This window comes from Pseudonocardia halophobica (assembly GCF_050948485.1).
In the GTDB taxonomy this organism is placed as follows: Bacteria; Actinomycetota; Actinomycetes; order Mycobacteriales; family Pseudonocardiaceae; genus Pseudonocardia; species Pseudonocardia halophobica.
This window is the reverse complement of record NZ_CP192046.1, coordinates 452965-510635: the sequence shown is the minus strand read 5'-3', so window position 1 is coordinate 510635 and position 57671 is coordinate 452965. Positions and strand designations below refer to the sequence as shown.

The window sequence follows — 57671 nt, the reverse complement described above, 5'->3', positions numbered from 1 at the left end:
CCGTAGACCACCCAGGGTTGACGGCCCACCTCGGTGGTGATCCAGCCGAGCTCCATGGCGACGATCGACGCCGCCCCGGCGAGTGCGGCCGGGACGAGGAACCATCGGGTCTGCAGGACGTCGCGGCGGAACTTCCACACCCACGCCTGCCAGGCGCCGAGGACCACGAGGAGGGTCCCGATGGCGACCATGCCGTCGAACGACAGGTGGATCAGGTTCGGCAGCGGGGGCCGCAGCTCCGGGGGCACGCTGTCCCACCCGGTCACCTCGGTGTCCGGCGAGAAGCCGACCAGGATCGAGTCGAGGTACGGGATGCCGACGCCGAAGTACACCTGCCCGTTCCAGTAGATGCCGCCGAGCCACTCGGTGACGCCCCGCCCCGTGGTGTCCACCAGCTCCATCGCCGCGAACTTGATCGGCTGCTGGTACGCCACCGCACGGGCCAACACGTCGCCCACGTACACCTGCAGCGGCGCGCACACGGCGCCGACCCAGAACGGGATGAGGAACCCCAGCCGGTGGTAGCGGTCGCGCCGCCCGCGCAGCAGGCCGGTCGCGTAGACACCGGCGACGACGAACCCGACCACCATGTAGGCCGCCAGGATCATGTGCGGGGTCTCGTACGGCGTCGCCGGGTTGAAGATCACCGCCCACGGGTTCACCGTCGCGACCCGCCCGTTCTGCAGGGTGAAGCCGCTGGGCTGGTTCATCCACGAGTTCGCCGCGACGACCGCCAACGCGCCGAGCAGCCCCGCGATCACCATGGGCATGCCCGACCACCAGTGCACCCACGGTGACAGCCGCCCCCAGCCGTACAGGTAGATCGCCGTGAAGATCGCCTCGACGAAGAACCAGATGCCCTCGATGGCGAACGGGATGCCGAACGCCGCCCCGTAGCGGCCCATCAGGCCCGGCCAGAGCAGCCCGAGCTCGTACGACAGGACCGTCCCCGACACCGCCCCCACGGCAAAGATCACCGCCGCGACCTTCGACCACCGCCGGGCGAGCACCAGCGCGACGCCGTCGTGACGACGGATGCCCAGCCAGTGCGCGATCAGCACGACGGCGGGGAACGCGATGCCGAAACAGGCGAAGACGATATGGAAGCCCAACGACGCCCCCATCTGCACCCGCGCGGGCACATCGCCCTCGGCCAGGATCAGCGCCGGTGTACTCACCACATCACCGCCCCGCGACCCGGGCTCCGCGGGCACGATGGGGACGGAGGTGAAGCCGACATGGTCTCCGCACTGCTCGTCGTGCTCCTCGGGCTGGCACTCGGCGCGCTCGGCCTGCTGCTCCCCGACCTGTACGTCGTGGGACTGATCGTGCTCCTCATCGGTGGCATCGGCGTCCTCGTACGAGTGGGCGACTGGTACCGCGTCAGGCAGCGGCCGCTGCAGTAGCTGTCGGACATGCGGCCAACGTGCTGGGCAGGGCCGCCCCACCGCGGGTAGACGGGCTCGCGCCCTCGAAACCCCTGATCAGCTCGAATCCACCGAGCAGGCCGGGAGCGCGGTGATCCCCAACCGGCAAGGCCGTCGTCTACGATGTCGGCGCGGTGAGGTCCGTGACGCCGCGCTCGAGCAACGCCGCGGTAAGCCGGAAGGCTCCGCCCCGACGTCGATCACCGCCTCGGTCGGCATGGCGCCCACGGCGTCCACCATCGCCACGGGCAACGACGGTGGGTTCGTACCAACCAACTGATCTCTGACGGGTCCTTCTCGCGTAGATCGACCTCCAGTGCCGCTGCCGCTCGCCGCGCCGTTGTCGCTCGAGGAGTTCATCGCCGGATCCTCCGTGCTCCCGCCGGGCCGGCCAAGGGCGCGGCCCTGCCAAGGACATGAGCCCGCTGCCGCTGCGCGTCAGTCGTCGATGCGGCCGGCGGGCTCGGGTAGCCCGGGCCCGGACAGCTCGGGAGTGATGCCGCGGCGGCCGGCGAGCGCCATGAGCAGGGCCTCCCCGGGCCCGGTGACCTCCGGCCCCTCGCCGGTGGTCCAGTCGAGGTCGGTCGCGGTCAGGGTCAGCCCGCGGATGCGCTTCCTCGCCCGGATCGGCGGTGCGGTCCTGGCGTAATCGAGGACGACCTCGAGCCGCTCGGCCGGGATGGAGCGGGGCAGGCCGAGGGGGCGCCGGACGTCCTGCTGGTGGATCATGCCGTCGGTCAGGGCGATCCGGCCGCCGAAGCCGGCGGTCAGCCCCCTGGGCTGCAGGTTGTGCTTCGCCAGGGCGATCAGCTCGTCCGGGCCGCGGTCGGCGTAGGCGGCGACCCCGATCTCGTTCGCCCGTCCCGGTCCGCCGCGCAGGAACCGCCCGACCAGCTGGGGGCGGCTGAGCTCGTCGTAGCTGAACATGTGCGCCACCACCTCGCGGACGCACCACTCGCTGCACAGCGTCGGGGCCTCCCACTGCTCCGGGGTGAGCGCGACCAGCAGGTCGACCAGTTCGCCGCGCTCCTCGCGGGCCATCGCCATCGTGTCCACGGTGTCCATCGCGGCGTCAGTCCTGCTCGGCGACGGTCTTGGCGTACCCGTCGAGCAGCAGCGCCCAGCCGCCGCCGCCGTTGATCGCGTCGTTGATCGCCTGCCCGCCGTCGAGCCGTTCGAAGTGGCGGTGCTCGACCTCGACGACGCAGTCCCCCGGCCCGGCCGCGGTGAACCGGGCCTCGATCTCGCTCGCCTTCTCCGGGTCGGGGTCGAACCGCCAGGAGCCGTTGATCTGCCAGGTGAGCACCAGCCGGTGCGGCGGCTCCCAGACCAGCACCCGTCCCCAGTCGCACTCGCTGCCGTCGACGCCGCGCTCGAACCAGCGCCCGCCCACACCCGGCTCGAGGACGACTTCCGCCAGCTCGGCCTGCCCGATGTGGTACTGGTGCGGCCACCAGGCGTTCACCGAGCCGGTGAACACCTCGAACGCCCGCTCGACCGGGACCGCGAGACCGACCGTGCCCGTGATGGGCGGGATCGGGGCCGTGCCGCTCATGGATGCTCCTCGACGTCCTCGGGCCGGGACTCCGGGCCCGGCGTGGTGGCCTCGGCGGTCTTCTGGAAGTCGGTCAGCGCGGCGCTCCAGACCCCGTCCAGCCACGTCCGCAACGCGCCGACGCCCTCGGGGTTGAGCCGGTGGATGCGCCGCGTCCCCTCGGCGCGGCTGACCACCAGCCCGCCCTCGCGCAGCACCCGCAGGTGCTGGGACACCGCCGGCCTGCTGATCGGCAGCTCGTCGGCCAGCTCCTGCACCGAACTGGGCCGGCGCGCGAGCAGCTCGAAGATGGCGCGCCGGCTGGGGTCGCCGAGGAGCCCCAGCCCCGCATCTCCGTAAGCCGACACAAACGGTAAGCGTAGACGCACGTTCCCCGTCGTCAAGACCTTGTGCTACATGCCGACTGAGCGTCGTCCGAAGCCTCGCCGCTGTGGGCAGGCCCTGTCGTGGTCGAGGGCCTGACACCTTTGCCTTCGCCCCGTCCTGGCTCAGGTGGCGCCGTGTGGATGAGCGCAAGCGCTCGTCGCGCGGAGATCGAGACACGAGCACAGCGCACGCTGCTGCTACAGGCCGCCGCCCAGCACATCGGCCCCAACACCCGGACGTGCTCGATCCGGGATGGGTCCGGGCTGGGCGTCGGCCGGCAGCCACGAGACCGCGGCCAGCTCGCCCTCGGTGCGCGCCACGCCCGGCCGGCCGTGCCGCGGCGCCTGCAAATGCGACGCGGTCGGCGGGCTGGAGCAGGTCGGCCGCGGCGTCGTTGAGCACGAGGTCGGACCCGAACGGTTTCGGCGCGTTGCTGGTGTTAGTTGTCGCGCATGAAGACGCACACGGGGGGCAGCACGGCTGAGGACGGCCAGTGGGCGCCGGCCCGCGCGGCGACGACCGATGAGGTTGTCGCGGACCACGAGCGCAATCCCGAGTACGAGTTGCACATGGGCCGGCTCTTCGAGGCCGATGGCCGGGCCCGCCGGTATGTCTCCCTGTGGCTGCAGGGAGCCCGCTACCACGGCTGGCTTGACGCGGGCGAGCCGCGCAAGGAGTTCTGAGCGGCGACACCGCTAGCACGACCAGCACGCCCAAGCGCCACCATCGCCGGGCTGGGCGGAGCGCGGGCTGCCGGGCCTACGCCTTGTGGACATCGGGACATGATCATAGGCCGGCTGCGATCCCTTGCAGGACACGCCCTGGCCGCCTACCGGCCGGGAACCCATTAGGGCGGGCCGGTCCGGTGTTCGTGCCGAGCTGGGCTGACGGCGATCTGCTGCTGGTCGGGGACACCCTCGTTGACGTCGAGACCGTCACGCGGGACGGCCCGGCTTCCGAGGTCGGCCCGTGGCTGTGGCACGTTTTGGCCTACGCCTGGCTCGACAGCACGGCCGACTTCTACCGGATCCGGCCGTCGCGCAGTACCTGTCCGTCCGGCACGGGCTGCTGTTGCGCTGGGTCGCCGACGAGCTCGCCGCCCGGCTGTTCGCCCACCCCCGCATCTGCGACACCGGAGCCAGCGCCGCGAGAGAAGAGTTCTTCGCCCTCGCCTCCGCGGTCGCGATCCGTGAGGGCGCCGCGGTGCTTTCAGGTCCCGTCGCGCTGACCGCGGGCTGCTGAGCTCCGGCTGCGCTGGGCCGGGCGGTGCGAGCGATTGTGTTGGCCGGGTGTTGCGGTGCCCGAGGGCCCAGCCTGTCGCCGGATCCTGAAATCTGACCCCCTGGCGGTCCGGGAAATTTGACCCCTCCCGACGCTGGGGAGGTGTTGAACGTGGAGGACTGGGCGGAGATCCGTCGGCTGCATCGGGCTGAGGGTGTGCCGATCAAGGAGATCGCCCGGCGGCTCGGGGTCGCGCGGAACACGGTGCGGGCGGCGTTGCGCTCGGACGGGCCGCCGCGCTACGAGCGGGGGCCGCGGGGTTCGGTCGCCGACGCCTACGAGCCGCAGGTGCGGGCACTGCTGGTGGAGTGGCCGCGGATGCCCGGGCCGGTGATCGCGCAGCGGATCGGCTGGCCCTACTCGGAGGGACCGCTCAAGAAGCTGCTGGCCCGGATCCGGCCCGAGTACGTGGGGATCGACCCGGCTGACCGGGTCGTCTACGAGCCCGGGCAGGTCGCGCAGTGCGACCTGTGGTTCCCCGAGACCCCGGTCCCGGTCACCGCCGGGCAGGCCCGGATCCTGCCGGTGCTGGTGGTGACGCTGGCGTTCTCCCGGTTCCTGTCCGCGACGATGATCCCCTCGCGCCAGGCCGGGGACATCCTGTCCGGGATGTGGCTGCTGATCTCCCAGCTCGGGCGGGTGCCCAAGACGCTGGTCTGGGACCGGGAGTCCGCGATCGGCGGGACCGGACGGGTCAGCGTCCCGGCCGCGGCGTTCGCCGGGACTCTGGCCACGCGGATCCGGCTGGCCCCGCCGCGGGATCCGGAGTTCAAGGGCATGGTCGAGCGCAACAACGGCTTCTTCGAGACCTCGTTCCTGCCCGGCCGCGCGTTCGCCGGCCCGCAGGACTTCAACGACCAGCTCGGGGCTTGGCTGCCGCGCGCGAACTCCCGCACGGTCCGAGCGTTGCAGGCACGCCCGGTGGATCTGCTCGAGACCGACCGCCAGGCGATGACCCCGCTGCCACCGGTCGCCCCGACGGTCGGGCTGACGCACCGGATCCGGCTCGCCCGCGACTACTACGTCCGCGTCGACACCTGCGACTACTCCGTCGACCCGCGGGTGATCGGGCGGTTCGTCGACGTCACCGCCTCCCCGACGCGAGTGCTGGTGTTCTGCGACGGAGCACCGGTCGCCGAGCACGAGCGCAGCTGGGCCAAACACGCCGTGCTCACCGACCCGGGCCACGTCGCGACCGCGCACCAGATGCGCCTGGCGCTGGCCGAGCAACGCCGCGCCCAACAGCAGACCCAGCAGCGCGGAGCCCGCCGCCACAGCGACGGACACCCGGTCGCGATCCGCGCCCTGCCCGACTACGACGCCCTGTTCGGCGTCGATTTCAACCCGACCACCCCAACTGCCGCGCCCGCGGCGGAAGCGAGCAACCCATGACCAGTGCAACTGTCCCCGACCGCTCAGCCGCGGCGCTGCCTGCAGAGGGGCTGCCCTCGATGCTGGCCTACCTGACCCGGGTGTTGAAGACCCCGACGATCGGGCGCTGCTGGGAAGAGCTCGCCGACCAGGCACGGGACGAGAACTGGTCGCACGGGGAGTATCTGGCCGCGGTCCTGCAGCGCCAGGTCGCCGAACGCGAGTCCGCCGGCACCACCATGCGCATCCGCACCGCCCACTTCCCGGCGGTGAAGACGATCGAGGACTTCAACCTCGACCACCTGCCCTCGCTGCGCCGAGACGTGTTGGCGCACCTGGCGACCGGCACGTTCGTCGCGAAGGCCGAGAACGTAATCCTGCTCGGCCCGCCCGGCCTGGGGAAGACACATTTGGCGATCGGGCTGGGCGTCAAAGCCGCCCACGCCGGCTACTCGGTGCTCTTCGACACCGCGAACAACTGGATCACCCGCCTCGCCGACGCTCACCAGGCCGGACGCCTGGAGGCCGAGCTGAAGAAAATCCGCCGCTACAAGCTGATCATTATCGACGAGGTCGGCTACATCCCCTTCGACCAGGACGCGGCGAACCTGTTCTTCCAGCTCATCGCCTCCCGCTACGAGGTCGGCTCGGTCATGGTCACGTCCAACCTGCCCTTCGGGCGCTGGGGCGAGACCTTCTCCGACGACGTCGTCGCCGCAGCCATGATCGACCGCCTCGTCCACCACGCCGAGGTCCTCACCCTCACCGGCGACTCCTACCGCACCCGCCAACGACGCGAGCTCCTCGCCAAACAGAACCGCGCCAACCAGGACTGACCAACCACCCGAGGGGTCAAAATTCGCAGACCCCAGGAGGGTCAACCTTCAGGATCCGTTGACACAGCCTCGGCGGGAGCCGGACCGCGGGCCGGTGGCAGCGGGTGGCGGGCTGTAGACGGACTGGCAGGCGGGGGTGTTCTCCGGTGGCCGGCCCGACTGGACCGCCCAGGAGTCAGCAGGGCGGGGTGGGGCGAGCGAGGTTCCGCCTGTCCTTCTCATCAGTCGCTTCGGCCAGACAGACCTCATCGAGATCCTGCCCGATCGTCCTGTTCACCCGTGGCATGCCATCGAGTGGGTTTCCGGCGATAAGCAGCTACCAGAGTCCGAACACGAAAACCGCTCGTCGTTCGGCCTCATCTACTCGTTCAAGCTCTTCCTCAAGCACCTCGACAGATTTGATCGCGCCGTCAAGTATTGGCAGGCCATCAAGAAGCGCGAGATCAAGCGCAGAGAGACCGAAACAGTCACCCAGCACATCCGTGATCTCGCCAACGCTGAAGATGATGTCCACCTCAGCCGCGAAACCGTCCGGAATGACGAGTGGTTCCTGCGGAGCAGGGCAGAACAGGCCGGCACCATCCCCGAGGCGCTGACCTCCTACCTCCCTGACCGTGTGGACCGTTACGACATCCTCCAGGAACGCGCGGAGCAGTACGAGATGTTCGAGGATCGCAGGTGAACAGGGGCGCGATCTCGAAACGGTGTACCTGCACGGAACTCGTCGACGGCCGGCGACGTCAGCTCGGTGCTCGGTGCCCGAGGCTCAGGCGCGCAGACGGTAGTTGGAATCCGCGGCATGGATGGTGGGGCTTCACCCTGACGGTGCCCGGGCCAGGCGGAAAGCCGCGCCAGCTACGTCACTGGAAATGGGACACCCGACAGGACGCGGAAGCCGCTCTCGACAGTGCCAGGACGGGCTACCGCAACGGAGCAAGCCGGATCGGCCTCCAGCTGGGCACCTACCTCGCCGAATGGATCACAGCCAGGACCGACTTGGCAGACACCTCTCACCGCAACTACAGCGGCCACATCCGCAACCATCTCACCCCGCGGCTCGGACATCTCAAACTCGATGATCTCCGAGTCGCACATGTAGCAGAGGCGTTCGCCGATATCCCGGTGAGCGATTCAACCCGCCAGCGTATCCGCGCCACTTTAGGAGCGCGCTGAACGATGCGATGCGCGAGGGCCTGATCCCCTCCAATCCCGCTGCGTTGGTTCGGCTCCCGAGCGGAAAACGACCGAAAGCCCTGACCTGGACCGACGAGCGCGTAGCCCGGTGGTCAGCCGCGTGCGCCGCCCTCGCCGCTAGCGGCCCGGAAGACCCTGACCGAGAACGGCTCGAGGAGGCGTGTCAACCGCCCTCGGCAGTGATGGTCTGGACGCCCGCTCAGCTCGGAGCGTTCCTCGACCACGCTCACCACGACCGCCTCTACGCCCTCGGGCACGTCGTCGCCCACCGCGGCCTCCGCCGCGGCGAGGCGTGCGGCGTTGCCTGGGAGGACGTGGACCTGACGGCGGGTCTCATGGCCATCCGGCGTCAGCTGGTGCAGAACGGGTGGCAGGTCATCGAGAGCAAGCCGAAGTCGGAAGCCGGCAACAGGTTCATCGCCCTCGACGCCGGCACCGTGGCCGCACTGCGGGCGCACAAGGAGCGGCAAGACCGCGAGCGGAAGATCTGGGGCGAGGCTTACCAAGAGTCCGGCCGCGTCTTCACCAGGGAGAACGGCGAAGCGCTGCACCCCGCCTCCGTCACAGCACGCTTCCATCAGCTCGCCGAGGACGTCGGCCTGCCGCCCGTGCGCCTACACGATCTCCACCACGGTGCCGCCTCGCTGATGCTCGCGGCGGGAGTGCCGATGAAGGTGGTCCAGGAGACACTCGGCCGCAGTTCAGTAGCGCTGACCGCCGACACCTACACCTCTGTCTTCCACGAGGTGGCGTCGAACGCGGCCGAGGCCGTTGCCGCTCTGATTCCACGAGCCCGAGCCGGCTCCGCCACGCCCAGACCACGCACACACTCGCCCAAAGGCGATCACCCCGAGGTACGACTCCCCAGGTAGAAGGGGTGGGCCCCGTGAGGATCGAACTCACAACCCGCGGATTAGAAGTGCGGGGCGTAGCACCCCTCGCCTGCATCCTGCAGGTCAGCGCCGCCCCGTTGCTGGCCCCGTTGTACTCGCTGGCATGTCCGGGGAGACTTTCGCAGTCATCGCCGCAGTCATGCCGATGATCTTCGTGGCCGGGCTGACACGCCTCTGAGCACCGCCCGATGCAACGCTGCCGTGCCGGCGCCACATCATGAGGCAACAGTCGAGCACTTCTGAGAGCTTCCACCGGTTGCGTCCAGCGGCGATGGAACGGCCCACGCCTCTGTCGGTCCGGTGGAACTTGGAGAACTCCCATCGCATGCCACGCGTCATGCCGCAGCTCATGCCATGCCGGCACGGCACCTCGACTCCATTAGCGTCGAGCGGGCGAGCTGCGCGGCCGGGGCTGAGATGGTTGGTGATGTCTTCCTGGTGTGGTGAGGCCGTCGAGGCCGGGCCGCGAAGAGCGATGACGGCGGACGATTGCCACCGGGAGGTCCCGCCGTCCCCGTGCCGCGACAAAAACGACGTTGTCGGGCGCACCACGCTCGCCAGCCCGAACGGCGAGACTCACGACCGCGGAAGGTCGGGCAGCGCCTGGGTCGTCCGGCTCGTCGGGCGCTCGTCCGGGTGGCGGCCGCTGAGAGCGGCGGTGACGACCGCGGACGCCTGAAGCACGCAGTCACGCAGATGTTCCACCTCTTCACCGGTGCATCGGCGCCCGACGAAGAGGCTGAGCATGAGCACGCAACGTCCGTCAGAGTTGAAGATCGGTCCCGACACGTTGCGAACGGGATAGGTCTGGCCGGCGGCCAGGTCGTCCGGCTCGTGTCCGAGCCAGCCGACTCGACCGGCCGTATCCCGCACCGCCTTCTCCTGCTCAGGGGTCGGAGATTGCACGGACAGCTGCGTGAGCGCTGCCTCGAACGCGATTCGCTCGGCGCTGGCCAAGGAGATCGACCACCCGCGTCGTCGGACGCGCTCGAGCAACTGCCGATAGTGGCCCGCGTCCCGCTCCGGCAGCTTCGGGTCGAGGCGATCCAGCCAGGCCTGGACCGCGGCCGGCGGTTCCCACGCGACCAGCAGCGTGCCCAGCGGCGGAACGAACGGCATCCGCTGACCGACCCGGGTGGTCGACTGGCCCGCGCGAGGCTCGCCGGAGCTGGCGACGATCACCACCTGGTCCCGGACGGTCGCGGCCGCGAGACACTCCACGTCCAGGGCGGCCGACACGCGCTCCATCTCGCCGCGCGCAGCGTCGACGAGCCGCAACTGTTCGAGCAGGTCCGGTTCGGCAGGCGCGGACAACGACAGGGAAGAGAAGTGCCCGTACCCGCCCTGGAAGAACAACAGCGGCAGCTCTGCGGGCCCCGCCTGCAGATCTCGCACCCGGCCCAGCACGATGAAGTGGTCACCGGCTCTGTCGATCGTCTCGATGTCGCAATCCATCCACGCCACGACGCCGTCGAGGATCGGCGAGCCGGAGCCCGCGGGCCGCCAGCCCAGACCGGCGAACTTGTCTGCGCCCTTCGTCGCGAACGCCCGGCACACCGGCTCCTGGTCTGCGGAGAGCACGTTGACGCAGAAGGAACCGGAAGCTCGGATCTGGGGAAAGCTCGAGGAGCCTTTGTCCGGAAAGAAGGCGAGCAGCGGAGGCACCAGCGACACGGACGTGAACGAGCCGACAGCCATACCAGCGGGTCGTCCGCCCGAGCCGATCGCTGTCACGACGACCACCCCGGTGGGAAACCGCCCGAGCACCCGCCGGAACCGGACCGAGTCGAAACCGACCGGGGAGTTCGAGGCGGCCATCTTTCCCTCCCTCTGACGCCGCAGGTCGTGGTGATGCCCGAATGCCGACGGTCCCCAGAAGCTACCCGTCGGCAGGCGGGGAGTCGGACCAGTCCTCGCGTGCAGCCCACATGGCGCGGGGTGGGCGATACTCGAGGCTCTGCGCCTTGTTCATCGCCCGGACCGCCTCCTGCGGAGACATCAACACGGTGGTCTTGACGTCGCTGACCGCCCCGCCCGCGGAGATCGCCATCGACAACGCCGCGGCGCTCGCCTGGTCCGGCAGGTCGAAGATGGTGACGAGGTCGTGCTCCCCGAGCGAGAGCCAGAACCCGACATTGGTGCCGCCAAGATCCTCTGCCAGCGACCGCGCCATCAGGGCGCGGTCCTCCGGGTCCTTGACCAGCGCCGTCCACGCCTCGTTCGTGTAGATCATTTGCATCATGTAGAGCGTCATGACGCTTCCCTCGAGTAGTAGCGAGAAGGTTCCGCCAAGCCCGACGGCATCGGGTGCCAGGAGTCCGCCCCGGCCTCAGCGGAATGTGGGGATGATGTGTTCGGCGAAGATCTCGAGCTGTCGTTTGGCCTCGTCTATGGGCATCAGTCCCTGGTCGAAGAACCAGGAGAACCATTCCAGCTCGCCGTCGTTGCCGTGGATGGTGGCCAGGTCCTCGATGTCGCGTTTGATGTCGTCGATGGTGCCGACCAGGCCGTACTTGGTCTTGGTGAACCGTTCCATGGTCCACTCGTCGGGGGGCAGCAGGGTGCCCTTGGGGTATCGCTGCTCGTCGCCGGGCAGCCGTAGCGCCTCCCAGAACCCGAAGCCGGAGAAGTAGATCTGGAATCCGTAGTAGTTGGTGCGTTCCATGAGATTCCAGGCCTGTTCGCGGGTGTCGCCGAAGGCGATCGCGCGGAAGGCGCCGATGTTCTGGCCGAGTTTGAGGTCACGGCCGACCTCGGCGGCGGAGGTCTGGTAGAGCTTGGCCAGGTGGGTGAACATGCCGGGTTCGGAGACGAGGATGATCGGCATGACGCCGTGCTGTGCGGTGTGGACCATGGTCGATTCGGATACCGAGAACGGCTGGAACGCCGGCGGGTAGGGCTGTTGGTACGGCTTGGGGATCACCGAGATCCCGTGGATGTGGCCATTGGCGTCGATCTCGTCGGGGTGGCCGTACTGGCGGGTCCACTCGGCGGCGGGCCAGCGGGTGATGCCCTCCTTGGGGGGCACGTTGTAGAAGCGGCCGTCGAAGGTCAGCAGGTCGTCGGTCCAGGCCTTGTAGATCAGTTCGAGGAACTCCTCGTGGACGAGTCGGTTGTGTTTGTCGTCCGGGCCGCCGTCCATCGGGGTGCCTTTGACCGGGACGTGTTGTCCCAGCACATTGACCCAGCGGTCCTGGTAGCCGCGGGCGTAGCCGCCGTAGACCCGGCCGCGGGTGAGGTGGTCGAGGTAGGCGACCTGCTCGGCCACCCGCAACGGGTCGTTGGCGGGCAGTACCAGCGACAGCGGCGCGAAGGCGATGTTCTTGGTGCGGGCGGCCAGGTCGGCGTAGAGCATCATCGGTTGCACCGAGGCCTCGAAGCCCTCGGAGTGGAAGTGGTGCTCGGTCGTGGAGAACACGTCGAAGCCGGCCTCGTCGGCCAGGATCGCGAGCTCGCGGACCTCGTCGATCATGGCCTGGAAGGCGTCGTTGTCGCGGCCGATGGGTCGCTTCGCCGCGCGCTCCTCCAGCGTGGCCGGGATGGTCGGCAGAATGAACAGCTGGAACTTCATGGGTGCGCTCCCCGGTATGCGTGGCCCTCGTTCTCGACGGCAGCTCGCAGATGTGCCCGTGAGCGTGCCCTCTCTCGCCGTCTCTCAAACATCCGACCGGGTGCTCCTTCATCACATGAGCTGCTGCTCGAGCCGGGGGGCGGGCTCGTCCGGGCAGGAGGCTCCTCGAGCTCCCTCAGGGTGCCCCCAACTCGTCGATCCGCCGTTCCCGATGTTGTAGAGCCCGATCGTGCAGCGCGTGTGCCCACGGGGTGGAGCCTGCTCCTCGCGCGCTGCCGGACCTATAGGCGAGCAGGACGTCGCGGCACCCCCCCGCCACCACATCACGCCTCGGGCCTCTGGAGCGCGGTCGCCTCGACCTGACGCGGTGGTTCGATCGGCCTCTCAGCAAGGACGTCACCAGCTGCTCAGCGCGCCGTTGAAGTCCCGCGGTTGGAGCCGCGGGTCTAGAGTGAGGATCCACCCGGTGGTCGGCCCCCCGATCGGGGGCTGCCGGTACACGGACGAGGTCACCGCTCGCGCCGCACCCGGCGCTGCCGCCGGATCCCACGGTCCGGAGGAGGAGCGGGTGGTCCAGCGACGCAGGAGCTTCTACGGCTGGGGCGACGAGGACGATGCCGCCTCGACAGCAGAGATCGCGCGGTTCGAACGGAGCTGGGCGGAGATGTTCGGCGTGGACGGTTTCGTCCCGGCCCCGATGCCGAGGCAGGACGACATCGACCTGCGCGCTTCCCGGGTCACGGTCCCTGCGACGCTGCGTAATTGCTGCACCGACAGCAAGTACGACCGCCTGTTGCACAGCTACGGTCGATCGGTGCACGACCTCGCTCGGATGATTCATCGCCGCGATTTCACGAATCCCCCTGATGTCGTCGCCTATCCGCGCAGCGAGGACGAGATCCGAGCAGTGCTCAACTGGTGCGGAGATGCGGGGCTGGCTGCAATACCTTTCGGTGGGGGCTCGAGCGTGGTCGGAGGCGTGAACCCGCCCCGTGACGAGCACCGGCGCGGGATCGTGACGATCGACATGAAGTACCTGAATCGCGTGCTCGAGGTCGATCCGATGTCCCAGAGTGCGCGTATCCAGGCGGGCGCCCTCGGCCCGGATCTGGAAAACCAGCTCAGGCCTACCGGATTGACGATGCGGTTTTTCCTCCAGGCTTGGGAGTTCTCGTCACTGGGTGGCTGGATCGCAACCCGCGCGGCCGGCCATTTCGCCACTGTCTACACTCAGATCGACGACTATGTGGAAAGCTTGCGGATCATCACGCCGGCAGGTGTCGTCGCCTCCCGCAGGGAGCCGACCTCGGGCGCAGGCCCGAATCCTAACCGGCTTTTCCTCGGATCCGAGGGCGCCCTGGGAGTGATCACTGAGGCTTGGGTGCGGCTGCACCGCCGGCCGTCCTTACGACTGGCGACGACGGTCCGCTTCCGCGAGTACGCGAGGGCCGTGAACGCGGTCCGTCTGATATCTCAAGCCGGGCTCTTTCCCGCAAACGCGCGCTTGATCGAGCGCGACGAGGCGAAGTTCACCGGAGCCGGAGACGGTGCCCATGATCTGTTGGTGCTGACCTTCGAGTCGGCCGATCACCCACTCGGGCCGTGGATGGAGCGCGCCCTCGAGATCTGCGCTGACAACGGCGGCAAATGGGATCCGGCGACGCTGATCCAGGCGGAGTCACACCGATCGGGGGCCGCGGGAGCATGGCGCGAGAAATTCCTGCGAGGCCCTTATCTCCGCGAACACGCGGTCGCCCGAGGCGTGATGCGCGACACCGTCGAGAGCTGCATCACCTGGGACAGGTACATGGAGTTCCGGGCGCGGGTGAAGGAAGCCACACTGGCGGCGATCCGCGAAGTGACCGGGCGAGAAGGCACGATGACGGTCCGTTTCACCCATGTCTACCCGGACGGCCCGGCACCGTACTTCACCTGGCACGCGCTGGGTGACAAGGCGACTCTCGTCGAGCAGTTCTGGTCGATCAAAGCAGCCGCATCTGACGCGATGACCGCAGCCGGTGGCACCATCACACATCATCACGCGTTGGGTCGCGATCACCGTGAGTGGTACGACCGGGAGCGGCCCGAGCTTTTCGCGGCGATACTGCGCGCGGCCAAGCACGAGCTCGACCCATGCGGCGTGCTCAATCCTGGAGTACTGGTCGACGCGTGACGCAGCTTTGAGGAAGTCCGTGCAGGGGCCGAGAGCAATGAGCCTCTGCCAACCTGAAGGTCGGGCAGGTTGGTGGGTGTGCGGCGTGGCGTGACCTTGAATGGGTGAAGCTTCTGTAGACGGGCAATTGCTGAGATCGACTCGCCTAATTAGGCGCGCTCCAACGTGCTGTCGTACCCGCCCGAAATGACCGTGTCCAGCCGCGCGCTGAACTTGCTCACCGATGCGCTGCGCGCGTCGTAACGAGCGGGCGACCCGGTGACCCAAGCTGACGGCCGGCCGCCAGGCCCTGCTGGTGGTCGGCTACCTGCGCAAAGGCGAGACCTACGCCGACTTGGCCTGCGGCTTCCGGGGTGCACCTCGACGGTGTACCGCTAAGGGCTTCGGCCCGTGCAAGGTCGGCGTGCGAGGTCACCGTGAGAGTTGTGTCCCAGGGGCGGCGCTCCAGCAGGCTGGGGAAGAACGAGCCGGTGCGCAGCTTCGGGATCCGCAGCTCCAGATCCCCGACCGTGCTGGTCACCGTGCGGGGGCGGTGCCCGTTGCGCTCTGCGATGCGGGGCTCGGTGACGACGAGTGCGGGCGGCAGGTCCGCTCCGGCGATCGCGGGCCGACGGCCTACCCCGCCCGATCGACATCCGCCCAGCCGACACGCATGCCGGACGTCCGCGACGCTGGCCCAAGGAGCGTCCCACGACGCCGCGGGCCGATCTGCTGCCCGAGGCTCGCTGTGCTGCAGCCAGCGCGGCCTACTTCCTCGTCTCCAGCGTGTAACGCACGGGCTGCGCGCGGATCCCTTCGTCGGCGAAGACGAAGGTGTCGATACCGTCGTTTACCCGCGCCGACTTCGAGACCGCCTTCCACTCGATGAACAGCACATCTTCTTCGAATATTTTGTCGGAACATCCCATTCAGCGTTCGGTAGGTCGGCAAGCAGCTCGCCGAACGCTGTTCGTACACCATCTCTGCCACGCCACGCACCACGCGGAGTAATGAACACCGAGTCGTCGGTATAATCAGCCACGATCTCGTCCAGATCCCCGGCCATCAGCGCACCGGCATGGTGATCGAAGATCTCGTTGGGTGTCCGCGTCATCTCATCCTCCTGCCGTGCGCCCGACGCCAGCAGCTCGGCCCGCCGTCTTCGCCTCAGCCGCGCACCCCAGACTGGACCAGTTATGTGACCGTGGCAACCATCACCTATACCCGGCCTCACCTACGGCCGGAAGCCTTCTTCCCCAACCCGCTATGCAGAGCTGTTTGCTCTTCGACCCGTACGCTACAAACGATCTGCGTCGACATGGACGACAGAGCAGAGGGCCTATGAAAGGTGCCGATTCAGGCCCTTGGTGCACACACCACCTCGGTCAGATTGTCGCCGACCTCCTGCAGATAAGACAGCTCGAATCCGAAGAGGCCGAAGCGGCCAGCGATCGAGCGCAGTAGCCGGAACTCGCTGTTCGGAACCAAAGGCTCGCTCCGACTCGCATTCCCGGACGGGAAAGAACATCCTGGTCGATCGGTATGACGAAGATTTGAACAGTATCCGGCGGAGTGCGGGCGGGACACCGTCGCACAGACCGTCCTCGCGGGCGGCCTGAGGGCGGCGGGTCCTGGACGAGTGCCGCCGACAGTGCGTGCTGCCTACCCTGCCTGGTCGCGGGTCTGCTTGGGTGTGTGGGTGGTGCGGGTACTCGTGTCCGGCGCGAGCGTCGCGGGACCGGTGCTGGCCTACTGGCTGCACCGCTACGGCTTCGAGGTGACGGTGGTCGAGCAGGCCCCTGCGCTGCGCCACGCCGGCGGGCACGCCGTGGACCTGTTCCGGCCGGCCCTGGAGATCATCGATCGGACCGGCCTGGCCGAGCAGGTCGCCGCGGCAGCCACCGGCACCGACCGCATCACGCTCTACCGCGAGGGCGTCGCGACCCCGGTGCACATCGATCTCACCCGGCTGCTGACCGCCGTGTCCGACCGGCACGTCGAGATCATGCGCGATGACCTGAGCACGATCCTGCACTCCGCGACAGCAGCCAGGGTGGAGTATCTGTTCGGTGATTCGATCACCTCGATCGGGCCGGGCGGGGAGGTGAGCTTCGCCCGGGCCCAGCCGCGGATGTTCGATGTGGTGATCGGCGCCGACGGGCTGCACTCGAACGTGCGGCGGCTGGTGTTCGGACCGGAGGAGCGGTTCGCCACGCACCTCGGCGCGTACGTGGCGGTCGCGTCGGTGCCCAACGATCTCGGGCTGCGCGGCGAGATGATCGTCGACGCCGGGATCGGCCGGATGGCCGGGCTCTACGGCGCGCGGCGCACCGGCGACGGCCGGGCGGTGTTCCTGTTCCGTACCCAGGAGCCGCTGGCCTACCACCATCGCGACGTGCCCCGGCAGAAGCAGCTGCTGCGGGCGGCCTTCGCGGGCGCGGGGACACGGGTGGAGGCGCTGCTCGGCGAGCTGGACACGACCCCCGCGTTCTACTTCGACTCGATCACCCAGCTGCACCTGGACACCTGGTCGCGCGGGCGGGTGAGCCTGGTCGGGGACGCCGGGTACTGCCCCGGGCCGGCCGTAGGCGGCAGCACGAGCCTGGCCGTCGTCGGGGCCTATGTGCTGGCCGGAGAACTGGCCGAGGCCGGAGGCGACCCGGCGCGGGCGTTCCCCGCCTATGAGGCCGCGATCGGCGACTACGTGCGGGGCAGCCGGGCATTCGCCCGCGCCACGGCCAAGAGCATCGTCCCGGTCAACCGGCTGGTCCTCTGGGCGATCGCGAACGGGGCACGGCTGGCCTCGCACACCCCGCCAGCGCTGGCCCGCGCCCTCGGCCGGCTCAACCGCCACGGCCTGCGGCTGCACGACTCGATAACCGTGCGCGACTACCAGCGGCATTCCTGATCAAGCACGCCGGCATCGAATTCGATGTCGGCCGTCCCGGCCCGAAGCCGCCTCGGCGGCCGGTGCCGCCCCACCAGCCGCTGACTTCGCGTCGTCCCCGTCGGTCGGGGTGCAGTAGTAGCCCGGCGCCCGGTCGATCGGCGTGCAGTACAGGTAAACACGTCGTCACGCTTGCCGCCGGGCACGGCGTACCCCGTCTCACTCCGGTTCCGATGACAAGCGGTACCGGGCCGGATCGAGCCGATACGTACATCTGCGTAGTGCGTCTTGCTCGTCCTCCTCATTCACTGACGGTGTGACGATTCCCGGTATGGACACCGACCGCCAGCTGACCGTCGAGTTCACCAGCCTGCTGCTGGCCTCGGTCGCGCCCGACGAGCTGGCCGTGCTCGATGAGTCGGCGCAGGAGTACTTCGCCGATCCCGCCGCCGCGCTCGCCGACGGGCGGGAGGACGTGCCGCTGGGCTCCGGGCTCGACGTCGCGATGATCACGCCCTACCTGATGGCGGTCGCGAGTGCCGTCCTGCCGGTCCTGGGCCAGTTCACCGCCGACCTCGCGAAGGACGTCGGGAAGGACCTGGTCAAGGAGCCGACCGTCACGGCGATCCGGCGGCTCTTCCGGCGCTCGCCCGCGGAGCCCGCGGCGGCGCTCACTCCGGCGGAGATGGACCAGGTCCGGGCCGTCGTGCTCCGGCAGAGCGTGGCGCTCGGGCTCCCGCCCACCCAGGCCGAGCTGATCGCGAACGCGACGGTCGGCGCCCTTCACGTGCGGTGAGGGCCGACCGATGACCAGTCCGACGACCGACCTGACACGCGGCCCGATGGCCACGGTGCCCCGCGTGCTCGCGCTGCCCAGTTCGACGACGCTGCGGATGCTGCTCGTCGCGGCGGCTCTGCTGGTCACCGCGATGTTCGTCGGAACCGCCGTGTACAACGCGCTGCTCGGGCAGGCATGGACCGGTGCCTACTACGGCTGCCTCCCCACCGGTGCCGTGCTGCCGTCGTCCACCCTGCAGCTCCGGTGTACCGCACCGGAAGAGGCCCGCCGCGCGTGGTTCGCCCTCGGCGCCGCCGGGGTGGCAGTCCTCTTGGCCGCAATCGTCGTGCTGGCGGTACCGCTCGTCGTGGCGCGGCGGCAGGGCCTCCGCGCTCCCGGTCCCGGCTACGCACGGGGGGTCGAGGCCGTCGCCGCGTTGGCCGGGATCGCAGGCGTGCCGGTGCCCGGTGTCCTCATCCGGCCCGGCTCACGGGGCCAGCCGTTCTGCCTCGGCCGGCCGGGCCGCCACATGGTCGTCCTACCGCGCAAGCTCGCGCTGCGCGGCGATCCGGCCACGTTCGATGCGCAAGTCGGCCACGAGATCGCACACCTCCGGCACCGGGACGTCACGCTGTCGTGGCTGGCGCGGTCCCTCTGGTACGTGCTCGGGCCGCTGCTCGCGCTGCCCGTCGTCCTCGCCCTGGTCCAGGCTTCGTTCGGGCTCGCCCTGGAGATCGCGTGGCGTGCCATCGTGCTGATCGCCGTGGTCGCGGTGCTGATCCGGGGTCTGCTGCGCGCCCGTGAACCCGACGCCGATCTGCGGGCCGCCGAGCTGTTCGGCGCGGGACCGGTGCTCGACGCCGTGCTCGCCCGGCAGTCCGAGACGGTGGGCCGGCAGTCGTTCCTCGCCTGGCACCCGTCCGCGACGTACCGCCGTCAGGTTCTCGCGGACCCGAGCCGGGCCGCCGCGATCGGCGCGCTCGACGGCATGGCGATCGGCTTCCTGGTGGCCGTGGCGCTCCCGCTCGTCCATGGCGTCGTGTCGGCCGCGTTCCTGTCGTCCGGGGTCGCCGGCCTGCCCGAGCTCGTCGCGGCGTCGACGGTCGGTGCACTGGCGGGTGCGGCGATCGGACTCGGGCTGTGGCGCGATGCCCTCGCCGCCCGCAGCGGCGTTCGTCGGACCGGGACGCGGGCCACCGCGGCGGGCGTGCTCGGCGGGGCCCTCCTCGGTCAGCTGCCCGGGCTCGCCGGCGTCGGCCTCGGCAGCCCGCAGGTGCTGCTCCTGCTCCCCCTGATGCTGTGTGGGGCGGCGGTGCTCACGGGTGGGCTCGGTGAGCTGTGGGCCGCCGGCGCGGGCGGCACTCGGGGGCCGTGGGAGGTCGGCCTGCCCGCGGCGCTGTGCGGGGCGGCGGCGACGATCGTCGCGACCTGGGCCGCGCCGCAGGCGGAGTTGCTGCTGCTCGAGCGGGGTTGGGCCGATACCGCCGCATGGCTGACGACGGCCGGCGCTCTGGTCCTCCCGATCGTCGTGACCATCGGCCTCGCCTCCGCGGCGGCGTGGGCGCTGCGACCGCGGGCTTCGGGGACCCCGCCACGCTGGTGGGGAGGCTCGTCGTGGGCCCCGCCACGGCCGCGGGGACTGCTCGTCACGGGCATCGTGGCAGGTGTCGTCGCGGCCGCGGTGCCGGTCCTGTTCCGGCTGACGGCCGGGCCGCCGGCGACCGACGCCGACGCGGTGGCCCGGTTCGACGCGACGATCTTCGGAGGCGGCCTGCTGGCGGCGGCCGTCGTGCTGATGTTCGGCATGCTGCGCGGCGGGCCCGGGGTGGGCGCGGCGCTGGCCGTCGCGCCGGTCGCGGCGCTGCTCGGCGGGGCGGGACTGCTCGTGGCGGTCGCGATGACGGGCGGTAATCCGGGCGCCGTCGCCTTTCCGTTGCTGGGCGGGGTGGTCGGCTCCGGATCGGTACTGATGCTCGCGGCCGCGCCGCTGCTCCTCCTGGTGCCCGGTCGCCCGAGCGGGCCGATCCTTGCCGTGGGGGCCGCGACCGTCGTCCTCGGCCTCGCCGCCGTTGGTGGGGTGCTGCTGGAGCGGGCCACGGTCGTTCCTGGCCTGCCGACGGACCTCACGTCGGCACCCGGCCAGCAGACCCCGGCCGCCCCGTCGACGAACGATCCCCTCCCAGAGGTGGCGGATCCGGTGGTCCCCCGGGCCTACTACCGCGACGTCGTCGCGAGACCGCTGCTGGAGGGCCGCAAGGCCACCGCGGACGCGTTCCGGCAGCTCCAGCAGGAGAAACCGTCGAACGCCGTGGCAGCGACCCGCATCCGTACCGAGATCCTCCCCGTCCTCGAGCAGATGGCGGACGCGGCGGACTCGGTGCGCCTCGACGACCCCGAGGTCCAGGAGATCCACGACCACGCCCGGGACGGCGCCCACCTGCAGGTGCAGGGGTTCGAGGAGGTCGCGACCGCGCTCGAGCGAAACGACCGCGCCCTGCTGCAGCACGGCAACTCGATCATCGCGATCGCAGGGGTCCAGTGGGAGGAGTGGGCCCGCGGGGTGCAGACGCTCTGAGGAGGTCGGACATGGCACGGAAGACCATGTGGATCGCAGTGGCGGCATGCGCCACCGGCCTGGTGTTGGCATCGTGCGGCAATGGTTCCTCCGGTAGCGCGGCTTCCCCGAGCACCCCGTCAGCCGGTGCCGCCCTGACCAGCGCCTCGGCCCCGCCCCCGACGTCGGAACCCGCCGTCCCGCCGACCACGGTTCCAACCCGAACCACCACGGTTCCAACTCGAACCACCACGGTTCCAACTCGAACTACCACATCTCCAACCCGAACCACCCCGTCGACGGCCGCAGCCTTCCCCGCCGAACTCGTCGGCGCCTGGGCTGGAGAGGGCGGCGCTCGCCTGACGTTCGCCGCGGACGGCCGGTACGACGGCACCACCAGGCTCGGGAGCGGACGGGCTTCCGTCAGCGGAGCCCGGATCACCTTCCGCCAGTCCGGCGGGGCAACGGTCGAGACGACCTGGTCCGTCTAGGGTGGACGCCTCTACCTTGGCACCAGCGTCTACCTCCGGGACGACGCCGCCACCGGCTCCTTCTCCCTCGTCGGGACCTGGGAGGAGCTGAACGGCTACGCCCAGTTCCGCTTCGGCGCCGACGGGGCCTACACCTTCGCGGACCCGGCCCACAACCGCAGCAGCCAGGGCCGCTACTCGGTCGTCGGGACCACACTCACGATCACTCCGACGGGCCGCGCTGCCCTCACCTACGGCCTGCGGTACGACGGCACCACCCTGACCTTCCTCACCGCGGACGGCTCGAGCGCGGGCGAGTACCTCCGTGTGGGGTGAGCGGTGGCTCCGCCCGCCGGCCGACGACCGACCTCCTCGCCCTTGCCGCGGACGTCCCGCAGCAGGTCTACTCCCCGACCAGGTCCGGTCGCCTCAGCTCAGTCCTGCCTTTCCTCCGCACCAGGCCCAGAAGTCGTCGACGCGGAGCAGGTCAAGGTGAAGCGCCCGCAGAGCAACGAGGACGAACGACCTTCACCTGAGACGAGCACCATCGAGCGCGGAGGAGAACCCCGTCCACACGGTCGAAAGGAATGGCCGACACGCCCCGTCCGGAGGGTGCCGAGCCGTCGGGCCTCAGCCCGCGCGGCACGGGCGCCATAATCAAATGCACCTTGAACGACACCAAAGCCGACAAACACAATGCCTACGTGACCTGGGTCCTGGGCTACGGCACACCGCATCATCAGGTCGAGCGGCAATAGCACCGGCAGCACGTTCATCGACAGCGGCGCCCGCCGTGGCGGGCACATCTTGAAGTGGAAGCTGTGCACGAAGTGCAAGCTCGACCGGACACTGCTCGACCACCTACAGCTGGACCTTCCGAGCCGGCACCTGGTCGAGATGGGTCAGCGATGCCTCATCCCACTGTTCATATGATCTGTGGTGCACTCTGAACGACGGCGTCCGCGAGTCGATCGAACTCCCCGCCTCTGAGGCGCTGCGTTGTCGCCGTGGCGATGGCCTGCCCTACGATTCCGACAGCCTCGCCGTCGACCTCACCCCGCACGCCCTGCACCACCTCTATCGGCTTCTGGTCTTGCACTACGCCAACGCGCGCCCCGAATGTGAAGTACTTCCCGTTCGACTCCGAGTACGCCGAGGACTAGGTCCTCAACCAGCTCCTCCGCGAGCTCATGCCGACTGAGCCAGCTCGCGTAGGACGGATCAGGGCCATCGACATGCAGCCACGGCCCACCCAACTAGCCAAGTTGCAACATCCGACGAGGTCCTGCGAAGGCGTCAGGCGGCCGCTCGAACTCGCAGTCATTGCTAGAGTGCACCTGACGCTGATTCGACATCTTCGCAGCTCAGATGGGGTGGGCCCAGGGGATCGAACCCTGAACCCGCGGATTAAAAGTGCCGAGCCCCGGGTACCGTTGACTGGAGTTTGCTGGTCAGGCTGACCGACTCCGTCGCATCGTTGTCTGCTGTGGCGTGGATAGTGCCAAGTTCGCAGTCATCGTCGCAGTCATGCAGTTGATCTTCGCTAGGCCGTGCGGGCCGACAAGCTCGACCGACCAGCTCCCACAGCTGCATCGCCGTCTGCGACGGGCCCGTCCACGGCCACACCGACGGCGACGTAGAAGGGCCGGCTGCAACGGAGGAGCCTCGGCATGAGCGCTCCGCGACGCGACGCGATTCCCGTCCAGCCACCACTGCCGCCGTCGCGCTCGGCCGGGTCGTAACGGTCATAGGAGTTGGTCTGTGGGGTCGGCGTTTCTCGAGGCAGAGCAGGTCGAGCCGGCCGTAACGGGCGACGACTCGGGACAGTATTTGTTCGGCGGATCCGTCGGGACCGGCGGGTAGAGGGCATGTCGATCCGCGAGCTCGCGAGCCGCACGGGACCTCGATCTCGCCTGCAGCCGTGGTTGCGCTCGGCAGCCCCGGCGGGATCACTCGGTCTGCTCCCAGTAGCGCCGGGAGGCGTAGAGCTGCGCGCGACCAAGACCGACCTCTACGACACCAACATCAACGCCTGGCCCGACAAGTCCGGCTGGCGGTTTCTGCTTTACGGGCTCCGCGACGCCTATTCAGACGTCGACGAGGAGCGCAGGGTTGTGGCGGCGGAGCTGTGCGACCAGCTCGTCGACGTCGGTCCGTTTGTGGATCAGGCGTACCGACCAGTTCGCCGTCCTGATCACGATCGGTGTGTGGTGGCCGGAGGTGAGCGCGGAACGCCGCACGCTCAACACACCGGTCGCGTGCACCTGCCGGGTACGAAACAGCAGGCGGGCCCTCAGCTCGCCGCCGGCGTCGACGGTGACGACGAGCGCTGTGGTCGCCAGCTGCCAGCCGATCACCAGGGTAATCGCAAGCAGCACGAGCCCGGGCAGCAGCGGAAACCAGCGCGCCGGTCCGCTGGATCGCCACGCGAGGACGGCCAGACCCAGCACCGGCAGGAACAGCACGACGCTGATCAACCAGGAGATCCAGTACCAGGCGCGCCAGAACCCCCGCAGCGGCCACCGCCGGACATCGCGATCGGACATCGCTTTGAACTCCCGTCCCCCGGGCCGGATGCCACCGGTCCCGTTCGGGGCGATCCGCATCGTCACCCGCGTCATCCCGTGGCGGAGACCGGCCTACCCGGCGAAGCCATGCCCGCTGGGCCCACGAGAAGCGGCCGAGGGCGTGGGCGCTCCGCTCCCCACCCGGAACCCTCGTCGCGCCGATCCAGAGATGCTCCGGCTGCTCGCGACGTGCCCTGGAACCCGGGCGGCACTCCGGATAGACCCATCTGCAGCAGGGCGCCGAGACCGAGGGCATCCGGACAGCTAGCCCAATCGATCCAGTAGCAGAGCCAGAGCGTGCCCTCCCGGCCCGCCCCGACGATCACCACCCGCATGGCGACCACCTCCGCATCAAGCGCCCGCAACTGAGCGTAGGAGCCCGCAGTATGGCGGGACACCGTCTTGCAGACCGTCCCTGCGGCGGCCAGATAGTTGTGTCCCGTGGCGTGGTGTAGGTCCTCGGCCGGGACGGCGTGGGTGACCTCGGGGTAGGGGGCCATCGTGCGACGGTCAGCGAGACCGGCTCAAAGGTGCTCGCGGAGGACACGACGCACGATGACCCTGGACCAGTCTGCCCTGCTCGAGGTGTTGGAGACACTCAAGGCCGCCTATGTCGAAGACCGCGTGCGCTCTGCGGCGGAGACGATCTATCAGGCGTTGATCGAGGCCGAGCTGACCTCGGTGATCGACGCCGCCCCGCACGAACGCAGCCACGCGCGCACCGACCAGCGCAACGGCCACCGCCCGCGCACCCTGACCAGCACGGTCGGCGACCTGGAGCTGCGGATCCCGAAACTGCGCACCGGCTCGTTCTTCCCCAGCCTGCTCGAGCGGCGCCGGCGGATCGACCAGGCCCTGTTTGCGGTGGTGCGCCGACCTCGACGACGAGGTCGGGGCGTTTCGCGACCGCTCCTATCCGAGCAGGCGTTCCCATATGTGTTCCTCGACGCGACCTACTGCAAGGCCCGGGTCAACCGCCGGGTCGTCTCCCAGGCGGTGGTGGTCGGCACCGGGGTGGCCGCCGACGGGCGCCGTGAGGCGATCGCCGCCGGCCTCGGGAAGCGCGGCCAGGTCGCTCTTGTGTGCACTGAGCGGCCCTACTGACGTCGTCGGTGTCGGGCCGGGTGCCGATCTCCTCAGTGGGGTGTCAGCATGACGGCGCTGTTGGCCTATTGCAGGGCGCTCAGGGGCGCACGCGAATGACGGTCTTGCCCTTGCGCCGCTCGGTCGGGTTGAGCGCGGGGATGGCCTCGTCGAGGGTCGCGACGGTTCCGACGTGCGCGCGAAGGCGCCCGTCCAGTACCCGGTCGACGATCTCCACCACACCAAGCCAGCTCATCGGCCGACCGCGCGCGTCCTGCGCATGAGACTGGCCGCAGAACGGGTCCATTCGGCCGTACTCATGGTTGTCTGGCAGCGCGCCGCGGGGCGGGACCGCATGCTGTTCCACACAGGTGACGAGGGCCGGAAGGTGGGTGGTGCGCGGTGTCCCCAGAGGTGCTGTTCTGGGTCGTGGTCGCCGTCGTCGTGCTGATCGTGCTCGGGCTGTTGTTGCTAATCGGTGGCCGGGTGCGGGGACGGCGCCGCACCGCGGCGCTGCGACGGCATTTCGGCCCGGAGTACGACCGCGTCGTGCACGCCTCGGGCGGGCAGGCCCGCGGTGAGGCCGAGCTGCGGCGCCGGCTGCTTCGCCGCCGCGAACTCGACGTCCGCGACCTAGACGCCGACGAACGGGAGCGGTTCAGCGGGCAGTGGGCCCAGGCGCAGAACTCGTTCGTGGAGACCCCGCACGCCGGGCTGCGCGCCGCCGATCTGGTGATCCAGCAGGTGATGCGGACGCGCGGCTACCCCGTCGAACACTTCACCCAACGCGAGGAGATGATCTCGGTCGACCACCCGGACCTGGTCGAGCACTACCGCGCCGCGCACGAGTCCGCGGTCGCCGACACGCGCGACGAGGCGGACACCGAGCAGCTTCGGCAGGCGATGGTGGACTATCGCTACCTGTTCGAGGAAATGATCGGTGCCGGGCACCCGGAGAGCACCCAGCGAAACCTGCCGCAGCCATGACCGGCCCGGACCCCGACCCCGCTGCCACCGCTGCCACCGCTGCCACCACCGATCATCTCCCCGTTCCCGCGCCGCGCGCCGCGGAGGACGATGTCGGGGAGGGCGCCCTGCTCGCCGGCCGCTACGAACTGCGCCGGCTGCTCGGCGAAGGTGGGATGTCGCGGGTGTTCCTTGCCTACGACCGCGACCTGGCGCGGCCGGTGGCGGTGAAGCTGCTGGCGCACGCGGGCAGCGCGGATGACCTGGGCCGGCTGCGCGACGAGGCGCGCGCCGCGGCCGCGATCGACCATCCCGGCGTGGTGACGGTGCACGACGTCGGCACCAGCCCGGCCGGCGTGCACGTAGTCATGTCCTACCTGGAGGGTGAGACGCTGGCCCAGCGCCTGGAGCGGGACGGGCCGTTGCCCCCAGAGGAGGTCGCTGCGGTCGGGCGCGCGGTGTGCGGCGCGCTCGCCGCGGCCCACCGCGCCGGCGTGGTCCACCGGGACATCAGCCCCGGCAACATCATGCTCGGCCCGGACGGAGCCGTCACCGTCACCGACTTCGGCATCGCCCGCCTCGGCGACGGCGCCGGCCGCACGAAGACCGGCTACATCGTGGGCACCCCCTCCTGCATCGCCCCAGAACAGGTCCGCGGCACCGGGCGGCTGGACGGGCGCGTCGACCTCTACGCGCTGGCATGTTGCCTGTTCATCGCGCTGACCGGGCGGCCCCCGTTCACCGACCCGGACCCGTTCACGGTGGTGCTGGCCCACCTGCGTGAATCCCCACCCCGCCCCTCGTCTCTGATCGAGGAGGTGCCGCCCGCGCTGGAGGCCGTGCTGCTGCGGGCCCTGTCCAAGGACCCGAGCCGGCGCTACCAAGACGCCGCCGCGATGGCCGACGCCTTGACCGCAGCCGTGCCCGCCTCACTCCCTGCCTCACTGCCCGCAGCCTCCGGGCCAGGCACGCCCACCCGAGCTCGGACCCGGCAGCTGGAGACCGCCAGCGTGGCCGACCCGGACCCGGACACCGGGGCTCAGCCTGGCCCGAAACCGTCGCCGGTACCGGCTGCCGGCGCCGGCGTCTGGGCACTGGACAGCGTCCTCTCTGAGGTCGACCACGACGACGGCACCGCCGCGGACCGCGGTCGCCGCTGGGGCGTCGTCCTGATCATGCTCGCTGTGCTGCTAGCGGTGGGTGCCGCGCTGGTGGCCGTCGTACTGGCCTAACCGGACTCGCCTAAAGAGCTCGTTTCAGAATGATCTCGGCGTCCCTGCCGTAGACGGGTGATGAAGTTGGCCAGGCTGCGGTCGTCGTGGAGGATCTTGTTCCGGACTCGCCGTGGGAGCGGGTCGCGCCGCTGATACCCACGCGGGCGCCGCGGCGACGCCGGTTCACCGGACGGCTGCCAATGGACGACCGGGTCGCGCTGGCCGGAATCGTCTACGTGCTGCGGACCGGGATCACCTGGAACCAGCTGCCGGCCGCGATGCTCGGCTGCTCTGGGGTGATCTGCTGGCGGCGGGTGCGGGACTGGACCGAGGCCGGGGTGTGGCCGGCTCTGCGCGAGCTGCTGCTCGCCGAGCTGCGCGCGGCCGGGCAGCTGGACCTGGAACCGGATGGCGGTCGACACCTCGCACGTGCACGCGCTCAAAGGGGGACAACGTGGGGCCGTCCCCGGTCAACCGTGGCCACCCGGCTCCAAGCACCACCTGAGCGTCGACGGTCACGGGCTCCAGCTCGCCGTCGCCCTGACCGGCGGCAACCGCCACGACATCACCCAGCCGCTGCGCCAGCTCGACGCGATTCCACCGATCCGCGGAACCCGAGGCCGCCCGCGGCAGGCCTGCCCGACGACTCCGACAGCCTCGCCGCCGACCTCACCCGGCAGAGCCTGCGCTACTTCTACCGGGTTCTGGTCTTGCTCTACGCCGAGGCTCGCCCCAACTCGACGTACTTCCCGTTCAGACACCGAAGACGCCGAGGGCTACGGCCTCGACCAGCTCCTCCGCGAGCTCGTGCTCACAGAGCCCAGCCCGCGTAGGACCGATCAAGGCCATCGATATGCAGCCACGGCCCACTCAACTAGCTTAGCTAAGACACAACATCAGACGAGCTGCGAAGACCTACAGCAGCCGCTCGAACTCGCAGTCATTACTGGATCGCACCGTGTCCCCGATCCCACATATTCGCAGCTCAGATGGGTGGGCCCCCAGGGGATCGAACCCTGAACCCGCGGATTAAAAGCTAGCTATCGCGGGTGTCAGCCGCTGACGATCAGCGGCGGCTTCAGCCGTTTCAGCAGGTCAGACCTATCGTCGGGGTTCCGGCCGTATCGGTCGATGACGGGGTCACCCGGTCCGTCCACGCACAAACGACGCACACACTCGGCCCTCCCACGGGGGCCGCCACGGGGCCTGATGTCCACCCAATCAGGCGGGCCCGGGCGCAGCGATGCTGACGCTGGCCGGGCCCTTGATCAGCCCCAGGAGGCTGACCCGTGAACATCTTGTCCGACGGCGCGTCCGGCTTCGACCGCGACCTCCAACTCGCTACACACCTTCACGTCCTTGGCGCCGACCCACACGACACCACCTTCTGCCCGCGTGCGTCGCGCTGCGAACTCTGCGGACGGTCGAGCGGCCTGGCGGTCGAGACCTTCCCCTTGAACGACAGCATCGCGTGCTTCACCGTCTGCCAGCTCTGCGTCCCTACGCAGTCCCTCGTCACGCCCAGCCGCGTGGAGGCGCACGCAGGACACCTGCGCTCCCCCGCCCATCGAAGCGCTACGCCTGGCGATGCTGGTGGTGCGCGATGAGCGGACGTTCTCCCCGCTGGGTGCGAGTGGTGACAATCGCGTCGGTGTCCGTGGTCGCCGCGGTCGCGGCGGTCGCCTCATACGTCCACATGCACGAGCTTGCGACCGAGGCCGGTGAGGGCTGGCGCGCTCATCTCATTCCCCTCTCGGTCGACGGGCTGCTGGTGGCGGCCTCAATGGTGATGCTCGTCCGCCGCCGAGCGGGCCTTCGTGCGGGTGTTTTGCCGTGGACCGGGCTCGTGCTCGGGTTGGCTGCGTCGCTCGGCGCAAACGTCGCCGCGGCGGCACCCACACCGCTCTCGTGGATCGTGTCCGGCTGGCCGCCGCTGGCGCTCGCCCTGTCCTTCGAGCTACTGATCCTGGTCACCCGGCAGCCCGAGGCAGCCGCCGTCCTCCCAGACGACGAGGCCACACCCAACTCCGACTTCATTTCGGAGTCGGACGCGACGCAACCGCTGCAGGTCGTCGACCCGAGCAGCTGGTGGTCGGACGCTCCTGCACTTGACGACCCGGCCGAGATGTCCAGCGGCCATGGAGCATCAGGGCGCGATCCGGACACCGATCGGCGAGCAGCCGAGCTCATCGCGGCCGGGGCCGGTCGTGTCCGACTCGAGCGCGAGCTTGGCGTCACCGAACACGTCGCCAAGCAACTCATCCGCGCCCACCGCGACACGGCCGAACAGGGGCGGAGGACGTCATGAACTCGCTACAGCTCCTCATCCTCGCCGCCTCGATCGCCGTGCTCGGCGCGTTGGCATGGCGCCGGCGCCGTCGCGCACTAGCCACGCTGCTCCTCGCAGTCTGTGGGTTCCTCGCGTGGCACGCCGTTCTGACCGCACCCAGCCACGCCGTCTTCCTCGTGCTGGCCTTGAGTGCATTGCTCTGCCTGAGCATCCTGGGTCTGATCGCCGCGCGCCGGTCTCGTTCCGCGTCAGTGGTGACCCGGTGGGGTCAGCGAGCCCGTCGCAAGGCCGGCGTGGCCTCAACGCTCGATGTCGTCCGCACAGGCAGCGCTCTCGCGGTGCGGCGACGCGCAACCGCCGTACGACCGTCACTTCGCATCCGCACACACCTCGAGCGGGCTCGCACAGCCACCACCGAAATCGCAATCCCTCTCTGCCGCGTCGGGCCGCTGCGGGTCTGGTCGCTGCTCGAAGACGTCGTGTGCGTGTTCGGCGGCCCCCGCACCGGCAAGACTGGCTGGCTCGCGGGCCGGGTCCTCGATACGCCCGGCGCCGTCGTCGTGACCTCGACCCGGAGCGACCTTCTCGAGATGACCAGCGGGCTGCGGCGCCAACGCGGGCCCGTGCACGTCTTCAACGCCGTCGGGCTCGGCGGCATCACGTCCACCGTCTTCTTCGACCCGGTCTCCGGTTGTCAGGACCCGATCATCGCCGCCGAGAGGGCGAGCGATCTGCTGGCAGCAGGCTCGGTCGCCCGCGGCGGAGACCGTGAGTACTGGGAGGCCCAGGCCCGACGGGTGTTGACCGCATTCCTGCACGCCGCCGCGTTGGGCGGACGCGAGATGCACGCGGTATTGGCGTGGGTGGCCGACCCGGACGAGCACAAGCACGAGGTCACCTCGCTGCTGCGGCTATCACCGAACCGGGCCTACGTCGAGGACGCCAACCAGTTCCTGACCACGAACGAACGCACGCGGTCGTCGATCACGTCCACTGTCATGCCCGCGCTGGGCTGGCTGAGCTCGCTCGCGGCCACGACGGCTGCGTCTCGTCGAGGAGGGCTACCCGCCCTGGACGTCGAGGAGCTGCTGCGCTCGCAGGGCACGATCTACCTGCTCGGCGCCGATGAGAGCCAGGTGGCGCCACTTGTCTGCGCGTTGACCGGACACATCGCCCGCGAGGCCCGACGCTTGGCTGCGACCAAGCCGTCGGGACGGCTGGATCCGCCCCTGATGCTGGCCCTCGACGAGGCGGCCCTGATCTCCCCGGTGCCGCTGGAGTCATGGACCGCGGACATGGGCGGACGCGGAGTAGCGATCGTGGCTGCGTTCCAGTCGCGGGCCCAGCTCGTCGCGCGGTGGGGCGAGACCGGGGCGGCGATCATCCTGAACAACACCGCCTCGGTCATGGTCTTCGGCGGAACCCGCGACCGCGACGACCTCGACTACTGGTCGGCGCTCGCCGGCGAACGCGACGAGCCCGTTGTCACCACCGACGACGGTGGCGTCGTGCTGTCCCGCACCGTCCGGCGGGTCCCGGTCATCGCGCCCGCGCAGCTGGCGAACCTCCCGTTCGGGCGGGTGCTGCTCATACGCCGCGGGATGCCACCGGTTCTCGGCCGGGTGCGTATGGCCTGGAAGCGCCGCGACGTCCGCACCCACACCCGCACCCAGACCCACGAGGAGTGGGAGGGCCGGGAGGCCGAGCCGGCGAATTCTCCCGCCGGGCGGGAGATCTCCCACCCGGATCTCCCGCCTCCCGACAGCACTCCCATAGCGCCTCCCGCGACATCCCACTTCGCCGCCAACAGCGGTGAGCTGCAGCCCTCAGTGAGCGAGGGCCGGGAGCCAGCCCGGCGGGTGTGGGAGGTGCGCGGTGTCGGCTGATGCCGAGCGGCGGGTGGTGGCCCTCTCCCGGGAACTGGAGCGCACCACCCGCCGCCTCGGCGAACTCGACGCCCTGGTGCGCGAGCTGGCGGGCACCCTCGCCGAGCTCGCCGCCGCCCCCGCCGGCGGCCAGCCGCAGGCGCCGGCGAGTCCGGTCCGGCCCTGGCTGGGCACCCCGGATGTCGACACGGCGGTGACCGATCTGGAGGACCTGGCCGCTTGGCTCGCCGCGGTGTACCTGCGCTACTCCGACGCGCTCCTGCCGTCCTGCTGGGCCTGGCACGCCGACATCGTCGAGGAGCTGCACTGGCTGCGCGGCGCCTACAACGACGCCTACGGCCTCACCCCGCCCGGTGCCGGCTCAGCGGCGCGTTCGGGGCCCTCGTGGCAGAAGGTCGGGGACTGGCACGACCGCCTCCGCCCCGGCGTGGTGCGCCGGATCAAGACCACGGTGGGCTCCTGCGAGCTGTCCCGCCACGCCCCCGGCCAGTACCTGCCGCACCGCCAGGGCACCGCCCCGATGGCCCAGCAGCTGCGCGCGATCGGCGCCTCCTGGGCCAGCACCGGCTCACCCCCGACCGTCACCGACAACCTCCTCGCCCAAGCCCGCCACGAACAACAACTCCATCTCCGGAGCCACCAGCCATGACCCTCCAGTCGCCTTCACAACCGTCCTTTCAACATCAACTACTCAAGATCACAAACCGACGCACACCGATGCATCACGATCCCGAGGTGTCCGCGGCCTACGGCCGCGGCAGAGGAGAGCCGCTGTGCTGAGCATCGCCACCGGACACGACCCCGGCTACCTCACCAAGGCCGTCGCCGGCGGCCGGGAGGGCTACTACACCGGCGCCGAAGCCACCGGCGAACCACCCGGGCTCTGGTACGGCGCCGGCGCCGAACTCCTCGGCCTACAGGGGCAGGTGGACGCGGAGTTGATGGAGGCCGTCTACAGCCATCTCCTTGATCCCCGAGACGCCACAACACACGCCAGAGCAACCTGGGGCGACGCCACCCCACTCGCAGCCGGGCACCGCCGGTACCGGAGCGCGGAGCAGATCTACGCCGACCTGCTCGCCGCGCATCCTGAGGCCGGGCCGGAGGAGCAGGCCCAGCTGAAGGCTCGGGCCGAGCGGTCGGCGCGGCAGGCGGTCGCCTTCTACGACGTCACCTTCTCCGCCCCGAAGTCGGTGACGGTGTTGGGGGTGGCGTTCGAGCGCGCCGAGAACAACGCCCGCACGGCCGGCGACCACCAGGCGGCGCAGGCCTGGGGGGCGCACCGGCGGGCGGTCGAGGACGCGGTGCTGGCCGGGGCGCGGGCCAGCATCGACTACCTCGCCGACGTCGCCGGCTACGCCCGGGTCGGGCATCACGGCGGCGGTGCCGGGAGGTGGGCCGACGCCCACCAGTGGGTCATCGCCCAGTTCCTGCAGCACGACTCCCGCGACCGCGACCCCCAGCTGCACGTGCACCAGGCCGTCCTGAACCGGGCGCCGTGCGCGGACGGGAGCTGGCGGGCGATCGACGGGCGAGCGATCCACGATCACCGCGGCGCCGCGGGCGCCCTCGGCGAACGGGCGATGGAGGCCCACCTCACCCGCTCCCTTGGGGTCCGGTTCGCCACCCGCCCTGACGGGAGGGCCCGGGAGATCGTGGGAGTGAGGCAGGAGGTGCTGGAGCTGTTTTCCACCCGGCGTCGCGCTGTCACCGCAAAAACGAGCGAGCTGATGCGCGCGTTCAGCGAACGGTTCGGCCGGGAGCCATCCAACCTCGAACGCACCCGCCTCGCCCAACAGGCCACCCTGATCACCCGCGCCGGGAAGTCGCACAAGGGCGAGACCGTGGCCCAACGCCTTGACCGGTGGGAAGCCGAAACCCGCAGCCTGGTCGCCGGCGGGCTGACCCAGGTGGCCCACGACGTCCTGGACCTTGCCCAGCAGGCCGGGCCGGCCGAACCCTGGTCGGTCGACGACGTGGTGGAGCGGGCCCTGGCCTCGGTGGCCGAGCGGCGCCAGTCCTGGTCGCGGTCGGACCTGACCCGAGCGATCTCCGACGCCCTGCCCGGACACCTGCACCTCGACCCCGCGCGCGTGGGCGAGTTACTCGACGGGCTCACCGACATCGCCATCGACCGCGCAGTCCGACTCAACGTCGAGGAGGAGACCGCCGGGCTGCCGGCCGAGCTGGTGCGGGCCGATGGCCGGTCCGTCTACGCCAAGCCCGGCGCTGCCCGCTACACCACCCACGGTCAGATAGCCGCCGAACGCGAACTCCGCAAGGCCGCCGTCGTCCGCGACGCCCCCGCCCTCGCCGTCGACGAGGCACGAGCAGTGGTGTCCCGGTTCGCCGAGTCCGGCCGCGAGCTCGGCGCCGACCAGGCCGCTGCCGTCGTCGGGGTGCTGTCCTCCGGGGCCCGGGTCGAAGTGCTCTCCGCCGCGGCCGGCACCGGGAAGAGCTTCACCGTCGCCGCCATCGCCGACGCCTGGACCGCCACCGGCCACCACGTCATCGGACTGGCGCCCTCACAGATCGCCGCCCAGGTCCTCGCCGAAGAGGGCCTCCCCGCCACGAACGTCGCCCGCTGGCTCACCCTCGACCCCCTCCTGCAGCGCGGAGACCTGGTGGTCGTCGACGAGGCGGGGATGGCCACCACCGGCGATCTCGCCCGCATTCACCAGCACGTCGCCGACGCCGGGGGCAAGCTGCTGCTCGTCGGGGATCCCCGCCAGCTCGCCGCCGTCGGGCCCGGTGGTGTTCTCGCCGACCTCGGTGCACGCGGCCTGCGCTACGAGCTCGCCGAGGTCCGCCGCTTCACCCATCCCTGGGAAGCTACCGCCTCCCTACAGCTCCGCGACGGCAACCCGACCGCGCTGGAGGTCTACCAGCGCCACGGGCGGATCCGCGACGGCGGCGCCACCGAGCAGACCGAGACCGCAGCCCGCCGAGCCTGGCTCGCCGACACCCTCGCCGGCCGCGAATCCCTACTCCTCGTCGGCTCCAACGACGCCGCCGCCCGCCTGTCCGCCGAGCTACGCGCCGAACTCGTCGCCCTCGGCTGGGTCGCCGAGCACGGCGTCGAACTCACCGCCCAAGGCACCATGGCCGGCGTCGGGGACCTCGTGCAGGCCCGCCGCAACGCCTGGCACCTCCTCGGGCACGACGGCAACACCCGCGCCCCGATCAACCGCCAGACCTACCGCGTCACCGCCACCCGCGACGACGGCGACCTCCAGGTCACCGACCCCACCGGCATCACCCTGTCCCTGCCGCGCAGCTACGTGGCCGAACACCTGACGCTGGCCTACGCCGCCACCGTGCACGCCGCCCAAGGCCGCACCGTCGACACCGCCCACGCCGTCATCGCACCCGGCGCCGACACCGCTGCGCTCTACGTCGCCCTGACCCGCGGCCGCCACCACAACACCGCCCACGTCATCACCCGCCCCACCCCCGAGGACTCCCCTGCCGGGCAGACCACCACCGTCGAACCCCGCACCGGGCGTGCCGTGCTCGCCGACATCCTCGAACGCGACCACACCGACCGCACCGCCCTCGCCGAACACGAGCACGCCAAACACGAGTCGACCTCCATGGCGCGCCACGTCGACCGGCTCGCCGCCGAGATCGCCGACACCACCGCCGGCAGAACGAACACCCTGCTCGACCGGCTCACCGACGACGGGCACCTCACCCGGGGCCAGCGCCTCGACCTGGCCGCCGACCCCGCCCTGCCCGGCCTCGACCGGCTCCTGCGCAGCTGCGAACTCGCCGGCCACCACCCCGACGCGCTCCTGGCCACCGCGGTCACCGCGGGCAGCCTCGACGGCGCCGACCACCCCGCCCAGGTCCTGCACGCCCGCATCACCAAAACCCTCGACGGCACCCCCGCACCCCAGATCAACAGCTACGCCGAGCTCATCCCCACCGACATCGCCGAGCACCGCCACGAACGCCTTCACACGCTTGCCGATGCCGCCGACGACCGCCGCCGCGAACTCGGCGCCCAGACCGCCGAGCACGCCCCGCAATGGGCCGTCGAAGCGCTCGGCCCCGTCCCCGACGACCCCGTGGCCCGCGCCGAGTGGGAACACCGCGCCGGCTGGGCCGCCGCCTACCGCGAACTCGCCGACCACACCGACGACCAGGACCCCCTCGGCCCGCCGCCCCCGGCCGGCGTCGCCGAACACCACGCCGCCTGGCACGCCGCCCACACCGCCCTCGACCTACCCGACCGCGGCGCCGACGAACAACAAATGACCAACGGCCAACTCCGCGTCCGCGTCGCCGCCTACGAACGCGAGAAGACCTGGGCACCCGAATGGGTCGCCGACGACCTCGCCGCCGCCCACGAACAGGCGCAACGCCACCACACCGACGCCGAACTGTGGAGCGCACGGGCAGAAACACTCGGCGGCCCCGAGCGCGAGCTGCTCCTGGTCGCGGCCGCCGAAGCGCGCGTCGAGGCCGAGCGTGCCGCCGCGCGGGCGGGCGAGCTGGAGATCATCGACGAGGCTCGCGCCAGCTGGTACGCCCACACCGCCATCACCCGCGTCAACGCGGACCGCGCCCGCAATGAACTCGCCGCCCGCGGCGTCGACCTCGACAGCCCCGCCGACCAGGTCACCGCCCAGGAATGGCTCGACGCCCACCGCGCCGAGCAGCTGGTCGAGGACCACCACCGCGAGATCACCCAACTCGATCTCGCGCCGGACGAACGGCAGCCCGCCGTCGGCGCTCGGACCGAGCAGGCCTTCGACAGCACGACCGGCGACAGCGCAGTCGAGGCGATCCGGCGCGCGCAGAACGCCCTCGCCGAGATCCACGCACGAGACCAGCTCGACCTCGCCCACGGAACAGAGGAGTCCGCCGAACAGGCCCGCGCCCAACAGCTCGCACTCTGGGCCGAGCAGGACCGGGCCCACGAGATGGCCCCGGACCAGGCAGCCGGTTATGAGCGCTGACCAGAGGCGAGCGAGGCCTTCGTCCGGGTGATGAGGTCCACGAGTTGCCGGCAGCGCCGAACCTCGCGCTCGGCCCGACGGCGCAGCTCCAGCCGCCGCTCGGGCTCCTCGAACGCCCACGGCCGGACTGCGATCTCCCGCTCCATCAGCTCCTCCGGCGACGGCAGCGACCCATCAGCAAGTCGCTCCGGAATCGGCAACGGCGGCCGGCCCTGCCGCCCCAACAGCCAGCGCAAACACACCTCGCCGCCCTCAGCCCAGCCCACCCCCGCAGGCAAGACCGGCCAGTACCGCACACCGAGCTCGGCGCAGATCTCCTCCAACGGCGGCGGCGGGACCCCGGGAGTCGCCGCCGCCGCACACGCCCACATCTCCGCCGTCGCCAACTTCCGCGTCACCGGCGACTCATCCCGCTCCGTCACAGGAGCAAGCCGCCCGCCACGAACCCAACCCAAGCAGGCCGCCACCCCCGCCGCGAAGGCCGACTGCTTCTCCCGGTCCACGGCGTAGGCAATCCAATGCAGATCATCGAGTTCGCGGCAGGGGCGAGCCGACCACTCGGGATGCACGGGCAACCACGCCATGTGCTTCAGTATCGCGCCACAATGCGCCTCCACCACGGTCTCGTGTACTCGGCACGTCAGTTACATGCCGAGGCAGGGTGGCCTGTCTGTCCGGCGGCCAGACAGGCCGCTGATGCCCCGCGCTTGGGCGGGCAGTCACCTCACTGTCGCGTCGACACCCGAGCACTTCGCGCTGGTAGCCACAACTGAGAAGAGCGCCTCGTCCCGCGGCGAGGACGCTCGAGCAAGACACTCCGCACAGTACGGGCATTTCCGTGGCCTGAGGATGGCGACCTCGACGTTCCGGCCCCCCGTACCGAGGCACACGTTCATTCCCCGGGGATGAGGGTTTCGCGTTTGCCCGAGGGGAGCCTGGCGAGCGGTGAACGAGAGCCGACGAGGGAGCCGAAGGCCGATGCACTACGAGTTCCGTGTCGACGGGGTCTTGTCCGACGAGGCCCGAGCGGCCCTCGGGGGCATGAGGATCACCGTGCTCCCGCCCCAAACCGTGATCGACGTCGACGTTCTCGACGACTCGCATCTGCACGGCATCATCGCCCAGCTCGACGCCCTCGGTCTCGCGCTGGTCTCGGTCCTGCCGGACCCGAGTGTGGGCTGAGGGTCTGAGTCGTCCGAAAGCTCCACGGAGCGCGCGACGGACCCGCGGTCGCCTGAAGGAGGTGATTCCCCCGGTCACCACGCGGCACACGGTGCGCTGGTCCGCTTGCCGCAGCCGAGGAGTGGCCGCGATGTCTGTCGTCGACCGACCCGATCAGACCGGCCCCACCGGAATGAAAACGCCGACCGCCGGCGCCGCACCGGCCCCGGCGCCGCTGTCCTCCGAAGAACGGGCGGAGCTGGAACGGCTGCGTTCCGAACTCGCGGCGCTCCGCGCCGTGCCCCCCGCCACCCCCATCGGCTGGGCGCCCGCGCCGCCCGATCCGGTGGGCCTCGGTCGGATCGGCGGTCCTGCTGGTCCTCGGGCTGGTGCTGGTCCCGGTATCGGTGCTGGCGGTGTGGACGCACAACCAACTCTCGGACACCGATCGATTCGTCGCGACGGTGGGCCCCGTCCTGCAGGACCCGGCGGTGCAGACCGTGGTGGCCGACCGGGTGACCGGCGAGATCTTCGCCCAGGTCGATGTACAGCCACTTGCGAATCAGGCTGTCGACGCGGGCGGCCCAAGGTGTACCCACCCCGGTCGTCGAGCGCCTGCACGGGCTCACCGGCCCGCTCGCCGACTGCACCCGCAGCTTCGTCGGGGGGAAGGTCCAGGAGGTGGTGGCCAGCCCGGCCTTCGTGACCGCGACCCAACAGGCGCTCACCGTGTCCCACCAGCAGATCGCGGCCGTGCTCGCCGGGCAGTCGTCGGCGGTCGGCATCCAGGGCGGCGAGGCGGTCCTCGATCTGCATCCGTTCATCGAGGCCGCGAAGCAACAGCTCGTCGCCTCGGGGTTCGAGCTCACGGCGCGCATCCCGGCCATCCATCCCACAATCGAGCTCTTCCCGGCCAGCACCCTGGTCCGGGCCCAGACGCTCTACCACCTGCTCGACGTGACCGCGACCTGGCTCCCCTGGGTGACTCTGCGGCTGATCGGTGGCGTCCTGCTGGCCCGACGTCGGCGGCGGGCGGCCATGGTCGTGGGCCTCGGCGTGATGGCGACGATGTTCGTGCTCTCCGGGGCCCTGTTCGTTGCGCGCGGGCTCGTGGTCGGCGGGGTCGCCGATTCGTCGGCCGCGGCCGCGTCGTCGGCCTTCGACATCGTGGTGCGGTTCGTCCGGGCCGCGTTGCGCACGTTGTTCGTGGTCGGTCTGGTGGTCACCCTGGCGGCGTGGGTCACAGGCCCCGGGCCCGCAGCGGTTCGGCTCCGCGGCGTTCTGGCGCGGGGCATCGGGTCGGCGCGGTGCGGCGCGGTCGGCCGCCGGCTCGCGGAGGGCCCGATCGGACCGTGGATCAACGACTACCACGTCGCCCTCCGGATCGGGCTGGTGGTCCTCGCCGCTCTGGTGCTCGTGCTGATCGACCGCCCGTCGGGCTGGGACGTGCTGCTGGTCGTCGTCGTACTGGTCGTCCTGCTGGGGGTCGTGGAGTTCCTCACCAGCCGCGACCTCGGGAGTCCGTGACATCGACGTCGTCCACCCTGGAGGCCTCCGCGGTGCCGGAATCACCCGTTCCGGATGGCACAGCGCGTATCACGGCGGCCGATCGTCACGACCGACACCAAAACCTGGGTAGGGAGCCGTGATGAGCACGCACGCCACACCGCGGCGGAAGGATCCCGTCGCGAAGACGACCACCGGTGCGGGAGCAGGCACCGAGTTCGCCACGACCTTCGCCCTGTTGGCCGCGGTCCTGATGATGCTGGGCGGGGCCTGCGGCGTCCTGACGGGCATCGCGGCCGTCGTGCACGATGAGGTCTTCGTGCGGACGCCGCAGTACACCTACGCGCTCGACCTCACCGCCTGGGGCTGGACGCACCTGATCCTGGCCGTACTGCTGGGCGCTGCCGGGGCCGGTGTGCTGTGGGGCGCGACCTGGGCTCGGGCGGTCGGCATCACGGTGGCCGCGCTGAACCTCGTGGCCCAGTTCGCGTTCCTCCCGTACTTCCCGATCTGGGGGCTCGTGCTCATCGCGCTCAACCTGATCGTGATCTGGGCCCTCGCCTCGTACCGCGGCGAACCCGCCTGACGCGAGGGACCCGCCGGCCGGAACGGCTCCGGCCCCGGACACGGCAGGCCCCCGACGGGCAGGCCGGCACACTTGAGAGAAGGGGGTTGGACATGCTGCTCGCACAGACCAACTATCCGTTGCTGGACCTGTTCTGGACGATGCTACTGTTCTTCGGGTTCGTCGTCTGGTTCTGGATGATGTTCGTGATCTTTGGCGACATCTTCCGACGCGACGACATCGGTGGCTGGGGCAAGGCCGGCTGGACGGTGCTGATCATTGTCCTGCCGATCCTCGGCTCGCTCGTGTACCTGATCGCGCAGGGCCGGAAGATGGGTGAGCGCAGGGCGGCCGACGTCAGCGCAGCGCGCGACGCCTACGAACGCGACGTACGCAGGATCGCCACTGCGAACGGGACCGGGGGCGCCCCGACCACGCAGATCGCCGAGGCCAAGCGCCTGCTCGACCAGGGTGCGATCACCCCGGCCGAGTACGAGGCGCTCAAGGGCAAGGCCCTCGGTCAGGTCGGCGAGGCGGCGCACTGAGGGACGGTGTCGCCGCCACCGACGCATTACCCCGACCTGTGACCTGCCGGGGTCGCGGAGGACTTCGCGGCCCGGCGAGGGCTGCGGCGCGGTGGCCCGACGTCTGCGTGGTGAAGGCAACGGGGCGCACGTGCCTTCGCCGCGCAAGCCTCGGTCTACGACCACGTCGTGCCCTCGACGAACTGATATGGGAGCGGCGGGACCGACTGGACGGTAGGCCGCGAGCAGCGCGGCCTGCCGTCCCTGTCACGACGGGGGCGGGGTCGCGACCGGGGGCACCCCCGGGCAGCCCGTCCGGATGCTGTCGACGATCGGCTTGGCGGCGGCCTCGACCTGCGCGACGGAACCGGTGAGCGCGCCCAGCTTCGCCGACAAGGTCGCCTGGTCCTGGATCGACGCGATGGTGGTCTGCAGTGACCCGAGCGCCTGCTCGAGCGCGTCGACCTGTGGGCCGAACTGGGAGCCGGCCGCGTTCGCCAGTTTCTTGCCCGCGGCCGCGAGGTTCTGCAGCGCGGCCTTCACGCCCTCGGTGCCGACCTTCGTCGCGTCGAGCTGGAGGATCGCGTTGGCCGCCGTCTGGAACTCCGTGGCAGCGGTGCACAGCTCAGGCGAGTACGCCGCGGAGGCGGGCGCCGACGTCGTGGTCGGCGGTGCGGGCGGTGTCGACGGCGGTGCCGCCGACTGCGAGGAGCAGCCTACGAGCGTCACTATGCCGAGCACGCCCGCCGCGGCCGCGCGGAATGCGGCACGCCCTCGGGTCCCCCGCTGCACGGACCTGTCGACGGTGTCCACCATGAGCCTCCAGCCTTCGGGAGCGGCGGACGATTCGCCGCTCGGGTCCTCCGTTACCGCGCTCGCTCAGCGCCCGTGGACCGCTTGGTCCACCACGATCGCCAGGCGGGCGATCAACTCCTGGGCCTCTCCTCGCGTAATTACGCCCCGGTCGACCGCGGCCTCGGCCTCGGCCCGCAATCCCGCAACCAGCACGCGGGCCGGGTCGCCGGGCGGTGGGGGTCCTCCGCCCGGTTCCCCGCAGCACCACAGGTCGGAGGAGTCGAGGGCCGAGCTCGCCGTTGGGTTGTGCCATCCGCCGCCTCCTCGACCCGCGAACGGTCACCCTTCGCACCATCCCCGACGAGTGTCGGTCGACGAGAATCGACCGAGGTCATCCGGGATGGGTGATCGTGGTCCGCTCCGACCGGGGCCGCGGCGAGGACGTCCAGGGTCAGCGCTGCGGTACCTGCTGCGGGGGGGTCGGGAGGCGCTGGAGCCCGACGAGTTCGATTCCGAGGTCCTGCAGCCGGGCTAGCAGCTGCTGCAGCTCTGCCTGGCTGTCGACCCGGGCGCGCAGCTCGGTCTCCGTGGTGCGGGCCGGGCGCAGGGGATCGAGTGCCGCCACTAGCGCGGGGCTGAGGCGGCCTCGTACCCGCACCGAGTACTCCGAGCTCATCTGACCTCCTCGGGACGACGGGTGCCGACGATGCGTGTCGACGATGCCACTCAAGGGACAGCGGCACACCATTCGCTTGGGATGAGGGCGGACCGTGGCCACGGGTCAGAGAAGCCCCAGCAGTCGTGCTCTGCGGACCGCGTCGCGCCTACCCGACGCGCCGAGCTTCCGGTAGAGGGCTCTCTGGTGGGTCTTGACGGTGCTGACCGAGACGTAGAGCTCGGCGGCGATCTCGACGTTGCTGAGACTGCTGGAGAGGTAGCGCAGAACCGTCCGCTCCCGCTCGGTCGGCGCGTCGGCAAGTGAACGGACCTCACCGGTCTCCTCCGGCCCGGCCGTGATGCGTCCGAGGAGGTCGAGGGCGAACCCCGGTGCGGCGGTGCCGCGCTCGAGACAGGCCTGCAGGAGGAGTCGTAGTTCCGCGCCCTCGGCGAGGAAGGGGCCCCGCAGCCCCCAGGGTAGGGCGGCGACGAGGGCGTTCTCGAGCAGGTCCCGGGCGCCGGTATCGTCCCCGGCCGCCGTCGCCAGCATGGCGTCGAGGATCAGGATCTGCACGCAGGGCCGGGTCGTCGAGAGGTCGTCGAGGCGACGCCGAAGCTCCCCGGCGCCCGCAAGATCACCGAGTCGCAGCCTGAGCCGCGCCGCGCTGAGCAGACCCGCCGATGTCGTCGGTGGACCCAGGTCCTCGAGGAGGGCGAGCGTGCGCTCCGGCTCGCCGGTCCCCGCGATGAGCGAGGCCTCGAGGATCCGAGCACGTTCGAGCAGGACGGGCGGAGCGCGATCGCCCTCCGCGTCGAGCTGTGCCCGCAGCGTCGCGAGGGCACTCTCGTGATCTCCGGCGGTCGCCCGGCGCTCGGCCGCCAACAGGGCGGTCGCGAGCCGCACGTGCGGCTCCGCACCGAAGTTCCTCAGTTCCGGCAGGCGCGCCAGCCGCTCGTCGGCGGCAACCAGCTCCCCCCGGCCGAGGGCCACCTCGACCAAGGCCAGATGAGCGGCCGCGACCTGCGCGGTGTCCTCCAACCCCGCCGCGGCAGCCGTGGCGAGAACCTTGCGACCCTCGGCCTCCGCGACATCGAGCTCGCCACGCTCGGCGCGGAGCAATGCGCGGTAGGACCCTGCGTTGAGCTGCGCAAGGACGACACCCGGCAGGGCGGCGTCGACAGCGGCGGTGAGATGACGTTCCGCGGCGGCGAGGTCGCCGGTCCACAGTGCTGCGGTCCCCAGGTTGTTGTGGGCGACGACGGGCACGATCTCCCCGCCGGCCATCCCGAGTGCCGCAAGCGTGTCGGGCTCGAGCGGGACCCGTCGGTAGGCGTGCTGAACCGAGGCCCAGTCGCCCGTCAATCTCCCGAACCCGCCGGCGCTCATCTGCCGGAGCACCTCGGCCCGTTGCCTACGGCGGCTCGGTAGCCCGTCGGCCGCCACCCCACGTGCAGCCTCCAGGAGATGGGGTACATCGAGCCCGCGTCCCTGCGCGACCCGCGCTCCCGCCAGTCCTGCGGCCAGCTCGGGGTGCACTCCCGCGACCGTCCTCGGGACCTGGGCGAGTACTCGCTCGAGCACTGCACCGTTGCCGGTCATCACCAGCGCCACCGCGTGGACGCCCGTGAGGTCGGCCGCCAGCCGCCACAATCCTCCAGTGACAGCGAAGTGGATCGCCTCGAGTGGTTGGCCGTTCGCACGGAACCATTCCGCTGCCCGTCGATGCAGGTCGCGACGCTCGCGGGAGGACAGGGTACGGGCGCGGAGGATGTCCTGGATGAGACGGTGCAGCCGGAACCAGCGGCCCGGCCGATCCACCTCCCGGACGAAGAGGTGTGCCCCGGCGAGGTCGGCGAGCACCTGGCCGGCGTCGGAACGACCAGTGAGCACGCGAGCGAGGTCCGCACACACGAGATCGACGACGCTGACCGCTGTCAGGAATGTCAGGAGCTCCGGAGTCTGGTGGTCGAGCACCTCGGTCAGCAGGTATCCCGCGACAGTGTGATCGTCACCGGAGAAGGCGGCGACAGCGGGCTCGACGTCCGTGCGGTTCTGCAGGTGCAGCGCCGCCAGCCTGAGTCCCGCCGCCCATCCCTCAGTCCGTTCCAGTAGCTGTTCGATCTGAGCGCGGGTGAGCTCCACTCCGAGACGCGAGAACAGCTCTTCGGCTTCGCCGTAACGGAACGCGAGGTCGGCGGCCCGTACGTCGCGAACAAGGCCGGCCAGTCGCAGCCGTTGCAGCGGCCAGGGCGGGTCCCTGCGGGTGGTAACTACGATCGACAGGCCTGCGACCGGCCGCTCGACAAGGCGCAAGATCCCGTCGTGCACCTCGGACGAGGTGATCTCGTGCAGATTGTCCAGGACGAGGACGATCGGGGTCGGGACGTCGCGGACGGCGTCGACGACGGTGCTCGGCAGGTACTCGGTCGGCACACCACCGCCAACAACCTGGTGAAGGGGTTCGATCGTCTCGCGCCCGGTCGCGTCGCGCAGTGCCCCTGCCACGGCCCGCCAGAAGGGCTGCGGCTCGTCGAGGTCCGCCTCGAGATTCAGCCACGCCACGGTCCGGTCGTCCGGGCCGGCGTCCACCCACGAGCTGAGCAGAACGGTCTTGCCCCATCCGGCGGCAGCGGCCACGAGGGTGACCGGGGCCGCGATGCCGGCCTCGAGGACGTCGTGAAGTCGGGGCCTCGACACGAGGCCTCCTGCGACGGGAACGGACACCATCGAGCGGCCCGGCTCGGGGCGGGTCCTGCTCGCCCTCCTCACCCTGACCGCTCGATGCCGCGTCATCCGTCCTCGTGCCCGCCTGTCGGTCGTGCGGCCTGCCGGACTCCGCTGCCGCCGTGGCCGGCGCGACGTTCTGCCGGCTCCGCTTCCGCTGTCTCGCGTGTCAATTGTCGATGCCCGAGTCACGATGACGGCCCGACCTTCCGGTGCGAAGTGGCGAAAGTCCCCGAGCCCGGCTAATCCGGCTACTCCGAAGGACGCAGCCGGACCGCCTTCACCCGGTCGGGGCGAGGTGCACGACCGCCCTCGGGCAGACCGTCAGCGCAGCTGGACGAGCACGACCAGGTAGGACGAACGATGACGATCGGTCCGGTGCAGATGCTCGTGCTCGGGTTCGATCATCCGAACTTCCAGGGTCGGATCCGTGCGGAGCTTGATCGGCTCCGCGACGACGACATGGTCCGGGTGATCGACTTCCTTGCGGTGCAGAAGGCGGTGGGAGGAGAGGTTTCTTGGGAGGTATCGATGTTGGGTCGAGACCGCCGGCTGGCCCGCCGCAGCGGACGACGCGCCGGCCACCGGACCGCCCGCCGTCTGGCGCGGCGGCGCTGACCGAGCACGGAACGACAAGGGACACCTCGCGCGCTGCCACGCAGGATCGTCGGCACCTCGCGGGCCGCACTCGGACCCGTCCTGGCGCGACGACCGCACAGGACCATCACCGCACGAAGCGCCGCAGTTCCGGGCGAACGGGGTGGGCCCCGCAGCACCGGGCCTGGCCGGTCGCTCACCTCCGACTCGTGGCCGGGGCAGATCTGAGCTGCGCGGCCGACGCCGTGCGACGGATCAGGCCATGCTCGTAACCGACGACGACGGCGTCGCGACGGTTGCCGACGCCGAGCTTGCCGTAGATCGACCGCACGTGGGTCTTCACCGTGTTGACCGACACCCGCAGGTTGGCGGAGATCTGCTCGAGGGACTCCAGGGAGGTCAACAGCTGCAGGACGTCGTGCTCGCGGTTGCTGAGCACGGCGTCGAGTTCGTCGGGCTCCTCGGCCGCGAGCACGAGGGCCCGACCGGGCAACGTGTCCGCGGCCTCCTGGCTGCCGTACTGCCGGGCCAGCAGCTGCCGCACGGCCGGACCGGCGTGCACGAAGGGCCGCACCAGGTCGTGTGCCTCGGCGAGCCCGACCGCGTCCCGGAGGGCCCGTCCCGCGGCGAAGCGGTCTCCCGACCGGATCGCGATCTCGCTGAGCAGCAGGTGCGCCTCCACCACCGTCGAGGGCATCGCGGCCGGCACCGCACCGTCGAGCAGACGCTGCAGCGTCGGGCGGGCCTGCTCCCTGCGACCGGACGACAGGTCCGACCGCGCCCGCAGGAGCAAGGTCTCACCGGTCGCGCCGCATCGTCCGGCAAGCCAGCTCGACGCGGCACGCGACGCGGTGTGATGACCGAGACGGACGGCGGCGTCGAACTCCGCCGTGGCTGCGAGCGCGACCATGGCCTCGTCGGCGTCGTGATCGCCGAGGACGACCCGCGCGTGCTGGAGGGTGTCGAGTCCGCGGGCGTGGTCGCCGATGTCCGCGACAGCGGCACCGTGCAGTGCGAGGAGGGAGAACCGCAGACGCGGCTCCGCGGCCTCCGCACGCGGCAGCGCGTCGAGGACCAGCCCGTCCGCCTGTACCGGGTCGGCGGCGAGGAACTCGGCGTACGCGAGCAGCACGAGGGCGTCGAGCGCAGCGGGCCCGGCGGTCCATCCTCTGGCCGTCGCGAGCGCGCGAGCGTGCGTCGCGTGCTCACGCATCGCGCCGACGTCACCGTCCGCCGCGGCCGCAGCGGCCGCTGTCGATCGGCTTTGCAGCAACAGGTGGTCCCAGCCCGCGCGACGGGCACGGACGATCACGTCGTCGAGCACACGTCGGACGGGTCGGAGGTCGTCGTCGTGACGGCGATCGCGGATCAGAGCTGCGCAATGGGCCGCCCTGAGAAGCGCCTCCGCCTCGACGTCAAGCGGGATCGTCGAGGCACCGGCCGGTCCGCTTCGCACCGTGACCTGCGGAAGGCTGCCGAGCTGATCCACCGTCGCACCCAGGGCGGCCAGTTCGGCGGGGGGATCCGGTGGCCAACACCGGCGCGCCCGCCGGGCCGCTGCAACACCTGCCGGGCGGTCGCCGGACTGGTGGGCGGCCAGCGCATCCACCACGGACAACAACGGATCAGCCGCGACGGCGGCTGGGTTCGCCGCCTGCAGCGTGCGGCGCAACTGCCGGTGCTGGCCGGCGACCAGCATCGGGAAGGCGACGCGACCAACCGTCTCCACGAGGAGGGCTGCGTCGGCGGCACGTGAAGCATGCTTCACAGCCGTCATCGGATGATCCCGCTCGAGCCACCAACGGGCCGCGACGGCGTGCAGCGCGGCTGTGCGCCTTGCGCCACGCCCCTCCAGATCGGCAACCAGGTAGCTGCGAACCAGCGGCTGCATCCGGTAGGTGTCGAGTCTCCGACCATGCAGACGCACCAATGCGGTCCGAGCGTCGATCTCGCCGAGGACATGGCCGGCGTCCTCTCGGCCGGTCAGCTCGACCGCGAGCCCGACCGGGATCTCGTCACAGATGCTGACCCGTTGCAGGAGGTCGACCGACGCCGGAGGCAGGCCGGTGAGCACCTCGCCGACGAGGTAGTCGGCGACGGCGAGGTACAGCCCGGAGAACCGCGACAGGAAGCCGCTGACGTCGGGCGCCGTTCGGAGTGCGGTGGCGGCGAACCGTAGCCCGGCAGGCCACCCGTCGGTCTGGCGGTACAGACCGTCGAGCTGATCGGGCAGGAGCCGCACATCGGCCCGGTGCAGCAACGTCTCGGCCTGATCACGGTCAAAGCGCAGCTGATCGGTACGGAGCTCCACGAGGTGGCCCTCGAGCCGGAGACGCTGCAGACCGATCGGCGGGTCGGACCTGGCTCCCAAGGCCACGGGGATCGAGCGAGGACGGTGCCGCAGGAGTCGCGTGACGTCGTGCAGGACCTGCGGCCCTCGTAGCTCCTGCAGGTCGTCGAGCACCAGGCGGACCGGGGACTCGAGTTCGGCGAGTGCGACGGCGACATCCGCCCCGAACCCTGGCCGGCCAGACGCGGACAGGTCCCAGCCTCGACCACCGGGGCCCGCCCGGACAGGGCTGGTCGCGGGAACCGTGGGGCAGCGGGCGAACGCTTCGAGCAGAACGCTCCAGAAGAGACGCGGGTCGTCGTCGTCGCTGTCGAGCTGCACCCATGCGGTCTCCGTCGCGGGCGCTCCGGCAGCCGCCCACTCGGCGAGCAGCAGGGTCTTGCCGTAGCCGGCAGGTGCGCACACGAGCCCGACGTCGCAGATCTTGTCGAGCTCGCGCCGCAGCAACGGCCGATGGACGGCGTCGGCCGGAAGCTGCGGGACCGTCGTCTTCGCGACCGGAACGCTCGTCACGCCGCACCTCCAGGGTCGGCCCGACCTGTCGCTCTCCCCGCGTCGAGCGGGGCGGTCGCGCAGGGTGTCAACAGTGCCCCGAGCGGGGACGAGCCCGCGTCCTCCTGCGAGGAGGAGCGCGGCCGCAGCAGCCATCCGCCACGGCATTCACCCCTGCGGGATGACGGAGCGGACGGCGGCCCCTGGTCTGCTCTCCGTGCGGGCGACCGACCAGGTCGGACCGCGACCTGGACGTCGACGCCCGGACGGACGGCCGGGGGAGGCCTCGATGGCCGGAACGGATGCTGCCCGGGTGCCGGAGGAGAAGGCAGGCGGCGTGTCCCTGCTCGCGGTGCTCCTGGCGATGGCCATGTTCGTGCTGGTCGTCGACACGTCGCTGATGAACGTGTCGATCTCCGCCGTCGTCCGCGACCTCGACACGACCGTGAGCGGTGTGCAGTCGGCGATCGCCCTCGAGGCCCTCGTGTCGGCCGCCTTCATCCTCATCGGCGGTCGGATGGGGGAACTGATCGGGCGCAAGCGTGCCTACGTGCTGGGGCTGCTCGGCTACGCCGTCGGTGCACTGGCCATGGCACTCGCCCAGAGCCTCACCGCGATCATCGTCTTCTGGGCCGTGATCGGCGGCCTGGGTGCGTCCCTCCTGCTCCCGGCCATGCAGTCGCTCATCCACGGCAACTTCGACGGCGCGGCCCGGACGAAGGTGTACGCGCTCGTCGGCGCGGCCGCCGCCATCGCGGCCGCGGTAGGGCCGCTGCTCGGCGGGTTCATCACGACCTATCTTTCCTGGCGGGTCGGGTTCCTGGTGGAGGTCGCCGTCATCGCCGTCGTGCTGTCCGGCGTGCGGCTGGTCAAGGACGTGCCCTACACCGGGCCACGCGGCGTCGACCTGGTCGGGGCCCTGCTCTCGGTCGTCGGGATGGGTGGCGTCGTGCTCGGCATCCTCGTGTGGCAGGAAGGTGGCGAGTCGGTCGCCGCGGTCCTCGCCGTCGGCGTGGTGGGGCTCGTGAGCCTCGCCCTGTGGCTGCGCCGCCGGGCCAGGAAGGGCAAGCCGGCTCTCACGGATCCCGCGCTCTTCGCGTCACCGCTGTTCCGGGTCGGCGTGTCCCAGCAGATGCTGCAACAGATCACCCTGGGCGGCACCATGATCGTGCTGCCGATCTTCCTGCAGATGGTCCTCGAGTACGACGCCATGGAGGCCGGTCTGACCCTGGCCCCGCTGTCGCTGAGCATGTTCGGCATCGCCCTGGTCGCCGGACGACGAGCGGGCAGGCGGCGGCCCGCCACCATCGTGTGTGCCGGCTTCACGCTGATGGTCGCCGGCCTGATCGCCCTGATCCTGGTCGTCCCGCGCGCCGGATCGGGCTGGGTGCTGCTGGTACCGCTGCTGATCGCGGGCAGCGGACTCGGTCTGCTCGTGTCCCAGCTCAACAACTACACGCTCTCCCCGATCTCCGAGGAGCGGGTGAGCGAAGCCGCCGGCGTGAACTCGGCGGCCGGGTCGTTCGGGCTCTCCTTCGGTCTGGCCTTCGCCGGTGCCGTGATGCTCGCCGCCCTCGCGACGTCCTTCACCACCGAGACCGAGGCGAGCGCCGTCCTCCCGCCGGCCGACCAACAGCGGATCGCCCAGGTCCTCGAGACCGACGCGGAGGTCATGAGCAACGCCCGACTCGCCGAGCTCCTCGCCACGCAACCGCCCGTCGTCCGCGAGGAGGTCCTCCGCATCAACACCGAGGCCCGTCCTCGCGCGCTGCAGGTCGGGCTGATCGTCCCCCTGCTCGCCGCCCTCGCGGGGCTCGCCCTGTCCGTCCGGATGATCCGGCTGCCTGACCCACGTCCGTCCGGGTCCGGGGAGATGGCGCTCGATTGACCGCCCGGCCCGAGGCCGTTCACCTCGCGGAGGTGATGACGCACCGAACGTCTGGGATCACCTTTGAGCGGCGGGACGCGGCATGGGGGCGCCTCCGACCGGGCGCGGCCGCGGAACCCCGAGGAGGCCGTCGTGCTCAGGCAGATGTCCCACATGCCGGTGGGAACGATCGGGTTCGAGGCGACCGGGAAGGTCGACGACGACGACTTCGAGGACGTCGTGGCGCCCGTCCTGCGCCGAGAGGTCGCACGAGGGGCGACGCTGCGCCTCCTCTACCTGTTCGGTCCCGGGCTCCGCGACTACGAGGGCGACGAGCTAAAGGAGGAGATCGCGTTCGCCGTGCGCCACCCCACCGCCTACGGGCGCGTGGCGGTCGTCAGCGACGAGGATTGGCTGCGCCCCGCACTCCGCCTGCTCTCCCTGCTGGTACCCGGTCACCTGCGAGGCTTCCCAGTCGCCGAACTCGAGGCGGCCAAGCGATGGGTCGCCGCCGACATGCCTGAGAACCCAGTGGTCGAGGACGCGGCCGATCCTCGGCTTCTTCCTGGCTGAGACCGCGGGACGGCGTGTTGCCTGCACGCCAGCAGTGTGAACGCAGGCACAACCCGGGGAAGCCCCGGCTTGTCCTGGGTCGCGAGCCACGGCTTCGCCCCAACGCAGAGGGGCCGGCGAAGAACCACCTCGCTGGCATCCGCGAGGCACCCACGGAAGGCGGGCCGTCGACGGCGACCCGTTCGACCCACTCGGGATGCACGGGCCTGCACGTCATGCGGCCCGATATCGCGGCTCGTCGCAGGTCCCCCAACCTCGGGGAACTCGTGCGCTCCTCAGCTCGCCCCTGTGGCGGGACGCTGCGCGTCGTCCGTTGGTGCTCAGAGACGGCCAGCGAGTTGGCGGTCGTTCGGCAGATAGCGCTCGACCAGCGCCACGCGGGAAGCGTTGACGACCGAGGAGAAGCTCTCCCGCTCCCCGGCCAGGTGCCGATGCAGGGTCCGCGCGCTCCGAACGTGTTCCGGTAGGTTTCGAGCGCCGCTGGCTTTGGGTGCGAGAAGCACACTGACAACGGCGTCCACTCCGTGCCCAGCAGGTCCCGGATGATGCCCAGTGGGCGGACAGGTCGGCCGAGACCTCCAGCAATCGCGCGACATCCGCCGCCGGAATCCACTTCTCCGGGGCGGCGAGGTCCGCGATGTCCAGCCGGACCGGGTCGAGTCCGAGCGACGGTGCGAGCTGCACATACATACGTCGAGCGTGGCAAGGGGACGCAAGGAAGCACGGCATCACCCCCGTGGGCGAGTCCGAACAAGTGCTGATCACGGCGACACCGAGCTGCCGGCGAGCAGCTCGCGCACCCGCAGTTGCACGGCAGGCGGGAACCGGCCGATGCTGGGTATCAGCGGTCCTGCTCCCAGCCCGGTGCGACTTCACGCACCCCACTGGTGCTTACCTGGTGCAGCGGCCGGCGCGGAAGGAGCAGGCGTGTCCGACGACCTGACCTACCAAGTCATTCCCCGAGATCCCGTCAGCACCCTGGTCCTCACCGGTGCCCTGCACCGCACCAGCCTCGCCGAGCTTGTCACCACAGTGCAGAAGCTGCTACTCGACCACGGTCACCTCCTCGTCGATCTCACCGGCCTTCGGGTGCGGTGGCCGCCGGCGATTCGGGCATTCACCACCGCCTTGGCCCGGTCGGCGGATGGCCCTCGGCACGGCTGGTCTTGTTCGCCGCCGATGACTCGCTGACCGCGCTGCTGCGGGCCAGCTGCCCGGCCGAGATCCACATCGGTGCCGACCGTGACCAGGCCGAGGCCCTGCTCGACCACCGCCCCCGCCGGGTTCTGTCGGACGCCGAGCTGACCAACACCGACGACGCCCCCCCGCGTCGCGCGAGCCCTGGCCGCGGCCGCCTGCACCGACTGGGCGATCACCGCCGACCAAGACCAGAGCTGGGTTCAGCTCGTCGTCCAGCTGGTCCCCAGCGAGCTGGTCAGCAACGCGGTCGAGCACGCACCCGGCCCCCACCGCCTCTATCTGACCTTGGACCCCGCCGGGCTGACCATCGGGGTCAGCGACCGCTCCCCCCAGCCGCCGCGCCCCCTCGACAGCGGCGCCCCGGCGCTCAGCCTGCACGGGCTCACCCTCCTCAACGAGTTCAGCCACAGCTGGGGGACCACCCCCCACCTCAACGGCAAGACCGTCTGGGCCCTCCTCCGACTCCCTCCACCCCACGCCAGCTGACCTGGCTTCCGCACATCCGCAGACCCGCGCCCGACAGGACGCACCCCTCGTCGAGCAGCGCCCTTGTGGCCCCTGCATTGCCGGCCATCGTTGGCTACCGTCGGGCCATCACCTCCCGCACGCTGTTGCAGGCCGAGGAGAACGCCATGAATGACGTACCGGGTCCTCGCGATCCGCGCCCGGCTGCGGAGCGTCGCGGCCAGGCAGCGGACGACCGCGACGACCTCGCCGAGCAGCGCGACCAGCGATCCCACGCCCGTGACACTGCTGGCGACATCCGTGACCGCCAGGCTCACGCCCGCGGCACCGAAGCCGACCGGCACCGCGACCAGCTACTCACCCGCCTACGGGCGTTGCGCGGCCACCTCGCACAACATCACGTCGCCCAGGACCGAACCAGCACACCCCTCTACAACACGGACCCCGACCCACAACACCCTCAGGCCCCGCCGGCGCTGGTCCTCACAGCCGACCAGGCACGCGCCACCAAAGACCTCCTCGACGACACGATCACCCTGCTGGAGGACAACCGCACCCAGGGCGCGCACGCCGCCGGCGACCGCCGCGACTCGGCGCTCGATCGGGTTGCCGCGGCCGGCGATCGACGCGACTCCGCCCACGACCGCGACGACTCCTCCGCCGATCGCGAACAAGCCGCAGTCGATCGCGAGCAAGTCGACTTCCGGATCGACCTCCGTGCCCTCCACCGCCAGCTCGAAGCCGCCCACGAGCTCACCCAAACTTTGGCCGAGCACGTCAACCAGGCCATGCGCACCAGCCAGGACCGTATCGCCGAGAGCAAGCAGCTCCTGGAGCGCCTGAACCGCCCCCCACCACACGCCCACCCCTGCGACGGCGAGCCGGCCCGAGGGGAGCATGAGAACGCGAGTTCGCATAATTGAGCCCTTCCCACTTGTCCTCAGCCCGTATGAATGAAGGACTCGCCACGCTCTATAGCCGGGTGCGTGCATGGCGATCCTCAACGTGACTGTCGTCGTCGTGATCATCCGGGCCGCGCTGGTGCTGCGGTTCGTCCCGCTGTCGGTTCAGGACACGACGTGGGCGGACGCAATGCGGGGGACTCTGTTCAAGCCTGCTGCTGCTCGTTCCCGCCCTGATTGTGGTCCGCGAGACGCAGCGGGCTTCGACCCGGGCACCGCCGTCCAGTTAATCGCCGGAGCAGGACCCCGAGCTCGACGGGGTGGCGGAGGAGTTCGGGGCCCGGCTCGGGCTGCGGCGTCGGCCGGACATCTTGTTGGCGAACGGCAACGGCATCGCGGTGGGTGCGTGCGACTGCGACAGCCGAGGTGCCAGCAGACGGCCTGGGCAAGCGCTGGCACGACGGCGAGGAGTGGCAGTGCGGCGGCTGCACCGGCTTCACCTCGCAGTTCACCCGCCTCGAGGGCCTGGCGAAGTTCGACGCCCGCTTCGTGGTCGTCACCCAGGGCCCGATCGACGAGGCACTCGCCTACCGGCGCCGGGTCGGCAACACCATGGAGTGGTACTCGACGGCGAACAGCTCGTTCAGCTCCGACGTCGGGGCCCCGCCCGGCGGCGGGTTCGCGGTCAACGTGTTCCTGCGCGACGGCGACACGGTCTACCGGACCTGGCACACCAACGGTCGCGGCACCGAGCAGCTGAGCTACCTGTTCGGCCTGGTCGACCTGCTGCCGTACGGCCGGCAGGAGGTGTGGCAGGACTCGCCGGAGGGGTGGCCGCAAGGTCCGACCTACCGCCGCTGGGCGGGATCGGAGGAGATCGCCCGTGGCTTGGCGCGACGCTGGCTGAGGCAGTTCACGTCCGAGCGGCCGTGCCTCAGCGGTCTGCACGGCGCGCCACTCTGCGCCGATGGCGGCGCAGTACGCCCAGGCCGAACCACACCAGAGCTCCCAGCAGCGCGGTGACCAGGGTGAACAACCACAACGGCCAGGACCAGCTCCAGAAGAGGAAGCGCAGGGAGACCGGCGCCGTGTTCTGGATCATGAAAACAAGGAGTAGCCCTGCGCCCACGAGGGTCGCGATCACCCCGCCGCTGAGCCGTCCACTCCGGTGCCCGTCCGCGGCCGTCGTGTCGCCAGGGCTCGTCTGCTCGACCATCACTCTCTCCACTCCGCGTAGCAGCGCGTGTCCTGGCGGCAGGGTCGGGGTCCAGCGCACGTGGACGTTAGGGCCATAGGTCTCCTGTGCCGCAGGGCGAGGACGACCTGTGACGCCACCTGCGGCCGAGCCGGTGATCACCCTCGCGAGGTGAGGTGGCCCACCCGCGGTGCGACCACCATGGGCCGAGGTGGTGGAGGCACGTCATGAGCGATCCAGCGAACCGACGCGACACCTTGCCCTGGAGCCGCAGCCGCTAGGCTCACCGGCGGCTCCCGGAGGAGGACCGACATGACCGGTGGCATCGCCGCGGGCGAGCCGGGCGCGCCTCGACGGACCAGATGGATCGTGATGGTGCGGCTGGTGGCCGCGTTGCTGTTCCTGCTCGGCTGCTGGAACGTGTGGGACGGGATCGCCGCGCTGGGCCGCGGGGGGTTCGTCCTCGCCGACGCCGACCTGGTCCTGCTCCTGGAGGCCACCGCATGGGGGTGGGTTCTGCTGGCGGTCGGGGTTGTCGAGCTCGCTGCCGCTCCCGCCCTCCTGCGTGGAACAGTATGGGCACGCGTCGTCGCTATCCTCGTCGCCGGGTTCAACGGTGTCGTGCAGCTGGCGTTCCTGGCCGCCTACCCGGTCGGGGCGGGCGCCATCCTGCTGCTCTGCGTTGGCATCGTCTGGACGGTGGTGCGCCACGGCGGGACCGTGACGAGATGACACTGCGGGCCCGTGTCTCCGATCTGATGCCACGGACGCTCACGGAGCTGGCCGATATCGTGGCGATCCCCTCGGTCGCCGATCCGCGCCAGTTCCCGCCGCAGGAGTGCACTCGGGCGGCCAACTGGGTGGCCGATGCGTTCCGGGGCGTGGGCTTCGACGACGTGCGACTCGCGGACACACCGGACGGCAGCGCCGCGGTCGTCGGCTCGCGGCCGTGCGGTGTCCCAGGTGCACCGACCGTTCTGTTGTACGCGCACTACGACGTACAGCCCCCGCTGGACGAAGGATCGTGGCACACCCCGCCGTTCCGGCTCACGAACGTCGACGGCCGCTTGTACGGGAGGGGAGCAGCCGACTGCAAGGGGAACATCCTCATGCACCTCACCGCGGTGCGAGCCCTCGGCGACGATGTTCCCGTCGACCTGAAGCTGGTCGTCGAGGGCTCCGAGGAGCAGGGCACCGGTGGGCTCGAGGCGTTCGTCCCCGAGCATTCTGACCTGCTGAGCGCTCACGCGATCATCGTGGCCGACACTGGGAACGCGGCGGTCGGCTCGCCCGCGGTCACGGTGAGCCTGAGGGGTGTGGTCGACCTCGTCGTGACCGTGGACGCGCTGGACTCGGAGCTGCACTCCGGTGTGTTCGGCGGGGCGGTCCCCGACGCCCTCACCGCCCTCGTCACCATGCTGGCGACCCTGCACGACCAGCACGGGAACACGACCGTGCGGGGCCTGCCCAACACCCAGGTCTGGCCGGGGGCGCCCTACCCGGAGACGCAGTTCCGGGTCGACGGCGGCCTGCGCCGACGAACGCCGGTACTCGGCGACGGCACCATCGCCGACATGCTCTGGGCCCGCCCCTCGCTCTCCCTGCTCGGGATCGACTGCCCGCCGGTCGTCGGCTCCGCCGCCGCGCTCGTGCCGCGGGCCAGGGCCCGCCTGAGCCTGCGTGTCCCACCCGGCGTGGCGCCCGAGGAGGCCGGCCAGGCCATCGTCTGCCACCTACTCGAGGTGGCCCCGTGGCAGGTCAAGGTCACGGTGGAGATCGAGGCGACCGGCCGCCCGTTCCGCGCGGCTACGAACGGGCCGGCCCACCGTGCCATGGTCGAGGCCATGAAGACCGTCTACGGCGCGCCCGTCTCGCAGCTGGGCCAGGGCGGCTCGATCCCGCTCTGCACCGTCCTGGCGAGGACCTACCCCGAGGCCGAGATCCTTCTCATCGGGGTCGAGGAGCCATCCTGCCGGATCCACGCTCCCAACGAGAGCGTCGCCCCCGAGGAGATCGCCGATATGGCGCTCGCGGAGGCGTCGTTCCTGCTGGGCTACCCGGCTGTGGCGCAACGACGATGACCTACTCGATCCTCGGCCTCGACCCAGCCAACGGCGATCTGGGCGTCGCTGTCCAGTCGAAGTTCCCCGGCGTCGGGGGCCTCGTCCCCTACGGTGAGGCAGACGTCGGTGTGGTGGCGACCCAGGCGTTCGGGAATCCCCGGCACGGCACGGTGGGATTGACCTTGCTCAGATGCGGGGCCTCTCCCGCTCAGGCCCTCGACGTCCTGCTCGGCGGTGACCCCGAAGAACGCAGGAGACAGTTCGCGCTGATCGACCGGCACGGCAGCGTCGCCTGCCACACCGGCGCCGAGCTGCACTCCTGGGACGGCTGGGCAGGCAGCGCCAGCGGCCGCCACTGCGTCGCCCTCGGCAACGGGCTCGCCGGCCACGACGTCGTCGACCGGATGGTCGCCACCTTCGACGCCTCTCGCGACTGCTTGGCCAAAAGTCTCATCGCAGCCCTCGAGTCGGGCGAGCGGGCGGGCGGCGACATCCGCGGGCAACAGTCCGCCGCGCTGCTGGTCGTCAGGCGCGACGGCGGCTACGGAGCACTGGACGACCGGCACGTCGTGATCTCGATCTACGACCACGCCCGGCCGATCGACGAGTTGGTCAGGTGCTACGCGCTGCACAGGCTCTCGTACTTCCCGAGCGACACGGACAAGCTCGTCCCGATCGGTCCCGAGCTCGCGGTCGAGCTGAAGACGCTGATGGCGGCACGGGGCTTCTACACCGGCGTACTCGACGACAGCTGGGAACCCGCCGTTCGGCGACGGTTCGAGCTCTTCCTTGGGAGCGAGAACTACGACAACCGCATCAACGGCGGTGAGCTGCTCGACCTCGAGGTCCTCGCCGACCTGCACTTGCGGTACGGCCCACTGGAATCGCCCTCCTCGGGGGACACCGCGGCCGCTCCCGGGCGGTTCGGTGGTCCCCGTCATTCCGCTGAAAGGACGTGACCACGATGTGTCGATGGATGGCGTATCTCGGCGACCCCATCCTCGCCGACGACCTGCTGTTCCGGCCGGAGCACTCGATCATCGACCAGAGCCTGCACGCCCGGCTCGGCGGAGGGATCACGACCAACGGCGACGGTTTCGGCATCGGGTGGTACTCCCCCGATGACACCTCGCCCGCGGTGTTCAAGAGTACCCACCCTGCCTGGAACGACGAGAACCTGCGCGAGGTCGCTCCCCGGATCCGCACGCCGCTTCTGTTCGCGCATGTTCGTGCGTCGAGCGGGACCCCGGTCCAGCGCAGCAACTGCCACCCCTTCCGATTCGGCCGGTGGTTGTGGATGCACAACGGCTCGCTCGCCGAGTTCCCGCGGGTCAGGCACGCCCTCCAGATGGCGGTGGACCCGTCGCTGTACCCGCTGATCGAGGGCAACACGGACACCGAGACGCTCTTCTTCTTAGCGCTCACTTTCGGTCTGATGGACGACCCGCCCGCGGCGGTCGCCCGCGCGGTCGGGTTCATCGAGCAGATCGGGTCGCGCCACGACATCGAATGCCCGGTGCACATGACCGCAGCGGCAACTGACGGCGAGTCGATCTGGGCCTTCCGCTACTCCAGCGAGAAGGCGACGAGCTCGCTCTACTTCTCCAACGACGTCGTGCAGGTCCGCCGCCTGTACCCGGACCTCCAGTCCCTCGAGCGGCTGGGCACCGCCACCCGGTTCATCGTCTCGGAACCACTGCGCGACTTACCCGGCGCGTGGACCGAAGTC

Annotated in this window: 51 protein-coding genes and 3 pseudogenes (2 of these 54 only partly in view); 36 read left to right on the top strand and 18 right to left on the bottom strand. The window is 70.5% G+C overall.

Going from position 1 to position 57671, the window contains the following annotated elements:
• Positions 1-1178: the 5' portion of a cytochrome ubiquinol oxidase subunit I gene (locus tag ACQP04_RS02560; RefSeq protein WP_433505470.1), read on the bottom strand. It extends 211 nt beyond the left edge of the window; only the first 1178 of its 1389 coding nucleotides appear in the window; the start codon lies at positions 1176-1178; its stop codon lies beyond the left edge, outside the window.
• A gap of 60 nt (positions 1179-1238) precedes the next feature.
• Between ACQP04_RS02560 and ACQP04_RS02555 the strand changes: the two genes are divergently transcribed.
• Entirely contained in the window at positions 1239-1406 is a 168-nt protein-coding gene (locus ACQP04_RS02555; protein ID WP_433505469.1) for a hypothetical protein, read from the top strand.
• Between the two features lie 459 nt (positions 1407-1865).
• Here ACQP04_RS02555 and ACQP04_RS02550 read toward each other — a convergent pair whose 3' ends face one another.
• From ACQP04_RS02550 to ACQP04_RS02540, 3 genes are read right to left on the bottom strand one after another with little or no spacing between them, the layout of a single operon-like run.
• Positions 1866-2492, bottom strand: a complete 627-nt coding sequence (locus tag ACQP04_RS02550; RefSeq protein WP_433505468.1) for a maleylpyruvate isomerase family mycothiol-dependent enzyme — start codon at positions 2490-2492, stop codon at positions 1866-1868.
• Between the two features lie 7 nt (positions 2493-2499).
• Entirely contained in the window at positions 2500-2982 is a 483-nt protein-coding gene (locus ACQP04_RS02545; protein ID WP_433505467.1) for an SRPBCC family protein, read from the bottom strand.
• A complete protein-coding gene (locus ACQP04_RS02540; RefSeq protein ID WP_433505466.1) occupies positions 2979-3329 on the bottom strand; it encodes an ArsR/SmtB family transcription factor in 351 nt (116 codons plus the stop codon). Before ACQP04_RS02540 ends, ACQP04_RS02545 begins: the two co-directional genes overlap by 4 nt.
• Positions 3330-3800: 471 nt before the next feature.
• Here ACQP04_RS02540 and ACQP04_RS02535 point away from each other — a divergent pair, with 471 nt between their 5' ends.
• The 7 genes from ACQP04_RS02535 (at position 3801) to ACQP04_RS02505 (ending at position 8902) form a co-directional block, all read left to right on the top strand.
• Positions 3801-4031 (top strand): hypothetical protein, encoded by a 231-nt coding sequence (locus ACQP04_RS02535; RefSeq protein WP_433505465.1) that lies wholly within the window; start codon positions 3801-3803, stop codon positions 4029-4031.
• A gap of 286 nt (positions 4032-4317) precedes the next feature.
• The gene (locus ACQP04_RS02530) at positions 4318-4590 is read left to right on the top strand and encodes a hypothetical protein (RefSeq protein WP_433505464.1); all 273 of its coding nucleotides are present in this window, start codon (positions 4318-4320) and stop codon (positions 4588-4590) included.
• A 141-nt stretch (positions 4591-4731) separates the two neighbouring features.
• Positions 4732-6021, top strand: coding sequence for an IS21 family transposase (gene istA, locus ACQP04_RS02525; RefSeq protein ID WP_433503544.1), 1290 nt, complete (start codon positions 4732-4734; stop codon positions 6019-6021).
• Entirely contained in the window at positions 6018-6836 is an 819-nt protein-coding gene (istB, locus tag ACQP04_RS02520; RefSeq protein ID WP_433503543.1) for an IS21-like element helper ATPase IstB, read from the top strand. The genes istA and istB overlap by 4 nt, the downstream gene beginning before the upstream one ends.
• A 136-nt stretch (positions 6837-6972) precedes the next feature.
• Positions 6973-7518: a hypothetical protein gene (locus ACQP04_RS02515; RefSeq protein WP_433505463.1), complete on the top strand. Its 546-nt coding sequence runs from the start codon at positions 6973-6975 to the stop codon at positions 7516-7518.
• On the top strand, positions 7515-8009 hold the full coding sequence (locus tag ACQP04_RS02510) for a hypothetical protein (protein ID WP_433505462.1): 495 nt from the start codon (positions 7515-7517) through the stop codon (positions 8007-8009). Before ACQP04_RS02515 ends, ACQP04_RS02510 begins: the two co-directional genes overlap by 4 nt.
• A gap of 203 nt (positions 8010-8212) precedes the next feature.
• Positions 8213-8902, top strand: a complete 690-nt coding sequence (locus tag ACQP04_RS02505) for a site-specific integrase (RefSeq protein ID WP_433505461.1) — start codon at positions 8213-8215, stop codon at positions 8900-8902.
• A 597-nt stretch (positions 8903-9499) separates the two neighbouring features.
• Here ACQP04_RS02505 and ACQP04_RS02500 read toward each other — a convergent pair.
• From ACQP04_RS02500 to ACQP04_RS02490, 3 genes are all read right to left on the bottom strand, one after another.
• Positions 9500-10741, bottom strand: coding sequence for a flavin reductase (locus ACQP04_RS02500; RefSeq protein ID WP_433505460.1), 1242 nt, complete (start codon positions 10739-10741; stop codon positions 9500-9502).
• Positions 10742-10802: 61 nt separating this feature from the next.
• The gene (locus ACQP04_RS02495) at positions 10803-11177 is read right to left on the bottom strand and encodes a GYD domain-containing protein (RefSeq protein ID WP_433505459.1); all 375 of its coding nucleotides are present in this window, start codon (positions 11175-11177) and stop codon (positions 10803-10805) included.
• Positions 11178-11252: 75 nt separating this feature from the next.
• On the bottom strand, positions 11253-12494 hold the full coding sequence (locus ACQP04_RS02490) for an LLM class flavin-dependent oxidoreductase (protein WP_433505458.1): 1242 nt from the start codon (positions 12492-12494) through the stop codon (positions 11253-11255).
• A 466-nt stretch (positions 12495-12960) separates the two neighbouring features.
• Here ACQP04_RS02490 and ACQP04_RS02485 point away from each other — a divergent pair, with 466 nt between their 5' ends.
• A complete protein-coding gene (locus tag ACQP04_RS02485; RefSeq protein ID WP_433505457.1) occupies positions 12961-14667 on the top strand; it encodes an FAD-binding oxidoreductase in 1707 nt (568 codons plus the stop codon).
• A gap of 265 nt (positions 14668-14932) precedes the next feature.
• A pseudogene (locus tag ACQP04_RS02480) lies at positions 14933-15037 on the top strand (IS5/IS1182 family transposase); the annotation flags it as partial.
• A gap of 66 nt (positions 15038-15103) precedes the next feature.
• Here ACQP04_RS02480 and ACQP04_RS02475 read toward each other — a convergent pair.
• The 3 genes and pseudogenes from ACQP04_RS02475 to ACQP04_RS02465 all read right to left on the bottom strand — a co-directional run.
• A pseudogene (locus ACQP04_RS02475) lies at positions 15104-15223 on the bottom strand (transposase); the annotation flags it as partial.
• A gap of 190 nt (positions 15224-15413) precedes the next feature.
• Complete coding sequence (locus ACQP04_RS02470) at positions 15414-15542, bottom strand: hypothetical protein (protein WP_433508527.1); 129 nt, start codon at positions 15540-15542, stop codon at positions 15414-15416.
• Complete coding sequence (locus ACQP04_RS02465) at positions 15497-15712, bottom strand: nuclear transport factor 2 family protein (protein WP_433508281.1); 216 nt, start codon at positions 15710-15712, stop codon at positions 15497-15499. The genes ACQP04_RS02470 and ACQP04_RS02465 overlap by 46 nt, the downstream gene beginning before the upstream one ends.
• 633 nt (positions 15713-16345) lie before the next feature.
• Here ACQP04_RS02465 and ACQP04_RS02460 point away from each other — a divergent pair.
• The 4 genes from ACQP04_RS02460 to ACQP04_RS02445 all read left to right on the top strand — a co-directional run bounded on the left by ACQP04_RS02460 (position 16346) and on the right by ACQP04_RS02445 (position 22093).
• Positions 16346-17554, top strand: a complete 1209-nt coding sequence (locus tag ACQP04_RS02460) for an FAD-dependent monooxygenase (RefSeq protein ID WP_433505456.1) — start codon at positions 16346-16348, stop codon at positions 17552-17554.
• Positions 17555-17864: 310 nt separating this feature from the next.
• The gene (locus ACQP04_RS02455) at positions 17865-18329 is read left to right on the top strand and encodes a hypothetical protein (protein WP_433505455.1); all 465 of its coding nucleotides are present in this window, start codon (positions 17865-17867) and stop codon (positions 18327-18329) included.
• A 10-nt stretch (positions 18330-18339) separates the two neighbouring features.
• Positions 18340-20886, top strand: coding sequence for a M48 family metalloprotease (locus tag ACQP04_RS02450; protein WP_433505454.1), 2547 nt, complete (start codon positions 18340-18342; stop codon positions 20884-20886).
• A gap of 1036 nt (positions 20887-21922) precedes the next feature.
• The gene (locus ACQP04_RS02445) at positions 21923-22093 is read left to right on the top strand and encodes a hypothetical protein (protein ID WP_433505453.1); all 171 of its coding nucleotides are present in this window, start codon (positions 21923-21925) and stop codon (positions 22091-22093) included.
• 1329 nt (positions 22094-23422) lie between these two features.
• Here the strand turns inward: ACQP04_RS02445 and ACQP04_RS02440 are convergent.
• Positions 23423-23947 carry a hypothetical protein gene (locus tag ACQP04_RS02440; protein ID WP_433505452.1) on the bottom strand — a complete coding sequence of 175 codons (525 nt, stop codon included), beginning with the start codon at positions 23945-23947 and terminating at the stop codon, positions 23423-23425.
• 510 nt (positions 23948-24457) lie between these two features.
• On the opposite strand from ACQP04_RS02440, the gene ACQP04_RS02435 reads away from it, so the two are divergent.
• Positions 24458-25006: a transposase gene (locus ACQP04_RS02435; protein ID WP_433505451.1), complete on the top strand. Its 549-nt coding sequence runs from the start codon at positions 24458-24460 to the stop codon at positions 25004-25006.
• 79 nt (positions 25007-25085) lie between these two features.
• Here the strand turns inward: ACQP04_RS02435 and ACQP04_RS02430 are convergent, their stop codons facing one another.
• A complete protein-coding gene (locus tag ACQP04_RS02430; protein ID WP_433505450.1) occupies positions 25086-25292 on the bottom strand; it encodes a hypothetical protein in 207 nt (68 codons plus the stop codon).
• Positions 25293-25387: 95 nt separating this feature from the next.
• Here ACQP04_RS02430 and ACQP04_RS02425 point away from each other — a divergent pair, with 95 nt between their 5' ends.
• The 7 genes and pseudogenes from ACQP04_RS02425 (at position 25388) to mobF (ending at position 36305) form a co-directional block, all read left to right on the top strand.
• On the top strand, positions 25388-25972 hold the full coding sequence (locus ACQP04_RS02425; protein WP_433505449.1) for a hypothetical protein: 585 nt from the start codon (positions 25388-25390) through the stop codon (positions 25970-25972).
• The gene (locus ACQP04_RS02420; RefSeq protein WP_433505448.1) at positions 25969-27183 is read left to right on the top strand and encodes a serine/threonine-protein kinase; all 1215 of its coding nucleotides are present in this window, start codon (positions 25969-25971) and stop codon (positions 27181-27183) included. Before ACQP04_RS02425 ends, ACQP04_RS02420 begins: the two co-directional genes overlap by 4 nt.
• A gap of 86 nt (positions 27184-27269) precedes the next feature.
• Positions 27270-27798, top strand: a pseudogene (locus ACQP04_RS02415) (IS5 family transposase); the annotation flags it as partial.
• A gap of 610 nt (positions 27799-28408) precedes the next feature.
• Positions 28409-29473, top strand: coding sequence for a DUF2637 domain-containing protein (locus ACQP04_RS02410; protein ID WP_433505447.1), 1065 nt, complete (start codon positions 28409-28411; stop codon positions 29471-29473).
• The gene (locus ACQP04_RS02405; RefSeq protein ID WP_433505446.1) at positions 29470-31341 is read left to right on the top strand and encodes a type IV secretory system conjugative DNA transfer family protein; all 1872 of its coding nucleotides are present in this window, start codon (positions 29470-29472) and stop codon (positions 31339-31341) included. The genes ACQP04_RS02410 and ACQP04_RS02405 overlap by 4 nt, the downstream gene beginning before the upstream one ends.
• A complete protein-coding gene (locus ACQP04_RS02400) occupies positions 31331-31990 on the top strand; it encodes a hypothetical protein (RefSeq protein WP_433505445.1) in 660 nt (219 codons plus the stop codon). The genes ACQP04_RS02405 and ACQP04_RS02400 overlap by 11 nt, the downstream gene beginning before the upstream one ends.
• Positions 31991-32114: 124 nt before the next feature.
• The gene (gene mobF, locus ACQP04_RS02395) at positions 32115-36305 is read left to right on the top strand and encodes a MobF family relaxase (RefSeq protein ID WP_433505444.1); all 4191 of its coding nucleotides are present in this window, start codon (positions 32115-32117) and stop codon (positions 36303-36305) included.
• On the opposite strand, the gene ACQP04_RS02390 is transcribed toward mobF, so the two are convergent.
• Complete coding sequence (locus tag ACQP04_RS02390) at positions 36293-36889, bottom strand: hypothetical protein (RefSeq protein WP_433505443.1); 597 nt, start codon at positions 36887-36889, stop codon at positions 36293-36295. The two genes, mobF and ACQP04_RS02390, sit on opposite strands and share 13 nt — an antisense overlap.
• A 457-nt stretch (positions 36890-37346) precedes the next feature.
• On the opposite strand from ACQP04_RS02390, the gene ACQP04_RS02385 reads away from it, so the two are divergent.
• The 4 genes from ACQP04_RS02385 (at position 37347) to ACQP04_RS02370 (ending at position 40082) form a co-directional block, all read left to right on the top strand.
• Positions 37347-37487 (top strand): hypothetical protein, encoded by a 141-nt coding sequence (locus tag ACQP04_RS02385; RefSeq protein WP_433505442.1) that lies wholly within the window; start codon positions 37347-37349, stop codon positions 37485-37487.
• 534 nt (positions 37488-38021) lie between these two features.
• The gene (locus ACQP04_RS02380; RefSeq protein ID WP_433505441.1) at positions 38022-38993 is read left to right on the top strand and encodes a hypothetical protein; all 972 of its coding nucleotides are present in this window, start codon (positions 38022-38024) and stop codon (positions 38991-38993) included.
• A gap of 121 nt (positions 38994-39114) precedes the next feature.
• Positions 39115-39558, top strand: coding sequence for a DUF7144 family membrane protein (locus ACQP04_RS02375; RefSeq protein ID WP_433505440.1), 444 nt, complete (start codon positions 39115-39117; stop codon positions 39556-39558).
• A gap of 92 nt (positions 39559-39650) precedes the next feature.
• Entirely contained in the window at positions 39651-40082 is a 432-nt protein-coding gene (locus ACQP04_RS02370; RefSeq protein ID WP_433505439.1) for an SHOCT domain-containing protein, read from the top strand.
• Positions 40083-40328: 246 nt separating this feature from the next.
• On the opposite strand, the gene ACQP04_RS02365 is transcribed toward ACQP04_RS02370, so the two are convergent.
• From ACQP04_RS02365 to ACQP04_RS02355, 3 genes are all read right to left on the bottom strand, one after another.
• Entirely contained in the window at positions 40329-40790 is a 462-nt protein-coding gene (locus ACQP04_RS02365; protein WP_433505438.1) for a hypothetical protein, read from the bottom strand.
• 517 nt (positions 40791-41307) lie between these two features.
• Complete coding sequence (locus tag ACQP04_RS02360) at positions 41308-41532, bottom strand: hypothetical protein (RefSeq protein ID WP_433505437.1); 225 nt, start codon at positions 41530-41532, stop codon at positions 41308-41310.
• A gap of 105 nt (positions 41533-41637) precedes the next feature.
• Positions 41638-44211: a LuxR C-terminal-related transcriptional regulator gene (locus tag ACQP04_RS02355; protein WP_433505436.1), complete on the bottom strand. Its 2574-nt coding sequence runs from the start codon at positions 44209-44211 to the stop codon at positions 41638-41640.
• A 390-nt stretch (positions 44212-44601) separates the two neighbouring features.
• Here ACQP04_RS02355 and ACQP04_RS02350 point away from each other — a divergent pair, with 390 nt between their 5' ends.
• A complete protein-coding gene (locus ACQP04_RS02350) occupies positions 44602-44856 on the top strand; it encodes a hypothetical protein (RefSeq protein WP_433505435.1) in 255 nt (84 codons plus the stop codon).
• Between the two features lie 175 nt (positions 44857-45031).
• On the opposite strand, the gene ACQP04_RS02345 is transcribed toward ACQP04_RS02350, so the two are convergent.
• Complete coding sequence (locus tag ACQP04_RS02345; protein ID WP_433505434.1) at positions 45032-47506, bottom strand: LuxR C-terminal-related transcriptional regulator; 2475 nt, start codon at positions 47504-47506, stop codon at positions 45032-45034.
• Between the two features lie 460 nt (positions 47507-47966).
• On the opposite strand from ACQP04_RS02345, the gene ACQP04_RS02340 reads away from it, so the two are divergent.
• The 5 genes from ACQP04_RS02340 (at position 47967) to ACQP04_RS02320 (ending at position 53707) form a co-directional block, all read left to right on the top strand.
• Positions 47967-49565 carry an MFS transporter gene (locus ACQP04_RS02340; RefSeq protein ID WP_433505433.1) on the top strand — a complete coding sequence of 533 codons (1599 nt, stop codon included), beginning with the start codon at positions 47967-47969 and terminating at the stop codon, positions 49563-49565.
• A gap of 132 nt (positions 49566-49697) precedes the next feature.
• Positions 49698-50117, top strand: coding sequence for an STAS/SEC14 domain-containing protein (locus ACQP04_RS02335; RefSeq protein WP_433505432.1), 420 nt, complete (start codon positions 49698-49700; stop codon positions 50115-50117).
• Positions 50118-51044: 927 nt separating this feature from the next.
• Positions 51045-51308: a hypothetical protein gene (locus ACQP04_RS02330; RefSeq protein WP_433505431.1), complete on the top strand. Its 264-nt coding sequence runs from the start codon at positions 51045-51047 to the stop codon at positions 51306-51308.
• A 560-nt stretch (positions 51309-51868) separates the two neighbouring features.
• A complete protein-coding gene (locus ACQP04_RS02325; protein WP_433505430.1) occupies positions 51869-52705 on the top strand; it encodes a hypothetical protein in 837 nt (278 codons plus the stop codon).
• Positions 52706-53110: 405 nt separating this feature from the next.
• The gene (locus ACQP04_RS02320; protein WP_433505429.1) at positions 53111-53707 is read left to right on the top strand and encodes a DUF899 family protein; all 597 of its coding nucleotides are present in this window, start codon (positions 53111-53113) and stop codon (positions 53705-53707) included.
• On the opposite strand, the gene ACQP04_RS02315 is transcribed toward ACQP04_RS02320, so the two are convergent.
• The gene (locus tag ACQP04_RS02315) at positions 53619-53900 is read right to left on the bottom strand and encodes a LapA family protein (protein ID WP_433505428.1); all 282 of its coding nucleotides are present in this window, start codon (positions 53898-53900) and stop codon (positions 53619-53621) included. The genes ACQP04_RS02320 and ACQP04_RS02315 overlap by 89 nt on opposite strands.
• A gap of 291 nt (positions 53901-54191) precedes the next feature.
• On the opposite strand from ACQP04_RS02315, the gene ACQP04_RS02310 reads away from it, so the two are divergent.
• The 4 genes in view from ACQP04_RS02310 to ACQP04_RS02295 are tightly spaced (at most 17 nt apart) and all read left to right on the top strand, a layout consistent with a single transcriptional unit that may run on beyond the window.
• Positions 54192-54611 (top strand): DUF7144 family membrane protein, encoded by a 420-nt coding sequence (locus tag ACQP04_RS02310; RefSeq protein ID WP_433505427.1) that lies wholly within the window; start codon positions 54192-54194, stop codon positions 54609-54611.
• On the top strand, positions 54608-55960 hold the full coding sequence (locus ACQP04_RS02305) for a dipeptidase (protein WP_433505426.1): 1353 nt from the start codon (positions 54608-54610) through the stop codon (positions 55958-55960). The genes ACQP04_RS02310 and ACQP04_RS02305 overlap by 4 nt, the downstream gene beginning before the upstream one ends.
• The gene (locus ACQP04_RS02300) at positions 55957-56901 is read left to right on the top strand and encodes a DUF1028 domain-containing protein (RefSeq protein ID WP_433505425.1); all 945 of its coding nucleotides are present in this window, start codon (positions 55957-55959) and stop codon (positions 56899-56901) included. The genes ACQP04_RS02305 and ACQP04_RS02300 overlap by 4 nt, the downstream gene beginning before the upstream one ends.
• A 17-nt stretch (positions 56902-56918) precedes the next feature.
• Positions 56919-57671, top strand: the 5' portion of a protein-coding gene (locus ACQP04_RS02295; RefSeq protein ID WP_433505424.1) for a class II glutamine amidotransferase. The gene runs 75 nt beyond the window's last position; the window shows 753 of its 828 coding nt (coding positions 1-753); it begins with the start codon at positions 56919-56921; its stop codon lies off the right edge, out of view.

Excerpts from the sequence above, each read along its gene's own strand:
- ACQP04_RS02555 (WP_433505469.1), top strand. The coding sequence starts at position 1,239 with ATGGTCTCCGCACTGCTCGTCGTGCTCCTCGGGCTGGCACTCGGCGCG.
- ACQP04_RS02550 (WP_433505468.1), bottom strand. The coding sequence starts at position 2,492 with ATGGACACCGTGGACACGATGGCGATGGCCCGCGAGGAGCGCGGCGAA.
- ACQP04_RS02545 (WP_433505467.1), bottom strand. The coding sequence starts at position 2,982 with ATGAGCGGCACGGCCCCGATCCCGCCCATCACGGGCACGGTCGGTCTC.
- ACQP04_RS02535 (WP_433505465.1), top strand. The coding sequence starts at position 3,801 with ATGAAGACGCACACGGGGGGCAGCACGGCTGAGGACGGCCAGTGGGCG.
- istB (WP_433503543.1), top strand. The coding sequence starts at position 6,018 with ATGACCAGTGCAACTGTCCCCGACCGCTCAGCCGCGGCGCTGCCTGCA.
- ACQP04_RS02505 (WP_433505461.1), top strand. The coding sequence starts at position 8,213 with ATGGTCTGGACGCCCGCTCAGCTCGGAGCGTTCCTCGACCACGCTCAC.
- ACQP04_RS02500 (WP_433505460.1), bottom strand. The coding sequence starts at position 10,741 with ATGGCCGCCTCGAACTCCCCGGTCGGTTTCGACTCGGTCCGGTTCCGG.
- ACQP04_RS02495 (WP_433505459.1), bottom strand. The coding sequence starts at position 11,177 with ATGACGCTCTACATGATGCAAATGATCTACACGAACGAGGCGTGGACG.
- ACQP04_RS02490 (WP_433505458.1), bottom strand. The coding sequence starts at position 12,494 with ATGAAGTTCCAGCTGTTCATTCTGCCGACCATCCCGGCCACGCTGGAG.
- ACQP04_RS02465 (WP_433508281.1), bottom strand. The coding sequence starts at position 15,712 with ATGGCCGGGGATCTGGACGAGATCGTGGCTGATTATACCGACGACTCG.
- ACQP04_RS02455 (WP_433505455.1), top strand. The coding sequence starts at position 17,865 with ATGGACACCGACCGCCAGCTGACCGTCGAGTTCACCAGCCTGCTGCTG.
- ACQP04_RS02450 (WP_433505454.1), top strand. The coding sequence starts at position 18,340 with ATGACCAGTCCGACGACCGACCTGACACGCGGCCCGATGGCCACGGTG.
- ACQP04_RS02445 (WP_433505453.1), top strand. The coding sequence starts at position 21,923 with ATGGCCGACACGCCCCGTCCGGAGGGTGCCGAGCCGTCGGGCCTCAGC.
- ACQP04_RS02435 (WP_433505451.1), top strand. The coding sequence starts at position 24,458 with ATGACCCTGGACCAGTCTGCCCTGCTCGAGGTGTTGGAGACACTCAAG.
- ACQP04_RS02430 (WP_433505450.1), bottom strand. The coding sequence starts at position 25,292 with ATGGACCCGTTCTGCGGCCAGTCTCATGCGCAGGACGCGCGCGGTCGG.
- ACQP04_RS02420 (WP_433505448.1), top strand. The coding sequence starts at position 25,969 with ATGACCGGCCCGGACCCCGACCCCGCTGCCACCGCTGCCACCGCTGCC.
- ACQP04_RS02410 (WP_433505447.1), top strand. The coding sequence starts at position 28,409 with ATGCTGACGCTGGCCGGGCCCTTGATCAGCCCCAGGAGGCTGACCCGT.
- ACQP04_RS02405 (WP_433505446.1), top strand. The coding sequence starts at position 29,470 with ATGAACTCGCTACAGCTCCTCATCCTCGCCGCCTCGATCGCCGTGCTC.
- ACQP04_RS02390 (WP_433505443.1), bottom strand. The coding sequence starts at position 36,889 with ATGGCGTGGTTGCCCGTGCATCCCGAGTGGTCGGCTCGCCCCTGCCGC.
- ACQP04_RS02385 (WP_433505442.1), top strand. The coding sequence starts at position 37,347 with ATGAGGATCACCGTGCTCCCGCCCCAAACCGTGATCGACGTCGACGTT.
- ACQP04_RS02375 (WP_433505440.1), top strand. The coding sequence starts at position 39,115 with ATGAGCACGCACGCCACACCGCGGCGGAAGGATCCCGTCGCGAAGACG.
- ACQP04_RS02370 (WP_433505439.1), top strand. The coding sequence starts at position 39,651 with ATGCTGCTCGCACAGACCAACTATCCGTTGCTGGACCTGTTCTGGACG.
- ACQP04_RS02360 (WP_433505437.1), bottom strand. The coding sequence starts at position 41,532 with ATGAGCTCGGAGTACTCGGTGCGGGTACGAGGCCGCCTCAGCCCCGCG.
- ACQP04_RS02350 (WP_433505435.1), top strand. The coding sequence starts at position 44,602 with ATGACGATCGGTCCGGTGCAGATGCTCGTGCTCGGGTTCGATCATCCG.
- ACQP04_RS02340 (WP_433505433.1), top strand. The coding sequence starts at position 47,967 with ATGGCCGGAACGGATGCTGCCCGGGTGCCGGAGGAGAAGGCAGGCGGC.
- ACQP04_RS02315 (WP_433505428.1), bottom strand. The coding sequence starts at position 53,900 with ATGGTCGAGCAGACGAGCCCTGGCGACACGACGGCCGCGGACGGGCAC.
- ACQP04_RS02310 (WP_433505427.1), top strand. The coding sequence starts at position 54,192 with ATGACCGGTGGCATCGCCGCGGGCGAGCCGGGCGCGCCTCGACGGACC.
- ACQP04_RS02305 (WP_433505426.1), top strand. The coding sequence starts at position 54,608 with ATGACACTGCGGGCCCGTGTCTCCGATCTGATGCCACGGACGCTCACG.
- ACQP04_RS02300 (WP_433505425.1), top strand. The coding sequence starts at position 55,957 with ATGACCTACTCGATCCTCGGCCTCGACCCAGCCAACGGCGATCTGGGC.